Origin of the sequence: Roseiconus nitratireducens, assembly GCF_008629675.1 — a bacterium.
Taxonomy (GTDB): Bacteria; Planctomycetota; Planctomycetia; order Pirellulales; family Pirellulaceae; genus Stieleria; species Stieleria nitratireducens.
This window is the reverse complement of record NZ_VWOX01000014.1, coordinates 115344-173014: the sequence shown is the minus strand read 5'-3', so window position 1 is coordinate 173014 and position 57671 is coordinate 115344. Positions and strand designations below refer to the sequence as shown.

Here is a 57671-nt window from a genome sequence, read left to right as displayed (position 1 = left end):
CAAACGCCAAGCCCCTCGTGCCCGGGCTCCCGCCCGGGAACGCACTGCTGGCTGGCTCCGCCAGCTCCCCCAACGGATCACGTAGAGCCTGTTAGGCAGCCGGTTCCAAGGCCGGAGCCTTGGAACCAGAAAGCAACCAGGGGGCAGCCGCAAACGCCAAGAACCTCGTTCCCGGGCTCCCGCCCGGGAACGCACTGCAGGCTGGCTCCGCCAGCTCCCCCAACCCCTCACGTAGAACCTGCCAGGCAAACGGCTCCAAGGTCGGAGCCTTGGAACCAGGGGCGACCGGACCGTATCCTGTGTCGATCCACCAGAAATGCTCACTCGATTGTCAGTGAAACGCCGCCGTGCAACGCCCCAACATCATCTTCATCATCACCGACCAGCAGCGCTACGACACGATTGCCGGTTTGGGACACCCCCACGTCGACACCCCTCACTTGGACCGATTGGTCCGCGAAGGCGTTTCCTTCGATCAATGCCACGTGACGGCGGCATCCTGCGCCGCCGCCCGAGCCAGTTTGTTCAAGGGCTACTTCCCGCATACGACCGGGATCCTGAAAAACGCCGACCGCTGGCGTCGCAGTTGGATCGAGCGACTGAACGACGCCGGGTATTACTGCACCAACATTGGCAAGATGCATACCTGGCCCTACCTGACCGAGCTGGGGTTTCACGAACGGTTCGTGGTGGAGAACAAGGACCGCTACCTGGAAGGTCGCTATTTCTTTGACGAATGGGACAAAGCGCTGCGATTCCGCGGCCTGGTCAAGCAGCAGCGGGAGCAGTACCGAAAGCGAGATGATTACCGCTCCGCGTTGGGAGCCTTTGAGTGGCTGCTGCCGGAAGACACGCATCCGGACATGTTTGTCGGCGACATGGCCAAATGGTGGATCGAGACGACCCCCAGAAAGGACCCGCTGTTCCTGCAAATCGGCTTTCCCGGGCCGCACCCCCCCTACGACCCCATCGGGCGTTACGCGCAGGCCTACCTGGAGAAAGACCTGCCGCTGCTGCCGGTGACGGAAGAAGAACTGGATTCGCTGCCTCCCGCGCTGAAGGAGTTGCGGGTGCACAATTCCGAAATCGATCACGATTCGGTCGTGATGCCGCTGGAAGTGTCCCAACAGCAACGTCACCGACAGCGTGCGTTCTATCTGGCGAACGTCACCATGATCGATGAGAAGGTCGGTCAAATCATGAAAGCATTGGAAACGAGCGGCTACGCGGACAACTCGATTGTGATTTTCACCAGCGACCACGGCGACTGTTTGACCGACCACGGACAAAGCCAGAAGTGGACGATGTACGAGCAAATCACACGCGTCCCAATGATCATCTGGGCGCCGTCCCGGTTCCCGGGCGGCCGCAGCGTCGCCGGACTGGTCCAACAAATGGACCTGGGCCCGACCATTTTGGAATGGGCGGGTGTGGAGGTTCCGTCGGAACTGGAAGCCGTGTCGCTCGCACCCGCATTGCAGGATCCGGCAGGGTACACCGGCCGCGACTTTGTCTATTGCGAGCAAGTGAAAGATGCGATCCTGACCGGATGCGAATTCATGACCATGGTCCGTGACAAGACTCACAAACTGGTCCACTTCCTGGACGAACCCCACGGACAGCTGTTCGACCTGGTGGCCGATCCGGACGAGCTGGTCAATCGCTGGGATCACCCCGAAGCGGCCGGCGATCGAGAACGCTTGTTGACCGAACTGAGAGAATGGCGGATCCGTAGCGGTGTTCAGACAAAGGACTGGTGCCAGGAGCACCGCTAACAGGAAAGTGCCATTCAGAAGCGTAGACTCGTTCCTTCCGAGATCAACGTAGCCGCCGTCGCCAGACGATGGCACGGCTGGAATTCCCACGCTCTCGCCAAGGGCTGCGGCAACCTGTTGCAGAAACACGCAGTCCGGCGGCGGATTGCGCCGGCTTCGGTTGCCAGTCGACCGTCCATCGGCAACCATACGGCGCGTGAGGCTGCCGCGGCGGCCCGCCATTTTGTCGTCCGCCGCTGGCACACCATTCACTTCACCATCTCGCCCCGAAAACGGAGTTCCCGATGCGTCTGTCTTCCGTGTTGACTGTGTGCCTGCTGTCGATGGCCCCGGCGATCAGCCCCGAGAACTCATCGGCCGCGGAGCCCTCCCCAGAAGCCTCCGCCGGGAAAAAGGTCTCCGGAATCGATCAGTCGCTGTTCAGCGATTCGATCACTCCCGGCGACAATTTCTACCTGTACGCCAATGAGAAATGGCTGTCAGAAACCGAGATCCCGGGCGACAAATCGAATTATGGGATTTTCACGGTCCTGGATGACACCACGCGCGAGCAAGTTCGGTCATTGATTGAACAGGCGGCCGAGTCCGACGCGAAGCAGGGCACCCCGGCCCAAAAGGTCGGCGACCTGTACAACAGCGTGTTGAATCTGGACGCGAGAAACCGGGCCGGGCTGCAACCGATCGAACCCTTGCTGGAACAAATCGCCTCCGTCGATTCGCAAACGTCACTGGCACAGACGATGGGATCGCTACGCCGAGCGGGCATCGGATCACCGGTCGTTCCGTACGTCTCGGTCGACGCCCGCGACAGCGACAATTACACCGTCTACCTGACCCAGTCCGGATTGACACTCCCCGACCGCGACTACTACCTGGAAGACAAAGATCGCTACGTCGCATTGAGGGACAAGCTGCGTGAATATGCGGCCGACCTGCTCCGCACGGTCGAGCATCCGTCTCCGGAAGAAGCCGCCAAGAGCATCGTGGACATCGAAACCGCGATCGCCAAATTGCACTGGACCAAGTCGGAAAACCGTGATCCGGTCGCGACCTACAACGAACGCACTCCCGCCGAACTCGACCAGATGCTGGGGACGCTGAAGTGGTTTGAGTTCGCCGACACCGCCGGAATCGGCTCGATCGACGAGATCGTGGTTCGTCAACCTTCGTTTGTTGACGGCATGTCGGATCTATTCGAAGAGGTTTCGATCGACCGCTGGAAGGATTACCTGACGTTTCACACCATCGACGGGTTTGCCTCTGGGCTAACGGAAAAGCTGGAAAAGCGTCATTTTGATTTTCACGAGACAGAAATCAGCGGCATCACCGAGCAGCAACCGTTGTGGAAGCGGGGCGTGAACGTCACGGGAGAAGTCCTGGGCGAACTGGTCGGGCAACTGTACGTGGAAAAGCACTTCGCCCCGAAAGCCAAAAAGCGGATGAACGAACTGGTCGAGAACCTGAAGCGGGCGTTCGCGCAGCGGATCGAAACGCTGGACTGGATGGGCGAGGGCACCAAGAAACAGGCGCTCGAGAAACTGTCCATGTTCACGACCAAGATCGGCTATCCCGACGAATGGAAAGACTATGAAAAGCTGACCATCGGCGACGGGGTTTTGGCCGACCACCTACTGGCCTCGGCCGAATTCGAATACCAGCGGGACCTGGATAAGCTCGGTGGCCCCATCGATCGCAACGAATGGCACATGACGCCCCAAACGATCAATGCTTACTACAACCCGACGATGAACGAAATCGTCTTTCCCGCAGCCATTCTGCAACCGCCGTTCTTCAACCTGGACGCCGACGATGCCGTCAACTATGGCGGGATCGGATCCGTCATCGGCCACGAACTCAGTCACGGGTTCGACGACAAAGGCAGCAAGTACGACGGCAAAGGCAATCTGCGAATGTGGTGGACCGAATCGGATCGCCAAGAATTCGAACGACGGGCCGGCGGATTGGTCGAGCAATACAGCAAGTTCGAGCCGGTTGAAGGCAACTTCGTCAACGGCGAATTGACGCTCGGCGAAAACATCGGCGACCTGGGCGGATTGAATGTCGCCTATGCCGCGTATCAGTTGTCCTTGGGCGACCAGCCGGCCCCGGTAATCGACGGCCTGACCGGCGACCAGCGATTCTTCCTGGGATGGGCCCAGATCTGGCGGCGGCTGTACCGGGAGCCCGAGTTGCTGCGGCGGCTGATCGTCGACCCGCACAGCCCCAGCGAGTACCGTGTCAACGGAATCGTGCGGAACATGGACGCCTGGTATCGGGCGTTTGACGTCAAGCCGGACGACGAACTGTACCTGTCCCCCGAAGACCGGGTTCGAATCTGGTAGACCGCTCAAGTAAGCGGCGACTTACATGAGCTCCAGTCGCGAAGCGCCGACAGCCCCCGGCGGTCGGCGCAACCCGACGGATACGGCGATCATTCCGTCGCTTCGGCCGGCGGGCGTTTGACGGCCCACTGATGCACCAGCGCTAAACGCTCCTCTTCCGGACCGTAAACCATCTGCAGGGCCTCTTCTCCGCCGACGATGTCAAAGGCCATCAGCACATCGGGCTCGCTGAGCAGGTTCAGCGACTGATACAGCCGCACCTCGGCCAGCGTCCGCAGGTTCTTCCCGCCGCCACTGGCCAACAGCGTTCCGATCCTGCGTTTGGCAACTTCCGGCGTCAACGCGGGCAGATCGATCGTCTTGACTTCGCGATCGATGATGCCCATCAAGTTGGACAGCTGCTCGCTGACATATTCCCGTCCGGACATCCCGCGCAGCCGCGTCTTCTGCGCGAATTCCAACGAGTCGATCGACTTGGACACCCCGAGCGATTTGCCGGTCGGGACGTGAATCAGCCGGCAGCGACAGATGTTCTGGACAAAGTCACCACGGATGGGTTTCAGGAGCACGTCAAAGTGGAGCATCAAATCGATGCCAGCCTTGCGGGCCACCAGGGTGTTTTGATCAGAGGCGTCCTTACCCACGAACTGGATGCCGGGTCGCCAGAGCGGCAACGGTTCGGGGCTGGACTCGACGGCGTCGACGAATGCCGCCGAGATCGTTTCTTTGACGCCGGATTCGGCCGTGATATCCGTCATGGCCCGGCCAAAATCGCCCTGGGCATAGCGAGAACTGAGTTCCTCACCGAGCACGGCAATCACCAGCCCGAGCGTCTCGTCCAGTTCCGTTTCCACGGCTTCACTGAGCATCGTTCGCTCGCCGGAAGCAAGTCGTTCGGCAGGTGTTGGAGGTGCCAATGGGGCATTGTTATTTCGGCGTCCGCCCATCCCGCTGCCGAATGAGTTTTCCATCATCATCTGCTCTTGCATCATCTGCTCCTGCATCATCTGCTCTTCCTGCATCATCTGCTGCTGCATCATTTGCTCTTCCTGCATCATCTGCTGTTGCATCATTTGCTCCTGCATCGCCATGTCGCCTTCCTCGCCGGCGAAACCGCTGGAGTCAAAGCCTCCGCCGCGGGTAGCAGATTCACGGATCGGCTGGGGGTCGGTCGCCTCGCCGCGAACCGTGTAGGAGATCCCCCATCGCAATTGCCAAACGGGTCGCTTCATCAGGCGGCTGAATTTGGCCAGATTCAATTCGTTGCTGGCGTTCTCGTACTCGGCGACCATGTGGCCGAAGTACAGCTCCATCGCCAGCGGGTAATTCCCGATCGAATAGGCCACCAGGGATTCGTTGCTAAGCACCGGCCCGGACTGGACCGGCGGTGCCGCGTCGGGCGAAAGCATTTGAGACAGTTCGCCGGAACTGGACACCGAGCCGAGCGTGCTGGTCAACAGGTTGGCGACGACATCACTTGTCGAGCCGCCCCGCCGGCGTGAACCGCCGTAGCCCGAGTCGTAAGAGCCCAGCATGTCTTCCTCGCTGTAACCCAACATGTCTTCCTCGCTGTAGCCCGGATCGTATCCCGATCCTCCGGGGTCCGACTGGGGACTGGGCGGCTGGGCGACAAGCGGGTTCGACCAAAGTCCGGCGACCAGGACGACCATCGAGAATGTCAGAATCATGGCACTCGTTTTCGAAATTGCCGAGGCGAACCTGGGCAAATACCGCTCCGTAGCAGGGGCATTCGGCCGGCGGGAAACAGCGGGGGGGGATGAGAGCATCATTTTTTGGTGACCACGAAGGTTGATGCGAAAGAGAACAGCCAGAAAATTGGGCACCCGAGATGCGGGCTGGGCGTTTGGATTACGCAGGTGAGTTTGACGAATATCCGCGCCCTAACGCGTGCATTTGCGGGCAGAATCAGCTCATTTAGCGTATCATAAACGGCCCCCAGGACGAAAAGTTGGCCTGCAATCAGCTCCGGAAGGCAAAATTTTCCGACAGATTGCCAAACCGGCACCCCCGCGAGGGGAACTTATCTGATGCTGCGGTGATCAAAGATGCAGTCGACCTGACCGGGTGACGCTTCCACGGCGGTTTTTACGGCGAACCCGAACGAGATGCGATCGCGCAAACGCTCCACGACCATCGATCCAACTGGATCTGATCGCCCCAGCCCCCCCGGCCAAGAAGCCCCGGGAGAGGCGTCGGATGGCTGCTGCCCGCGACCAACCTCGCGAAATCCCGTCTCACTTCCGCGCCGTCGACGGCTGCTGATCGAACAGTTGGCCCAACGGCGGGTGTTGGCCGTGATCACCGGAGCCGTTTTTCACGATCTGGACGGGTCGCTGCGTCAGGAAGCCGGCGAAGTCCGCTTGCCGTCGCGGCTGGCCTACATCGATGCCAACCAGAACGGCACACCGGATTCTGACGAACCGTTTTCGCTGACCGATGCGGACGGGCAATTCCATTTCGACGGCTTGTCCGAAGGCATTTATCCGATTCGCCTGTTCGACGGGATGGCGGAGCAATCGCAGTCGTTCCCTGCGGAGGCCAGCGAGCATGTTCTGCCGGTAAGTTTTTCGTCAGATCCGATCTCGATGCGGCTCTCCGGGTCAACGCTGCAGGTGCTGACCGAGCAGACGCTGATCCGTGCAGAAACGTCTGGCACCCGCGCCACCGAGATACCCCTAGAATTCGCGCCCCACCAATTCGTCGCCGATCACTTGCCGGGTATCGAGGGTGCCGGTGCCGGTCCACATGCCATCATCAGCGGCGCGGATTTAAGCGACCCGAGCGACCCGACGGCGCACCTGTGGGCGATTCCGCGCGTCAGCGATCTGGTCGGTCGACTGGATCCACCACTGAACGTTTCCCTGGCTTCCGGGACGCTGACGGCCGAAACGGTCAGCGTCGGCCCGGATGGCAGCGGTGTGCTGTTGGTGGCTCCGAGTGACCCAACCCAGGGATCGCTGAACACACTCTATTCGGTTCGCCTGTCGGTCGCCGAAACAGACAGTTCGCCGGAAGCTTCGACGTCGAACATCGAAGCCGATTTGCAACCTACGCCGTGGACCGTTCCCCACAACACCCAAGTCTTGACCGCCACTTCGGCCGGCGATTCGATCGGCAGTCGCACGATCATCGCCTGGCCAACCTCCACGACCGATTCGGAATCTGGCGTGGACAACTCGGCAAACGAATCGTCTTCGCTTCAGATGGCTCTGTGGAGCAATGCCGAAGCGACCTGGATTTCGCCATCGCCCCAACAGATCGACAAGGCCACCGAGCTGATCAGTTTTGATGACGCGTCCGGTCTGCTGGCGGTGCGATACTTCGATGGCGGAATCGGCGTGCTGGACGTCGACGCCGGGTTCTCGGTCTTGCACGAGTTCTCCGATCTGCACGGTCCGGCAACGCTGATCAATGGTGGCGATGCCTTGGCGGCCGTCACCTCAGGAGAATCCGGTTCGCGGCTGACCGTTCACGACCTGCGCGGCGGTCAATTGCTGGTCGAACACCCGCTGCGGTTGGCGGACATCGGCACCCCGATTCAGATCATTTCTGGCGACTCGGTTCAATCGTTCTACGTTTTGGGCCAGAACGGAGTTGCCAGCGTTCAATTCAATCTCCCGACCGCCCACCGCGTCGAGATCGAAAACGCCTCGCAAGTCGTCAACGTGGATTTTGGGATCCAAACGCTGGGTCTGAACCATTCGCCCGAGGTGCCCGATCGATTGGAGCTGGATGGTTTGGAGGACAAGGGAGTCGTGCTGAGCGCCGCGGACCTGGCGGCGGCCGTCACCGATGCGGACCAGGATCGTTTGATTTCCTTGATCGCCAGCGGCCCGAGCAACGGCACAGCCAGCATCAACTCCGATGGGGACATCACCTACCAGCCCGACGCCAATTTCTTCGGCGCGGATTCGTTTTCGATTCAGCTACATGACGGTCAAAGTGTCTCGTCACCGATCACCGTCTCCGTTTCGCTTAAATCGGTCCCCGACGTGCCCGGCGGCGTGACGTTGATCGACGGCGAGATACCCGAACATGCCGCGGATCTCACCACGGTGGGCTCGCTGCAGATCAACGATCCGGATCCCTCCAACGATTACGACCTTTCGGTATCCGATCCGCGGTTCAAAATTGAGAACGGATCGCTGGTCCTGGTGCACGGCCCGCTGAACCACGAATTCGAACCTGAGATTTCGATGACGATCTCGGGATACGATTTCGGGGCGGAACAGTATTTCTACGCCGAAGTGACGATTGCCGTCTTGGACGAGAATGATCCGATCGTCTACTTGGGCGCCTACGAACCGGATGTGATGGAAAACCAGCCGGGGATATTTGTGGCACAGTTTCAGGCGTTCGACGAAGACGACGACACGCTGACGTACAGCGTCGATGACGACCGCTTCCTGATGGACGAAGAGAAACTGTACCTGAAGCCGGACCAGGCGTTGGATTTCGAGGCGGAGCCTTTTGTCACCGTGACGGTCTCCGCGGACGACGGCCACGGCAGCTCTCTGTCGACCGATTTGAAGATCAACGTCTACGACATGCCGGAGGCTTTGGGCGCGATCACTTTGTCCAATCAGACGGTGATGGAATTGAAGCCGGGCGCCACCGTGGGGACGGTCCAAATCGCGGGCGGAGCGATTGCCAACAACCACCTGGTCAGCGTCGATGATCAGCGGTTCGAGATCGACGGTTCGACGCTGAAGCTACGCGACGGTGAATGGGTGCAACGCAGCGTCGCGGAGCAGATCGAGCTGACGATCTCGGCCGAGGATACGGCGCACTTGTCGCCATCGGTGTCTGAAAGTTTCGTGATCGAAGTGCTGCAGAACCAGTCCGCGTTTCACAACGTCGATGTCCCACAGGACGTCGACGGCAACGGCGTCGTCAGTCCCATCGACGCGCTGACCATCATCAATTACTTGAACATTTACGGCCCCGGAGAAATTGGTCCGGGAGACCCCAGTTTCGGATACGACGTCAACGGCGACAACGATATCACGCCGCTGGACGCACTGTTGGTGATCAATTTCCTGAACACCGCCCAAAACTCCACCGGTTCCGTCTCAGGGCCGCCGTCAGGCGAGAACGTCCCGGCCACCCCGGCCGAGGGCGAACCAGACACCCCCGACGGGCTGCGAATCGCGGGCCCGGACGGCGAAGGAGAAGCAGCTCCGGCCGATTCCCAGCCGCTGCAGCGACAGGCCGGCGCGGGCAGCGTGGCCGGGATCAACGATGCTCCGGTAACGGACCCCGAGTCCGGAACGCCGACGGCCGATGATCCGAATCTCGCGGAATCGAATCGCGCCGATGCTCCCACGACGCCTCGTCTTCGCCGGATTGTCGTGGCCCGGGATGCTGCCCTGCAATCGAGTGATTGGCTGGACAGCCGCAAGCGGGACGAAACGGACCCGCAGGTCGCGCGGGCGGTGAACGATCTGCTGAAGCTCCTGCATAGACGCGTCTGATCGCGAGCGTCTGAGAACCGGGGCGGTGCGGGAATTGGGGCGGTCGCGGAATCCGGATTTCGATATGATTTCCGCGCTCTGTGCTTCATCCCCAAATCAGGCGCCCCGCTATGCATTGCGAACATCGTTCCGTCCGGCGCGCAATTCGTCTTCGATCCAAGATTCGATCACTCGGACTCCTCGCCGGACTGCTACTGTTTTTCGGTTGCTCCCCGAACCAGTCCGAACCGGATGCGAATGCCCAAACGGTTGCCGAGAACGGTTCGCCGAAGAATCGCGTCGCGGCGTTGCCACCGGGCCAACAGGTCGACAGCCCGCAATCACCGGCCGCCGGCGAATCCGACGCGCAAGGTTCGTCGACGGCAGCGGACGACGCCGAAGAGCTGGTGCCGCCGCCACCAGGTGCGGCGGACGACACAACCGCCGAAGACGGACAATCGAAAACCGGATTCCCGCTTGCCGACCCGTCCCAAAACCGTGTTCGAATCAATGACGGGACAGCCCCGGGCCAGCAAACTCTGCCGGCGAAGCTGAACGATCGCGCCCTGCGTGACGACCTGACGCCTGCCGAGCTGTCCCAATTCTTGCAGGATGCCGACCGCGACATGCAGTTGCTTTCTTCCGGCAAAACGGGAATCAAGGACGAAGTCGAAATCGCGGAGATGATGCAGGCGATCGCGCGTAAAAAACTGGAAGCATCTCTGATGCTGAAAAAACATTCTGATGCCAGCGACACTCAACGGGTCGAAGGCATTCGCGGGCAGTTGCAAGCCCTCTCGCATCTGGCCGCGATGGGCGACCTGCCGTCGGCCAATGCCTTGGAAGCGTTGGCCAAGGAAAACCTTTCGGCGGAGGACCCCAGCGTGGTCATGGACAGCCGAATCGTCTTGATCGGATTCGCCATCGATTCCCTGCAGGCGGGCCAGGAAGGGGCTGCCGACGAGATTGTCTCGCTCGTCAGCGACTTGACCCAGAATCCGTCCTCGGACATTCCGGCGGTGATGATCATGGGCCAGGCGCGGCAAATGTTGTCGCGCTACGGCCAGATCGATCAGGCCGTGGCAGTGCGTGAAAAGCTACTTTCACTCTACGGCAACTCGTCCAACACCCTGGTGGCAAGAATCGCCGCGGAAGCGGCAGGTGTTGCAACCTTCGACTCCACCGACCGACTGCTGGCCGCCATCCTGAAAAACGAAAACGTGGCGTTGGCCAGATGGACGGACGCTGTCTTGGAACTGATCGACGAATCCCCCGACATGAGCGCGGTCCAGTACCTGGCCGGTGCAGCGCTGCGTCTTGAAGCGGCCGGGCGGGACAAGTTCGTCGACGAAACCTATTCGATTCTGGACGAGCAATTCACGGATCCGGACGCCGCAACGACACGCGAAATTCAACTGGCCCAGGACGCCCGGCAGGCGCGGCAAAAGGTGATCGGGCGGATCTTTGATCCCGAAGGGTTGCCAAGCGTGGAAGGCACCGACATCAAGATGAAGGACTACCGAGGAAAAGTCGTGCTGATGCCATTTTGGGCAGTCAGCTTTCCGACTTCATTGCAGATCATTCCGATGTTGAAGCAAATCCGCGACCAGCATCCCGAGAAGGTCGCGATCGTCGGGATGAACTTGGATGCCGAAGGCGCTCCGTTGAAAGAGTTTCTGGCCGAAGCCGAAATGGATTTCCCCAGCTATCGCAGCGTCTCATCGGCGACCGAGAACGTGGCCAATCCGGTCGCTCTGCAGTTCGGGCTTGTGTCCATGCCCTTCGTCGCGGTGTTGGACCAGGAATCCCGTGTGGTCGCCTTGGATTTTACGGGCGAAACGGTCCAGAAGACCGTCCGGGCGTTGCTGGGATCGAATCCGTAGCATCCGCGGTCGCCTTCCGTCGCATTCCCAATCGGCGCTCGCGATCCGCGGCAGCCAACCGCCCGCGGAACTCTGTCGGCATCCTCTCCAACGTCTTACCCGAGCATGAAAACTGACCTGTCGAAGAATCCTCATACCGACCCGGCGCTGTTGCTGCGATATCGTGATCGCCAGTACGCCGCCGACATGCTGGCCGTCGCGATCGGCAAGCTAAACCTGTTCACTTGGATTGATCGACAGGGGCAGGTGGACACGTCGGCCATCGCAGCCGAGTTTGGACTCGCGGCGCGTCCACTGGATGTCCTGCTGACGCTGTGCCGGGCGAGCGGGTTGGTCCGCACCGATCCCGAAACGCAGCAACATCGTTTGACGCCCCTGGCTAGCGAGTATCTGGTCGAGGGTTCGCCGTGGTTTTTGAGACCTTACTACGCGCCGATCGTTGATTCCGCGATCGCCCAAGGTTGTCTGCAGGTTCTGCAACACGACCGCCCCGCGAACTGGCAAGCCAAGGACGATGGCAGCGACTGGCACGAATCGATGATGGACGAAGGGTTTGCCAAGAGCTTTACGGATCTGATGAATTGTCGCGGTACCGCGATGGGGCAGGTGTTGGCCGACACGGTCGCTCCATTGATCGCTGATGTGAGTCACCTGTTGGATGTCGGAGGTGGCTCCGGCATTTACTCGTCGACGATGGTCGCCAAACACCCGCATCTGCGCGCCACCGTCCTGGAGCAACAACCCGTCGATCGTCTGGCACGGCAAGAAGTTGCTCGCCACGGATTGGAAGAACAGATCGACGTCATCACCGCGGACATGTTCCGCGACGCCTGGCCGTCGCCGACCGATTGCGTGTTGCTATCCAACGTGCTGCACGACTGGGACTTTCCCGAGATTCGCCAATTGATCCAGCGAGCCTCGGACGTGCTTCCGGCCGGCGGGCACCTCCTGATTCACGAAACCTTTCTGGAGGACGACAAGTCAGGTCCGTTGCCGGTCGCGGAGTACTCCGTCCTGCTGGTGAACATCACGCGGGGGAAATGCTACAGCGCGGCGGAGTACCGAGAGATTCTGGAGCAATTCGGATTTGCGGTCGGTCCGTGTCGGCCGACCCTCAGCGACCGCGGCGTGCTGACGGCAAAGAAACGCTAGCTCGGCAAAGCATCCCCGCCGCTAGACGCCTGAATCACTGCAAACAGGCAGACTGGACCGGCGCGGGCGGGTACTGAAATCGTCCGTAGGGCTTGGCTTGGACGTCAATCTCACTTCCATCATTGGGAGGTGTGATGGCGGCCAGATGCCGTCGTGCCAGGTGAACCACGTCCGTCATTTCAGCTGGATCGACTTCGACCACGCCGGAGTCTCGCTTTTCGGCTTCGCCGACCACGGCGGCCAGGTGCATCGATAACATCTGTTTCGGATCGTCCGACTTGGCGGATTGAACCAGGCAGGCTGCGGTGGGGCGTCGCTGCTCGCTAGCGGCGTTGGCTGAAAGCGTGATCACCGGCAGTCCGTTCTCAAGCACGCTGACCAGCATCACCGTGAGGCGATCCCGTTCGCCGTCCAGTTCCATCTCGCTGACGACCATCGACTGACATCCAAGCTGAACCGTTGCGGGCATCAACGCCGTCTCCAATTGCCATTGGAGCGATTCAGGCGGCGTGAACCCGGCCGCCTCCAGCACGTCTGCGCGTTCTTTCAACTCGCCGATCAGCGGGATCGATCCGGCCGAGACCAACACGTCATCTTCGTACAAGATGATTTGCGCGACGGGCTCCATGGAACACGCCTGCTCCCAAGTCATCCTTCTGCCGTCGCGTGACTGCTTCGACTTGCGTTCCGGTTTCGATCCGCCCATCGAAGCGAACGAACGTGTCGTGATTTGGATCGGAACTGCCAGCACGGCGGCCAGCCCCGTGAACAGCGACGCGAACCCGAAGGCGTGGTACACCGGGTCGCCAATGGCCGTTCCGAAATGCCCTTTCAAAACCAGTTGATTGTAGCCGTCGGCCATCAGCACCAGTCCGATGGCAATGTACAGCAGGCGAGTCTGTTTGGAGCCTCGCCCGTTTCGAAGCGGGTAACCGACCAGGCTGACCAGGGCCGGGACCGGTGCCACCAACCACGTCCAGATCCCGGGACGACCGCTGCCGCACAAGATCAATCCGACCGAGAGGGCAAACCCGGCCAACAAGAATCGCTTGTGCGCTCGATCGACGTCCAAGATCGCGTCGACCGGTGTGAACTGATAGACAACGTCCGGTTTCTGACTCAGGGGTTGAGCGGACCGGCCCGAAATCGTTGCGATCACTTGTCGAATCAGACCGTGGTGCGTTTCATTGCTGACCACGCCGGTCAACGATCGGGAATCGCCGATTTGCTGGAATGCCCGATCAATCAGGTAGCGTTGCCGCGGGATTGAAACGGTCGCTGGAGGCGACTGTCGATCGGTTCCTGCGGGGACCACGCGGGCGTCGACCAGTTCGTCATCGAACAACCGCTCGTCAATCAAATCGACAAGCTGCGCCGTGCGTGGGTCAAACGACTGCAGGGTCGGCTCGGCCTGTTCCGCTTCCTTGGGATCGACACTCAGGTCGACAACATCCACATCGACCAGACGGATGTAGGGGTGATCCCCGTACCCCTGGTCGACCAACGTCTCCCAGCTGATCTCCAGCGGCTCACCCTGCGTCAACAATGCCAGGTGGTACTCGTGCGACATGCACACCATTCCCAGCAACAGCCCGCAGGTGGCCAACGTCCCACCGACAATCACTCGAAACGGTCGCGAAGGTTGGCAGACGTGATTCGACTTGTGACTCATCAAGAACTCAGCTCACGTTCGATCGTTAGATTTGCACGGAGATTCCCCCGCTGCTCCGCCTAGAACCTAGCTTGAAAAGAGCGACCGCAGCCGCCGCCTGAGCTCAGTTCATCAACCTTCATTTGGAACAACCGATACAATCGGCCAAGGAGCCGTCCGGGCGGGGGAATTGGACCGAGCGTGCCGTTTGCCGGTCGCGATTCGCTCACCGCGGTGCCATGGTTCGACGGTGCATTCTCCGTCCCGGCTTTCATGCGTGTGCCGTGCCATCATCTTCCGACCACGACGACTTTGATCGCGGCAGCTTTGCCGCCGATTCGCTTGCCACCGGATTCCTGGTCATGTTGGCGATGACCGTGGTGCAGCGTTCGTTCGGCTTTTTTCGCGGGATCTGGTTTTGCCGGTTGTTGGAAGATGCCTCCGTCGGCCAATGGGCGATGGCCTTTGGGTTCATCACCATGATCAGCCCGATCATGCTGTTGGGGATGCCGGGATCACTGCCGCGTTATGTCGAACATTATCGGGTCCGTGGCCACCTGCGTGCCTTTGTGCGTCGCCTGGGCATCTCGACGGCGGTCTGCGCGGTCCTGTTCTCGGTCGCGGTTGCCGCCCGACCGGCGTGGTTCGGATGGCTGATCTTTCTGCAGCCGGACAATTTGGATCTGGTTCGTGCGGTCGGGATCGCCGTGATCGCGATCATCGCCTTCTACTTCGTTGGCGAACTGGTTTCCGCGTTGCGGCAAGTCCGCGTTGTCTCGCTGATGCAATTCACGCAAAGCGTTACGTTCACCTTCCTGGGGATCGGCTGGCTGGTGTCCGGTGGCGGCATCGTGGGGCTGGTGCTGGTGTTCGCCCTCGCAACCCTGCTGGCGATCGCGCCCGGGATGCGGACGCTGGTGCGTGGCTGGAAAGGATTACCGCAAAGTGAAGATCCGTTCGATGCCAGCGTCATGTGGCGTCGCATCGTTCCCTACGCGTCGGCCATCTGGGCGATGGACGTGCTGGCCAACCTGTTTGAAATGTCCGATCGCTACATGATTTTGCATCTGTCGCCGGGCGGGGACCTGGCCGGGCAGGCTGCGGTGGGTCAGTATCACAGCGGACGCATGATCCCAGTCCTGTTGATCAGCCTGGCATCGATGCTCAGCGGCGTGTTGTTGCCGTACCTGTCGGCCGATTGGGAGGCGGGACGTCAGACGCAGATTCCGCGTCGGCTGAGATGGATTCTGACCGCCGTCAGCGCCTCGTTCACACTCGGAGCTGCGCTGGCGTTGCTTGCGGCTCCGACGATGTTCGAAACGCTGTTGGAAAACCGCTACCAAGCCGGGCTGACCGTGCTGCCGATGGCATTCACGTTCTGCATCTGGTCCGCCCTGGTCACGATCGCACAAAACTACCTGTGGGTCGTCGAACGCGGGCACTGGGTGGCGGCGGCGCTGGGCGTGGGTCTGATCGCCAATCTGGGATTCAACGCAGCCCTGCTTCCGGTGTGGGGACTGCAGGGCGCCGTGGTCGCAACACTGGCGTCACACGGCATCGTCTTGGTCGGGATTTGGTTCGCCCTACGGCGTTGGGGCTATGACTTGGACCGGACAACGCTGTATGCCAGCCTGTGGCCGGCGGCGCTGCTGGCCGGCCCCTGGGTCGCAATCGCTTGCGTCCTCGCCACGCTGACGGTTAGCGGCGAACTCCGATCGATCTTTGCCGAAGCCGGCATCGCCCAATGGTGCAACCGTTGGGCAGGTCGCTGGCGTCAGCAGCCGGACCCGTCGGGCTAGCAATCTCGCCCAAGAAAGCCGACCGACTTTTGGGACCGACGGCAGCAGCGGATGGGGTGGGATTCGAACCCACGGTAGAGTTTCCCCTACGCTAGTTTTCAAGACTAGAGCCTTCGACCACTCGGCCACCCATCCGGTTGCGTTTTCTCTATAAGAGAAACGACTTCTCGGCGGCTAATTGACAGCAAAGCCAAGCCACCTTACCCTTTCTTCTACCCTTTTGGGGTCAAAAAAGGTGGTTTTGCCCGCTGGTAACGAGCAAAACCGCACACCACCTACCCGTTACAGCAAGAAGGTGATGCGATGGCTCAGTCTACATCCAGACGCAAAAAGCGGAAAGTACCGCTCTCTATTCACAAGGCGTCCGGTCTCTGGTGCAAGGTACGAAAGGGTAAACGCCACTACTTCGAGAAGGTTGCCGACGACCCCGAAGGCACCGAATCGCTTGCCCAGTGGTACGAACTGCTCGCCGGCAAGGAACCCAAGCGAAACGGCATCACCACCATCAAGGACGTGGCGGAAGCTTGGATGCAAGACAAGCGGGACTTGCTGGATGCGAAGGAGCCCGAGCTAGTTCAGGACACGTTCGACTTCTACAAGAAATCCTGCGAGCTGGTTTTCGAATCGCTCGGCAAGGACACTGACGCCGAATCGCTGACCCCCAAAGACTTCGCCCAACTGCGGCGAGACCTCGCTAAGCGATACGGTCCGACCGCCCTGAAGAATCGCATCGGCAACGTCCGGTCGATGTTTAATTTTGCGGTCGATGAGGGGCTACTTAAGAAGCCCGCTCATTTTGGAAAGCGATTCAAGCCGCCGGCGGCAAAGGTGATGCGGCGGGTGCGGCTCAAAAAGGGTGACCAAGACTTCACCGCTGGGGAAATCCATACCTTTCTCGATAAGGTGGAACCCAAGTGGCGGGCGATGATTCTGCTCGGCGTTCAGGCTGGATTCGGAAATGAAGACGTGGCGTTTCTCAAGTCCGAGTTCATCGACCTGGAATCCGGGTGGCTGAACTGGCCACGGGAGAAAACTGCCACGAAGCGGCGGGTGCCGTTGTGGGCGGAGACGATTCAGGCAATCCGGGACACCATCGAAAGCCACCCTGGAGGCTCTGACTACCTTTTCGTTGGCAACCGGGGGCGTGATTACATCGACTACAACCGAACGGGCAACAACCGCATCTCTGGAGCGTTCAAGCCCGTCCTGAAGTCCGTGGGGCTGCCTGAGACGGGCAGGGGCTTCTATTGCTTCCGTCGAACGTTCGAGACGCAAGCCGAAGCGTGCGGCGACATCATCGCAGTTAAACACGTCATGGGGCACATCCCGGGCGAGAATGACATGTCAGCCCGCTATCGCCAGCGGGTAGTTGATAAGCGATTGCGGCGGGTGGTCGAGACGGTTCACGGCTGGCTCTATGGCGAGGAGGTGGACCAATGAGACTTGATAGAGAACTGATTGAATTGGCGACCGAGCTCCGAAGGGAACACATTCTGGGGATGGACATCCTCGCCGGCTGGCGGGAATCACTCGGTACCGAAACCCAAGGACGCTATTCCGCACTAGTTGCCCGATACAACGGCCAGAAAAGGCAGCGGGCGACCGAACTTCGAGCCCTTGCTGAGCACGCTGACAAGTCTTCAGCAGCGGAGATTTACAAACTGGCGTTGAAACTCCAAACAACTCGAGAGGATGTCTCGGACGCAATAATCGAAATTGCTTCAGCCATTCCAAAGCAAAACGGGGGCTATCCGTGGCCCAAGGATTACCCCGCTGACCGTTGGATTTTCGAAAACATCGGCTCTATGAAGTTCAACGAGGTGAAAGCCGAACTAGAAAAGCGAAAAAAATCTGACGGCTGGAAAGTTCCGATGACTCGACCAGCCATCAAGGAGCGTGCTCGGCGTTATGCGGAACACCACGAATTGACCACGCCAGACTTCAACGAAAACAACCGTTGAATCCGGGGTGAAAGCGGGTGAAAGTCTCGCTCGCTTTCAGTTTTCAAACGCAAAACATGCGGCAGAATCCCAGCGTCTCATGCAAAGGGAGTCTATCGCATGTTGTCGCAACAATTCTTCACACCACCCCAGGCGGCCGAGCTACTTGGGGTGAAGCCCGACAAAATCCTGGGCTGGATTCATTCGGGCGAGCTGCCCGCATCAAACGTTGCCAAAGTTCCGAACGGCGAGCGTCCCCGGTGGCGAATCGCTGAGAACGACTTGGGGCGTTTTCTTCTCCATCGCCGCAACCCGGCGTCTGTTGAGCCGAAGCCATCACGCAAACGTCGCACGACGACCAAGCGTGAGCCCATCTTCGATTGAACGAAAAAGCCCGCTCGGCTGGAAGCAACAGCCGGCGGGCAAATGGTCAACACACGGAAGATTTGGAGGACCGTTCACAGTGTACCGAATGCCCTTTGGACAATACAAGGGAAAGCCGTTTGATGAAGTTCCTGACGACTACATCCAATGGCTATTCAAGAACGTCGATTTGCGTCCGCCTCTGAGCATTTACGTGCTGCGTCGATTGTCGCAGCAACGGTCGCCAGAGACCGAAATCCATCGACGACACCAGCCCGACCTCCGGGCACTTCGACGCCGCTTCTCGGCGAAATACCACCCCGACCGGAAAGGCGGTTGCAGGAATGCAATGACAGCCGTCAACGAATTAATTGATGAATTGGAGTCTAATCAATGAGCACAGCAACGGATTTGATAGTTCCCGATGAGCTACGGGAGCGGAAGCAATGGTGTACGTGGTACATCAACCAAGACGGCAACAAGGTGCCGACGACGCCCAGCGGGATGACGTTTCGGTCGAATGACCCCGCAACCTTTGCGACGTTCACCGAGGCGACATCAAAGGGGGCTCACGTTGGCTTCGTCATAACACCCGATGACCCCTATACCGGCATCGACCTTGATAACTGCCTGGATGCGAAAGGCGAGCTCAGGGAATGGGCGGTGCCGATTGTCACCAGACTCGATGGCGTTGGCTTCGCCGAAGTATCGCCGAGCAAAAGGGGCATCAAGTTTGTTGTTCGTGGTGCGAAGCCCGAGGGGGCACGATGTACCAAAAAGTTTGGCGGCAATAAACAACAGATGGAGGTTTATGACTTCAATCGGTTCTGGACCATCACTGGCGACACCTACGCCGGCAATGCGACGATTGCCGAGAACGGGCAACACGCTGTTGATTGGATTTGCAGCGAGTTTCTGATGCCCGAGGTGGAGAAGCCACCAGAGCGGAAGCAACGTCCCAAGTCCGCCCCAGACACGACGACGCCGATTCTCGAAATCCTCCAAGCGTACGCAAGCGGAGCCGACGCCCCCGCAAAAGGCGATCGGAACAATTCAGCGTTCCGATTGGCGGGAAACCTGTTTGCACTTCGTGACGAAAGCGGAGCTGGACCAAGCCACGATGACGTTTTGGACGTGGTTAATCAGTGGAACGACAGTCTGCCGGACCCATTGCCGGAAAGGGAGATTGCCCAGGTGGTCAGAAGTGCGGCGACCAATGGCACGCCACGACCAGAGAAGCATCGAAAGCCCAGCGGCCGGAAACGCCAACCTAAAGCCGATGGCGACACCAAGCCCGAATGCTATTCGTGGATTGAAGACGACGAGCAACGCAACGACAGCGAGCTTGCAACGCTCTTCGTGAACCGATTCGAAGACCGATTCCGATACGTTCCGCAGTGGGGCAAGTTCATCGTCTGGGATGGCAAGCGGTTCAAGGTGGACCCTGACCAAAGCTACGTGCTGAACATCGTTCGGGAGTTTGCTCGCTCGTTGTGGGATGACCTGGCGGCATTCGTGAAAGAGCGACACCCCGACGAAAAAGACATCAAGGCGGGGTACAGTGAGATTCGCCGAATCAACAACGTCCGCGGCTTGGAAGCGGTTCTGAAGTGTGCAAGGTCTGACAGCCGAGTCGTTGTCGATGTTGCCGACATCAACGCAGACCCATTTCTAATCAATCTGCAAAACGGCACGTTTGAATTGCTGACCGGGAGATTCCGGGAGCACCGGCAATCAGACCTCATCACGCAGATTGCTTCGGTCGACTATGACGAGAACGCAACCTGCCCCGAGTGGAAGAAAACCATCGGGCTGGTCACTGGCGGCGATGAAGACCTCGCCATCTACTTGCAACAGCTGTTCGGCTACTCGATGACCGGCGACACCGGAGAAGCGATTCTGCCGATTGCTTACGGCGACGGATGCAACGGGAAATCGACAATCTGGAATGCGTTGGTTGAACTGCTCGGCGATTACGCAACGGTCGCCGGCGAGTCATTGCTGCTTGGACGTTCCAGCGAACACGCCAGCAACATCGCTTCGCTTTACGGTCAACGCTTGGTTGTCATTGCCGAGCCCGACCAGGAACAGCCATTGCGTGAAGCACGGATGAAGGAACTGACCGGCGAGAAGTTCATCACCGCTCGAAGGATGCGAGAGGATTGGTGGACGTTCCAGCGGACCCACACTTTCTTTGTCGCCTGCAACCACCTACCGAAGATTCGGGGCACCGACCAAGGCGTCTGGCGTCGAATCAAACAGATTCCATTTACGCAAGACCTGAGCAAGGTCGAAGGGCTGACGATTCGCAAGGCGTTCAATGAGTGGCTGGTCGCCAACGAGGGTCCCGGAATCCTCAACTGGATGATTGACGGGCTGGCTCTGTATCTCGGGGCTGGTCGGAAGTTTCTGCAAGCGAAAGCCGTCACCGATGCGACGATTCAGTATCAGCAGAGCGAAGACCCGTTGCAGGAATTCATCGACGAATGCTGCGAGATTGGACCGGGGCTGGAGGTCACTGCGAGACGGCTCCACCAACACTACAAGGACAACGGCGGCACGATGACATCCACCATGTTCGGTCGGGAGATGTCACGTCATCACAGCAAGAGCAAGGCATCTAATGGTCCAAATCGCGGCCGTTGGGTGTACGCCGGAATCTCAATTCGGAGCTAAGTGTTCCGAGTTGTTCCGAGTTACATGTTCCGTCCCTAAGAAAACACTCCTCCTAGGCGACTAACGAACTAACCCGGAACAACCTGGAACATCCACCCCCATGGATGAACCTAAACCCTTGGCACGTATGGTGTTAGTCGAAATTGACGACAAAAGACGCATCCTGGCTGGTCACGATGAAACCACGGGCGATTCCGTCTACGTCCTGCGGAAAGATTCGGGCGGTCATTACGCCCTTTTTTCCATCACTATCAGCGATGACATCCAAGCCCTTCGGTCATTCGTTGACGGCAGCGAGAGCGAGGCGTGGGAGCTTCGCCGGGCAATCCAAGAGACGATCACGAAGCCACCACGGAAGCGGAGGGCGAAGCGATGAGAACCGGACGGACTGTATTATCAACCGCGCGGGCTCGCCAACCGCAGACACCTAATGGTCGGCTTCGGAAGGACCCAAGGTGCAGCCGCCCCCAGGCCCCCATGATTCTACTGCTGGTTGAAGAGGTGTCTAACTTGCGGGACTCGCTGCCGCGAAAGCATGGCAGGCGACCACGGAAGGACCCGGTGCCCCGCTTGGGTCCTTCTGGCAGGGTCAACCGTCCTCTCGCGGCAAGCGAGCCCGCGCCTTTGAAACACAGAAAGCAAGCCAACAACTTGGTAAACTCTCAGGGGGCTGGGGGCATTCTGCCATGAACGGTCAACGGATTGATTGGACAACAGCCAAGGAAGCGTGGGGTGTCCGTACACAGTGCCCTCACTGCTTCACCTTCCGACGCCCAATCACCGTCCGCTCCGAAGTGGGCGATGAGGATGTTCTGATGCGTCGATGCGTCTGCCAGGAATGCGGCAGACACTTCAAAGAAATTCTTGAACCCGATTCCGCAGTGCGGAGATCGGCGGATACCGGGATGTAGATTCTGGTCACCATGAACAAAGGTGACGGAATCATGAATCGAATCATCAAGGCGGGTCGGCAGTTGCTCGGCATCCCGCCTGAAGCATCGCAAGCCAATGCAGGGCAATCGCATCCGAAGGTAATCCGTGGCGTGACGGACGCTCCGACGAAAGCGAAAGACCACCGACCGCTGTACATCTCCGGCCATGACCTGTTGATTGAAGCCGAAGCCGGCAATCTCAATGAGGCAAGTTACACCTACTGGCGAGAAGGACCGGGCGGCGTTTCTTGGTATCGCTTGAAGGAGGGCACCGACCAGTGAGCAGCAGGGAAGCCATCGTCGCACAACTGGAACGCATCGACGAAATCAGGGGCGAGATTCGAGAGCTCCGAGAGGCTGTTACAGCCGTCAACTCCCAATGCGAGGAAGAAGCCGCAAAGTGTGTCCAACGCTGTGAGCGTCCCCGTGCGGAGCTTGAAGACCCGACCACGGAATCAGGGCGGCGGATTGAAGCCCGGCGGGAGATTGCCCAAGCCAATGCCGACCTCGAGCGGCGGATTGAAGAACTCCACGCCCAGCGGAAACACCTGACCGGTGAGATTGGGCGGCTGGAAAAGCAGACCAGCAACAGCCAGTCGCTCAAGAACCAATTGATGCAGGCCGCACCGGACGAACAGAAAGATCGTCAGTGGGTTCTGCAGCGGTCGGTTGAATCAGCCCAGGGACGATTCCAAGCCGCCCAGGGACGCATTCGGGAATACGAAAGCCTTCTGGAAACCGGGAAGGACCGGGAGAGCGAATCGACCCTGGACACCTATCGCACACGTCTTCGCCGATGGAAAGCCGAGGCGAAAGAAGCGAGCCACCTGGCGGGCTTAGCTCAGACTGAACTTTCGAAACTTACCGCGGCGATGACCGCCCTTTGAACGGAGTGACCAATGGTCAGACTAGCAGACGGACTAAACAACCAAATTCTGGAAGCGGCGATTTGCCAAGCCGGTCGGCTCGATACGGTCGAGCAGTATTTCGACGAAGCGACACTTGAAGCGGCACACCGAGCGTTCCCGTATGGCATCGGCTTGAATGAATTGCTGATGATTGGGGCGACCGAGAACGGCTACGACAAGAGCCCTCACGGCAAGATTGACGCCGAGGGGTTCCGCTATGCGTTCGGTCAGATTCATGCGGCGGGTGGTTATTCCACGTTGAGCGTTTCGACCATCCTGAACAACACCGCCAACAAGTTTGTTCGCCGTGGTTGGGATGCGACCGACCTGACTTGTATGCGGATTGCGGCGATTCGCAGCGTGCCGAACTTCAAAACGGCAACGAGCGTTTCGCTGACGGGCAACCTGCAGTTTGAACAACTCGGACCCGGTGGCGAGCTCAAACACGGGACACTCGGCGAAGAAACGTACAGCAACAAGGCGGACACGTATGCCAAGATGCTCGGCATCACTCGCCAGGACATCGTCAACGACAATCTCGGAGCCCTGACGGATGCGAGCCGTCTGTTGGGACGTGGGGCGGCGTTGAAGTTGAATGACATCTTCTGGACGGAGTTCTTGGACAACTCGTCGTTCTTCGCTTCCGGCAACAGCAACGTGTCAACCGATACGGGGGCACTTGGGCTGGTCGGCTTGGACCAAGCAACCGCCGTCTTTGAATCTCAGGTCGACCCCGACGGCAATCCGCTGATGATTGAGCCGTCAATCTTGCTGGTCCCGACCGGGTTGAAGACCACGGCGTTGCAATTGATGAACAGCGAACGGGTGAAGGGCACCACCGATGAACCCGAGGCTAACCCGTGGCGTGGTCGATTCCGTGTTGAGTCTTCGCCTTACATGGCAAACGCCAACTACACCGGCAACAGTTCGTCGGCTTGGTATCTGCTGGCTGACCCACAAGTGATGCCGGTAATCGAAATCGCAGCCCTCAACGGACGGGTTGAACCGGTGGTCGAAAGTGCCGATGCGGACTTCAACACGCTGGGGATTCAATTGCGGGGCTACTCGGATGTTGGCGTTGCCCTTCAGGAATACCGTGGCGGTGTCCGTGCCGATGGTTCGGCGGCTGACTGATTGATTGCGTGGAGCTGGACTTTGGGTAGGGGTGGTGCTCCTCGCCTCTCTACCCGCACCGTGAGTCGGGCTCCGGCGTTGGGCTGGGGCGGTGGTGTGTTATCAGGCCACCGTCCCGGTCTTTTTTACAGGACGACTCGATGCGAACGGACAGCGGACTGAATCGACGTGGCGAGCTGCGGATGGTTGAGCGAGCCATCAATCAAGGCTGGAAGACTCCACCGGAGCAAGCCGACCGGGCGTTGCGTCTCGCCTTTGAAGTGCTCGCTGACGACGACGCCAGCGAACGGGAAGTGTTAAGTGCCGTCAGGGTGGTGATGGCTGCCGTACGAACAACCAAGGACTGACAAGTGGCAAATGACATCACAATTGACATCGGGGCGAAGAACAAAGCGTCCCGCGTCATGGACAAGGTAAGCCGGGACGTGAAGGGACTCGGCGGAAAGATCGGTGGCTTTGCTCGCAGTGCGAAGGGTGCACTTGCTGAAGTTGCTGCGGGGTTCGGTGGTGTCCGTGTGGCGGCTGTTGCTGCTGCTGCTGGGGTCGGTCTGTCGATTCGGACGTTCGCCCAATTCGACGGTGCGATGGCCCAAGTGGCGGCTATTTCGGGTGCCACGGGGAACCAGTTGGATAGCCTGCGGGACAAGGCGAAGGAACTAGGGTCAACCACCCAATTCTCGGCTAGCCAAGCGGCGGAAGGCATGAAGTTCCTGGGGCAGGCTGGCTACTCGACCAATGAGATCCTAGAGGGCATCGGTCCAACGCTATCCCTTGCGGCTGCTGGTGCCCTGGAACTGGGGCAGGCTGCCGACATCGCTTCCGACGTATCGTCAGCGTTCGGATTGGCTGCCACGGACATCGGGAGAGTGGCGGACGTTCTGGCGGTCACTGCGACCAGTGCGAACACCAACGTCGAGATGATGGGGGAAACATTCAAGTATGCCGCCCCACTTGCGAAGGCTGCGGGTCAGTCGTTGGAGGAAATGAGTGCCGCGGCTGGATTGCTCGGTAACTCGGGCATCAAGGCGACCGTGGCGGGGACCGACCTGAAAAACATCTTGGAGGAACTGGCGAGCTCCAAGGTAAGCAAAGCGTTCAAAGCCATGGACGTTACCGTGACCGACGCCACCGGCAACATCCGACCGATGTTGGACTTGCTCAATGAGTTCGGCAATCGAACGTCCAACTTGCCAGGGGCGGAGCGGTTGGAATTGTTCGCTGATTTGTTCGGACGGTCCGCCAAGAGTGCGATTGTCCTAGCTGATGCTGGCGGCGGTGCGATTGATGAGCTGCGGAGCAAGATGCAAAGCGCAACCGGGACGGCAGACCGCATGGCGGGCATCATGCAGAACAGCCTGGCCGGTGTCGGTACACGCATCAAGTCGGCTCTCGAAGGGCTATCAATCTCGATGATTGATGGCGTTTCAAAGTCGCTGTCAAAAGTCGGTGGGATGATTACCGACAAGCTCGGCGAATCGACGCGGTTCTTCGATGAACACAGTGTGATGATGGCTGAGTTCGGCGAGACGATTGTTGACTCCTTCCGAGTGGCTTTGCCCATCTTCGACCTTTTCACAAAAGACCTTCTGGGCATTGCCGAAACAATCAACGCAATCCTTGGACCGGCTCTTTCCTGGCTGGCGGACGTGCTGGAAGACCGTCTGATTCCCCTTTTCCGTGATGCCCAAAAGGGGTGGGCGTTGATGGGGGCACAGTTTGCCGACTGGGCTCTTGTCTGGGACCTTGCCCCGACCATCGGAGCCGACGGCAAATCACAAGCCTGGCTCATCATGGAAGGGATGACCGAGCGAACGAACCAACGAGCCGAAGCTGAAAAGCGCGTGACCGAGGAACTAGAGAAGCAGATGGAGTTGCAGTCTGGCAACCTTCGAATCGGTCCCCAGAAACTTGGCAAAGTTGGATTCACAGACCGGTATGGTGGCGACGACCCGTTTGGCCCTTGGATGTTCAAGAAAGACCGCACGTTCACCAAAGCCGGTTTCAGCGAGAAGCCGGACGTTGTTGCACGTGAATCCCGATTGATGGGGCGGAGTTCGCAAGCCGACCTAACGTTGAACCAGCAGAAGCGACAAGCCGCCCTACTGGATAAGCAAGCCAAGCTGACCGAGGCGATGATGAAGAAACAGGAGAAACACTTCGCCAAGGTGGAGCGGTCGCTGCAGGAACACCGGGACCAGCTCGAAGTTCAGTTTGTACGCCGATGAAGCTAGCCAGCAGCGTGATCGGCGAGATGCTGTCGGAAACAAAAACCTTCGTTCATCAGGGCTTGGACCTGGACGAAGCAGCGGAGATTGTGGGGCTCCCTGAACGCTACAAAAAGGCGGTCGATGGGGCGGACCGGCTGAGCTATTTGCCGACCCCGGCGGAAATCTCGGCGATGACCGAGGTATTCAGGAAGGAACAGCAGCGGCGACCGAGGCGGGACCGGATGGCGGGGTGAGGAAGGCGGTTGCCGAGGCGAGGGAGAATCCGGCGGCGAAGCATGGACGCCCCTCCAAAGACGAACCCGAAAAAGATGGAAACTCCACCTTTTCCGAGAAGGGCACCACGACCACCAACATCCTCCGCACCAAGCTTGACCCCGAATGACGGGCGGGTGATACTACATCTGCTCGTCGAATCGGACTGCAAACCGACTCGACTCGGCTACGCCCTGTAAGTGGCGATGGCGACGAGAGCAAAGAACTACCACTCTTGTATAAATGAAGAATGAAGACGGCGTCGTATTCGTGGGATTCAACGGAAGCTGTGACCCGGCATCGGCTGGAGAGCAACCGTCCCGACTGGGAGTAGTTCCCCAGTTTGCAACGGGTACGACGCCGTCTTCGTAGGTGGAGAACTCACCTATGCTCATTTCCCCAGCCCGAACCGGGCGAACCAGGGTTTACAACCCGAGCCAGAAAACGATTCGGTCACAGTGCCGGATTCTGCGAATGATTCGCCGGCATGCCTACAACATCGAAGGGCACGAAGCTGTCCAGCGGTTGAAGGTTATCCGAGCCCTCACCCACCACCAGTGCAGTCGTGCGGAGAAGATTGCCAGCCGGACCCGAATTGCCATCGGCGAAGTGGAGCGGCTTCTGGATGCGATGGTCAGCGAGGGATTGCTGGAGCGGTCGCTATGGCGTGAAACGGACTGCTACCGTGTTGTTGAAGACGTGGAGGTGGCAGTATGAGCATTGCATCACCACCATTGGCGAAGTTCAACCGACGGCGAGGGGCAAACCTTTCACGTGTGAAAGATTTGGAAAGTGCCCCGACAAACCGTGATGATGTTCGTCACAGTTGCCCCTTCACCCTGACCGACCTGCAAGCCCTGGACGACATCCTGCGGGCGGCAACGCTTCTCGCCCATACAAGCCCCGTTGATGCACGGCGGATTCTGAAACCGCTCCTGGCGTCCCTCTTGCGGCTCTGTTGGGCAATGCTGAAGCAATCGCCCCGGGTTGACCCGGAGCCCGCTACGCTGCCGTTGAAGCTGTATCAGCGGCAACTGTTGAGCAAGGCAGGGATGAAGCGATACCAGAAGGCAATCAAGGGTGACACGCCCGTCGGCTCGATGCTGCAACAGTGTCGCGACTTGCTGGTCTGGTTGTCAGGCGACCGGACGGCGGTGATTGACTGAGATAGAGCCCAGCGGTTCTAATCGCCATGCCGGCGGCTACCGGTTTCGCGTCAAATTGCCCCCGACGCTTCTGGTGGTCGCCGGCTTTTTTGTTGAAAGGGTATACCCTTTTTTGCAGTGACTAAGGGCGGCAAGCGGGGCTTTCTGAAATCAGCCCGAGCGGTTTGCTTTATAGAAAAAGCCGCTATTCGTTGGTCGATTAAGACGCCCCGGCATTTTTCAAGACTAGAGCCTTCGACCACTCGGCCACCCATCCGGAAATTCGCTTTGAAACAGCCGGTCGCGGGCTGAAGACGATAGCTTACCAGGACTGGTTTGTCCGGCAAACCGGGCCGGCCGACACGTTCACCATCAGGCGTTCCCTGCAACTGGCCGCCACCGCAAGGCCCCCGAATACGTTTGCCGATCGACACAACGAACTGCCGCCGGCCCCGCCGTCGGCGGTGAGATCAAGCAGCCTTGGGCAGTTGGTCCTGGTCGTCCGCCGCATCGTCGGCACCATCGCGATCGTCCGCCGCTCGCATGGGGATGCTGATCGGGGCGTCCACGGGCGGTGGCGTTCCGTCCTCAACGACGACCACTTGCGACTCCGACAGATCCTCCGCCGCAACAATCTCGTCGCCACGGAACACCGCCACGACGGCTCCGTCGGAGCCATGGATCTTCAATTCGTCGGGTTCCATGAACCAGGTGGCACGGTGATTCTGCCCGACAAACGTCCGTCCGGCGTAAAAACCGTCGCGAATCAGGATGGATTCTGAAACAATGCCGGCAGCGTCAGCACCTGGCGAATCGGGATCTACCGCCCCACCATTTTCGCTCAGCCAACGCTGCAAGTGGGCTCGGACGTTTGCCAACCGTTGGGAATTCGTCATGCGTCAGTCGATCGGTCAAAGAATCGCCAGGGATTGCAGCCGCCCGTGGGCATTTTGCGGCGGCCGGTGTATCGTTCATCGGCGATCGGGATGCCCAGATTGCGTCTGCGTGTCACGATTGGCACCGAGCCCCCAAATCACCCAGCTTGCCACCGTTTTGATTTTCAGTTCAGGAGATGCGTCCACGGGGACGCGAATTGCATGCGAATTTTGTTGAATGAGGACCAATTGAAGGCCGGGGTGGAAGGCCTGGCTGCGTCGATCGACCGGTACTACGGGGAAGACCGGCCGCTGACAGTGATCGCGGTCATGACCGGCAGCATCGTGTTGTTTGCCGACCTGATTCGGCGGCTCTCCATGCCACAACGGGTGGGCGTGGTGCAGGCCAGCAGCTACCGCGGCGGGACCCAATCGGGCGAACTGGACGTCGATTCGAATATGATGATCGACGTCAAGGATCGCGACGTCCTGCTGGTCGATGATATTTTCGACACCGGCCGCACGTTGGATCACCTGACCCAATTGATCCGGAAACGGGGAGCGAAATCACTGAAGACGGCGGTTCTGCTGCACAAGCATCGGCAGCACGAGGTAGCGTTGCGACCAGACTTTGTCGCGTTTGAAATCCCCGATGAGTTCGTCGTCGGCTACGGACTGGACTACATGGACATGTACCGCAACCTGCCTTACCTGGCCGTCCTGGAACCGGACGAGATTGAGGCGACCGCATCTGAAGCGAAACGTTGAACACCGTGAAGCGTCCCGAACGTGTGCTGCTGGTCGGCCGCCATTTCTGGCCCCACGGTGCGATCGATTCGGCCGGACATTTGATGGAGCTGGCCACCGGCTTGCATAGCATCGGCCTGCACGTCGAAGTGGTGACGCCGAAGCATGCCACGGCGTGGCCCGAACGATTCTATTTCCGCGAGTTCCTGATCCATCGGCCGGTCCGAATGTTCAAGCAGGGGTGGACGGCACGCGGCGACCGGACGCCGTCGCGTTACATCCGACTGTTGCGCGACTGGATCGTCGATTACCCCGCATCGATTGATGCCATCGTGTGCGACGGCACACGGGAAGAATCCATCGCCGCCGTTGAAGCGGCCCGCGGCCGCAACGTGCCGGTCGTGCTGCGACTGGCCGGACATGGGGAGAGCAGTGATCTGGATTTCTTCCAACAGACCCGTATGGGCCAGCGTTGCCGAGTCAACGCCGCCGCGGCCGACGCCGTGGTCGTCGACCAGGCGTCATCGCATCGCCGCTGGTTGGCTCTGGGCGGTGATCCGCAAAAGACGCATCGCATTGCCAATGGGTTCGGCGCCACGATCGAGAGTGGTCCCAAGCTGCGTCAACGGTTGCGGCGATCGATGGCTCGAATCAACGGGGACCTGTTCGTCCCGGACACGTCGACCGTCGTTCTGTCGGTCGAACGGATGCGTCGTGATTCCGGCGTGATGCACCTGGTCCAATCGGCGTATGCTTTGTCGCAACACATTCGTGGCCTGCAGTTCTGGTTGGTCGGTGATGGTCCGGCCCGAGACACGATTTTTTCTCGAATGCGGGGCGACGGTTTGCGACAGATGACGTCGATGCCGGGGTCGTTCGCGCTGATGGACGACGTGTTTGTCGCCGCCGACCTGCTGGTACATGCGGGCGGTGAGGGCTTCGAACATCAAATCCCAACTGCCATCGTCACTTCGTTGCCAATCGTCGTGGCCAACACCCCGGCGGCGCGGGAGTACTTTTCCGCCACGGTGCAGCAAGTCAATTCACGTTTAATGACCCGCAGACCGACAGCCGTGGCATCGCAACAACGCCCCGACGACCACCAAACCATGCGGACAACAGCCGAGAGCGCCGAGCCGTGTGATTTGGTGTGGTGGTTCGATCCCGAACGCCCCAAGACGTTGCGATTCGCGCTGGAGCAAATCGTCGCTGACCCGCCGGCCGCCCGTCAGCGGGCCGAACAGCTGCGTCGCCTCCTGCAGCGGCGTTCGCCACGCTCTGCCGCGTTGCAAAAGTATCGTGACCTGATTCGACAGTTAGCCGATGCCCGCACGACGGACTCCCGGACCAAGCGAGCGGGGACGGCTGGATGAGCATCAAGGTCGCTCTGGTCATTCCCACCATGGATCGGGGTGGTGCGGAAAAGCAGTTGGCGTTGCTGGCACTGAACCTCCCCCGCGATGCCTTCGACGTTCGCGTGTTCCTGTTGACCCGCGACGGTCCCCGGAGCGAGGCGTTACGTGCTGCCGGAATCAACGTCACCGTGATCGGAAAACGGTTCAAGCTGGATCCGACCGCTCTGTGGCGACTGCGACGCGAACTGCAGGCTTTCGGGCCTGACATCGTTCACACCTGGTTGTTCGCGGCCAACAGTTTTGGGCGTGCGGCAGCTTTGATGGCGAAGGTCCCCGTGGTCATCGGCAGCGAACGTTGTGTCGATCCATGGAAACGTTGGTGGCACTTCAAGATTGATCGGTTCCTGGCAGACCGCAGTGATGCGATCACCACCAACAGCTCCGGTGTCCGGGACTTTTATCAGCGCCACGGGATTGCCCCGGAACGCTTCCGCATCATTCCCAACGGGGTCCCGCCGTGGTCCGCCAACACCGTGACGCGGGAACATGCATTCGAGCAACTGGGCGTCAGCACCAACCGCAAACTGATCCTGGCCGTCGGTCGGTTGTGGCCGCAAAAGCGTTATCGCGACTTGATTTGGGCCGGCGAGTTGCTGGCCGCGACGCGCGACGACACCACGTTGATCGTGATCGGCGACGGACCGCAAAAAGCCGAACTGTTGCGATTTCGCGATGCCGTCACGACGCCCAAGCACGTGGCGTTTGTGGGGCCACGGGAGGATGTGGCCCAATTGCTTCCGCATGCCGACCTGTTCTGGATCGGCAGCGAGTATGAGGGGCAGAGCAATGCCGTGATCGAAGCGATGCAGGCGGGCGTTCCCGTGATCGCCAGCGATATTCCCGGCAACCGGGACCTGGTCCAGCCGGACCGCACCGGAGTGCTGGTGCCGCTGGGCGACCGGGCCGAATTTGCGCGTCGCTCGATCGCGTTGTTGGACGACCCAGACCAGGCTCGGCTGCTGGCGACCCAAGCGCGCCAGCGAATCGCGACGGAATTCTCGCTTGACCAGATGGTCCAATCCCATGCTGCTTTGTATCGGGAACGGGTCGAGAAACGGTCGCCGCAACGCGAAACCGCCGACGACCGGTCGGAGAGGTCGTGAGGGCCAAAGCTGATAAGCCATTCCGTTCGTAACGATCAAGCTAAGGCGGGGCCGCCGAAATTATTTCGAAACGCCGGATTTACTTCAGATCCACGTTGAGCGGCGGAGTTCGACAGATACCATCGGAACGGTCGTCGATTTGTCGTGGACGCCGACCGGACGTCAGGAGCCGCCTGCCGGGGACTCCGCGGATCAGGTTCCGCCGCCCAAATCACGTACGAATCATCCCCCCGCTACTGGTCCAGATGGATATGCGAGAAACCCGCCGCCAAGCGATCGACGAAGTCGAGCTGATGATGGCCAATGCCAGGCTTCGGGACGAGCTGGAACCCTATCGTGACGAGTCCATCGAATCGTCCGTCAACCGAATGTCGCTGCAGGCCGAGAACGAGTACCTGGCGTCGATGCTCGCCTGGGAACGCGCCCCGGCGTTACCGATCTCCGACTGGTTCTCCCCGCCGCTGCAATTGCTGCCGCCGGACGCCCTGGGAGATGCCCAACTGTCGCACCGATTGAAGAAGACCATCCAGCGGCTGCACAGCAAGAACATCCTTCTCCGCTGCACCGATCACCTGTCCGATCGCGAACTGTACACCATCATTTACCGTGACATCTTGCCGTGTTGCGAGAAAAAAGTCGATGTGCCGGGCAAGGCGATCGAGTGGATGTGCGTCGAAGACACCGACACGTGGTTGAAATACTACGCCACTCCGGTGGAAAGACGACGCCATCAGGAGGAGTACCACGTCGACCTGCCGCCGGCGGAAAATCCGAGATTCAAGCGTCAGTTGCCCGGAACCTGATCACTGAGACGTCGGCTCGTCGGTGCCTTGTTCGGCATCCACGGATCGTCCACGAATCCGGTCCCGTCCCCAACGGCAACTTCTGAACACAACCCGCACGGCACCTGCCGCAGCTCGCCGCGGCCATCCGCCGGTTCGATAACGCCACATGCAGACAAACGCGGCCAGCCCGTCTTGCCAGGTGATTTTCTTGCCCTCGGAGTAATCGCGAGATCGATAACCCGTCGGGACTTCGATGATCGCTTCCTGCCGAGAGGCAAGCTTGCCAGTGATCTCCGGCTCGAATCCGAACCGGCACTCTCGCAGCGGAATGGAGCGGATCAAGTCCCCCGCGAACGCTTTGTGGCAGGTTTCCATGTCGGTCAATCGTTGGCCGGTCATGCAATTGCTGGTCGCGGTCAGCAGCCAGTTTCCAAATCGATGCAAACGCGATGTGTCATCGCTTTCCGCCAGGTAGCGTGAACCGTAGACGACGTTGGCCTGGTTCCTCTGGATCGGAGTGATCACGTCCAGCAGATCCTCCGGGTCATACTCCATGTCGGCGTCCTGGATCGCGACAATCTCGCCTCGACTGTGCCGAATCCCCAACCGGACCGCGGAACCCTTCCCATGGTTGCGTCCGCGACGAATGATCACGCGATCGGGACGCGAGGGCAGTTGGTCCAGCCACTGAGCCGTGCCGTCGGTGCTGGCATCGTCGACGACGATCGTTTCGGTTCCCGACGGCATCACCTGGTCGATGCGATCGAGGACCTGCGGCAGCGTCCGGCGCTCGTTGAAAACGGGCACGATCACCGTCAGCCGAAACGCGGTCATGGTTTCGCGGTCCAGTTCCCGGCAGGCCGACTCGAGCGTTTCCAGTGACCGCTCCACCCGTTGTCGGACGCCGTCACAAGCTTCTGCCCCGCAAGCTTGCTTCGCGTCGCCGGGAAGATCCTGCCCCGGTTCGGCGGAAGGATCGGCGGTCAGTCCGTGCATCGGAGTCATCGTGCTGGGAGAAACGTTTTGAATCGGGAGCGGAAATCGGCGAACGACAAGCCATCGCGAACACGCCACGCTCGGTCACGCCGTTGGGGAGTCTGCGGTCGGCACGTGAGAAGCCTGCGACACAAACGCGGGGCGGGGCGGAAATCGGGCTTAATCCTTTCCGACAACTTGGCCTCGATGTGCCGACTGTGACGGTCGTAGGGATCATTCCGGCCGCGCCGTGATCGTCCGAAACCGGAGCCGTCAGCAGTATTCCTGAAGCAGCGTCCCGATATCTCCTCTAGGGTTGTCCAGGGGAAAGCGGTTTCCATGAGAATCGGGGCCGGGTGGCGACTACTCTGCTGGCAAGATCATTGGTAGGTTTGATGCCAGGCCCGATGAACGGCCGGGAAACCCGTTGACGACAAAAGCATGCACATCGAATCGATCTACCTGCTGATCGGACTGCTTCCCCTGATTGGTTACCTGATGCTGTTGGGCTTGATCCGGCTTTCGGGACGTTCGTTGATCACCACCGGGGGGCGGGACATCGCCACGCTGGGACTGGCGATCGCGGGACTGGTGGCGGTCGGTCCAGGCGAATTGTTTTTTCCCAAGGCAGCGGCCGGGCTGTTCGGGGCCTGGGTGTGGCTGGCGCTCGCCGTGTTTTATGGATTGATCGTTTGTCTGGTTGCGCTCGTGTCGCGGCCAAGGCTGGTCATTTATGGTCGCACGCCCAGTCAGATGATCGACCCGCTGCTGGCGGCCGCCCAGGAGTTGGACGGCCAGAGCACTTGCGACCGAGAGCGGCTGGAGGTCACGTTGCCCACGCTGAAGGTCCGCTTGCGGATCGGCGGACAACCCGGCTTGGATTCGGCGACGGTCGAATCGTTTGCCCCAATTTCATCCAGCGAGTTCTGGGACAAATTGCTGGGGCATCTGCGTGTCCAGTCCCAGACGACGACTCCGCCCACGCCTCGGCGTGGGGCGATGATGCTGGCCGCCTCGATCTTGCTGGCCACCTTCGCGTTGTACCGATCCATGGGCGACCGCCAACAGATCGTCGAACAGTTTGGCCAATGGCTGTGGCGTTGATGGGCGAGGCAACCGGTCGTCCGCTCGCCAGAATGGGAGGGTTGCATGACGCCGCAGCGATGTTGCCGACCGCCGAGATCGCATCAGAGCACCACAGCGGTGTTCACATCCGCACACCAACGGACAGTAAAATGTTGGCGTACCGCTGTTGATCAGCCGTCTGAATCGTCAGCACATGGTCGTTAGTGCTGACCGCTTCGTAAAAGTCCCACTTTTCAATCGGTTGCAATTCCAGATTCAGTCCCTCCGCCTGAATCGTCTTGCGGTAATCTTCCCAGACCGGGGGATCACCGTCGAGCGCGTAGGGGCCTTCGGTTTCCGTTTTCATCGTTTGAATGGTCTCGACCGGTATCGCCGACAGCACGGCTTGCAGCACCTGATCGCACGTCGGCACACCGGGCATCAGGTTCAAACTGACCAATTCCGCCCGGGGCCCACGCTTGCTTGAGGCGGGATAATTCCCGTCGGCAATCAGAATGGTGCTGTGGTGTCCGGACGCGGCCAGGATCGATGAGATCTGGGGATGAATCAATTTGTGTCGTAACATGGGGCCTGACGGTGTTAAAAATCGGGTCGCTATCCAATCAGAGTGGACGGAAATCCTAGCGAGAAATCAAGCACGTGTGGCAACGACGACTGAACCTGGGAACTTACTTTCGCATCAGCGTTTACGTCCATTGGACGTTTTCCCTGCTGGTGGCCTATGTCGCCTACGCGGGATACCAGGACGGCGTGACCGGAATGTTCTACAGCGTCCTGCTGCTGCTGGCGATGTTTCTGTGCGTGACCCTGCATGAATACGGTCATGCGTTGACGGCGCGTCGTTTTGGCATTGAGACGCTGGACATCACGCTGTTCCCCATCGGCGGCGTCGCCCGACTGATGAAGATCCCGCGGGTCCCGTGGCAGGAACTGCTGGTCGCCGTGGCCGGACCGGCGGTCAACGTCGTGATCATCCTGTTGATCGCGACGCTGCTGATCGCCACGGCGGGTTTCGGATTGCCGGGCTTTGCCGACGTGTTGGAAAACGACCAGGCCGCACAACGCCTGGAGGATGCACTCAATGCACCCTCACTGCTGGGATTCACCGTCTCGATTGCGTTGGTGAATTTGGCCTTGGTGCTATTCAACATGATTCCGGCGTTTCCGATGGACGGCGGACGCGTGTTACGAAGTCTGCTGGCGATGGTGGTCGAATACCGGTTGGCGACCCGTGTCGCATCAACGATCGGAATCGCGTGTGCTTTGGTGATGGCCGCCCTGGCACTGTATTTCGGACATCCCACCGCCGGACTGGTCGCCGCGTTCATCTGCTATGCCGGGTTGGCCGAGGCGAAGCAGGTGGACGTGATCGAGCCGCTGCGTGATCTGTCGGTCAGCGACGCGATGATCCACCATCCGCCACGGATTTCGATCGACGTGATGCTGGGCGAACTGGTCGAGCACTTGCGATCCTGTCCGGCCCCGGCCATCCCCGTGGTGGCTCCGGGCGAGGTGGTGACCGGAATGATCCGAATGGAAGATGTGGCAGTGGCGGTCCGCAGCGGCGCCCCGGCGTCGCTCACGGTCGGCCAGCTTGCCGACCACGATGTCCCGATTCTGTCGCCGGAGGATCCTCTGGAAGTGGTGCTGACACAGTCGTTGGCCGGACGCCGCCAGTTGCCAGTCGCTGACGCGGCCGGTCGGCTGGTGGGACTGCTGGATCTGGATTCGGTCCGCGCCCGATCGGGCCTGGTGATCTGAGTCGGCCGGTCGCCGGCCGCGGGCCAACTCGGGCGGCCGGCACGGGCGGTGTCTTCGCGGGAACTGGAAAAAAACGCGAATCCGTCCCACCACGCGCCCGATCCGATGCGCAACAATGCCCTACGCTAACGAGCCGCTTGGGGGCTCGCATGACTCTCGCGCAGGCAAAGTGCAGTGGAACAAGCCCTTACGGAATTCGTCGGACGGATGTTTGTCGGCCCGGTGTGGCCGGCTTCGCTGTTGGTTTGCTTGATGGTCTTCTACACGTTGATCGCCGTCCTGGGGCTGATCGATCTGGACTTGGACGTCCCCGACATGGATGCCGGGATTCCGTCCGACCTGGGCGTTCCCGACTTGGATGCGCCCGACCTGGGTGGTCCGGATCTGGACGGTGTGCAATTGGAAACCGGCGGTGGCGACTTTGACGTGGGCGAAGCCGGCACCCTGGATTTTATTTCCGGGATCGCGGCGACGACGGTCCGCTGGACGAACTTCGGACGCGTCCCGCTGGTGATCTGGGTGGGCGCCTTCACCGTCATCTTCTGGGCCATTTCCTACGGTCTGTGGCACTACCTGGATGCCTCTCGCTACGCACCGACGTGGCTGGTGTCGATTCTGCTGGCGGCACGGAACTTCGTGTTGGCAACGATCGTGACGAAGTTCGTCACGCAGCCGGCCGTGGGCAAGTTCACCCCGCCTCCGGGATACGACACCGAACGACTGCTGGGGGCGACTTGCGAAATTTCGTCGATCGCGGCAAGCCCCTCGTTTGGGCAAGCTAAGTTTCGGACGAATGCCGCTCCGCTATTGCTGAACGTCCGCACCAAGGAATCGGAAATACCGAAAGGGACGGAAGTGCGGATCATTGACTACGACTCGTCGAAACGGATCTACACCGTCATCGAAATTCAACCGGAGAACAAATCGTGATTACTTTGTCGAACGTCCTCCCCCTGCTGTTGGCTGAAGGGTGGACTGACGTGTTGATCGGCCTGGCCATCGCCGCCGTGGTGATCCTGGGTATCGCGGCCATGTTCAAGAAGTGCTACATGGTCGTGGGGCCGGATACGGCCATCGTCAAAACGGGTGCCGGACCGATGAAGGTGGTCACCGGCGGAGGCATGTTGGTCGTGCCGGTCATCAACCGCTACGAGTTGATGGATCTGTCGCTGAAGAGCTTTGAAATCAGCCGTCAGGGAAGCGAAGGGCTGATCTGTCGAGACAATATCCGGGCGGACATCAAGGTCGCATTCTTCATCCGCGTCGACAGCAGCATCGAAGAGATGAAGGTCGTCGCCGCATCGATCGGCGCCCGCCGCTGCTCGGAAATCGACACGTTGCGTGAGCTGTTTGACGCGAAGTTCTCCGAGGCGTTGAAAACGGTCGGCAAACAATTCGATTTCGTCGAACTGTACGAGGAACGTGACAAGTTCAAGGACGAAATCCTGAAGGTGATCGGTTCCGATCTGAACGGCTACCGGTTGGACGATGCCGCCATCGACTACCTGGAACAAACGCCGCTGGAGATGCTCTCTCCCCAAAACATTCTGGACGCCGAGGGGATCAAAAAGATCACCGAATTGACGTCCGCAGAAAAGGTCAAGGAAAACCAATTCACCCGCGACAAGGAAAAGACGCTGAAGAAGCAGGACGTCGAAGCCGAGGAGACGATCCTGGCGCTCGAACGGCAACGCGTCGAAGCGGTCGAGAAACAGAAACGGGAAATCGCGGAAATCTCCGCCCGAGAGCAGGCCGCGGCGAAGAAAGTGGGCGAAGAACAGCGGCTGGAATCTGAGCGAGCCAGAATCATCACCGAGGAAGAGATCGGCGTCGCAACCGAAAACAAGGACCGCCAGATCCTGGTCGCGCGACGCAACAAGGAAAAGACCGACGCCGTCGAACTGGAACGCGTCAACCGGGACCGCGACCTGGAAGCGACCGAACGCCTGCGGGTGGTCGGCGTCGCCGAAGTCGAGAAGGAAAAGGCGATCGAAACCGAAAAGCGGAACATCCAGGAGGTGATCCGCGAACGTGTCGCCGTCGAACGCGCGGTTGTCGAAGAGCAGGAACGCATCAAGGACACCGAAGAAATCGCCAGGGCGGAACGATTGAAGAAGGTTCAAGTCACCGCCGCGGAGATGAAAGCCGAAGAGGAACTGATCCGCCAGACCAAACTGGCCCAGGCCGAAAAGGAAGCGAGTGAGTTGCTGGCTGAGAAAATCCGCATCGAAGCGGAAGCCAAACGCGATGCCGCCGAGAAAGAAACGGCCGCCGCGAAAATGCTTGCCGAAGCCGATGCGGCTCAGTCGGCCGCTAGCGGCATGGCCGAAGCCCAGGTCCAGGAAGCCAAGGCCGTCAGCCTGGAAAAAGAAGGCCTGGCCCAAGCGAGCGTGATGGAAAAGAAGGCCATCGCCGAAGCCAAGGGCATCGAGGCCAAAGCGGCCGCGATCGAGAAGCAGGGCATGGCCGAAGCCAGCGTGGACCTGGAGAAGTACCGCAGCGAGGCGGTCGGCATCACCGAGAAGGCCGAAGCCATGAAGCTGTACGACAGCGTCGGCAAGGAACACGAAGAGTTCAAGCTGAAGCTGGCGAAAGAAAAGGACGTCGAGATCGCCGCGATCGACGCCCAACGCGGCATCGCCGAAAGCCAGGCCGGCGTTGTCGGCGAGGCGTTGAGGGCTGCTCGCATCGACATTGTCGGTGGCGACGGAGAATTCTTCGACCAGATCACCTCCGCCGTCAAAGGCGGCAAGGCCATCGACCGGTTCGTCTACAACAGCCGTGTCGCGACGGACATCAAGGACACGTTCTTCGACGGGAACGCCGAATATTTCCGCGAGCAATTGCAGAAGATGATCTCCCAGTTCAACCTGGATACCGACGGCGTGAAAGACCTGTCGATTGCGGCCTTGATCGCCAAAATGATGGGCCTGGCCGAAACCGAAGACGTGCGGTCGCAATTGACGACGTTGCTTGGCATGGCCGGCACCGCGAACATTGCCGACCAAAAAACCAGCCGCCTGCTGGAGGCGGGTGCGGCCAGCAACGGAAAAAAGGCTTAGGTCGATCATGGCAACCGTGACCGGCGTCCCGAAGGTCAATCTTTGGGCGCCGTTCCGAATCCGACCGTCGCACCGCGAATCCGTGGGCGAACCAGCGTCGCCGGTCGGCCACGGCGGGCCGGCGATTGCCTCACGCCGACCGTACCGTCGCCGGAAAGTGGAAATTTCGGCGGCGGGTGTTCCTGACCACGCAACGCTGGCCCTCTCCGTCGCGCTCCGCAGCCCCCAGCATTCCATGCCCCCTTCGATCCTTCCTCCGGGAGCCACGCGATGACCGACTCCCAACTCGCCGCCGGAACCTATGAGGTTCTGCGGAATCGACTTCGCGACGCATCGACCGACCTCCGCGCGCGGTTGAAAAAGCTGAACGAATTCCGGGCCGATGTCTTCGGGAACATCGAAACGAAACTCGTTTCCACCGAACGGGTCACCACGGAACACAATTGCGTGCCTCGCGACCTGGTCTCGGTCGGAGACAAGTTTCTGTTCGGATACAACGTCCAATTCGGATTAAAAACCGACATCGGACTCGGGGACGTGTTCTCCGTCTACCGCTTCGCCGACCACCAGTTCCACAACGCGACGCTGGACCTGTTAAGCGACGAACGCTTTCACAACGACTTCACCGACCTGTACCGGTTTTACAAGAACACGACGTTCTTGAGATTCTTCCGCACCGGTCCGATGATTCACATGGTGTTTCAGGTCGGAAAGACGCCGCGTGACATCAAGTCGTTCAAGTGGCGCGTCGGCGGCGATGCGATGGAATACATCGACAATCGCAGCGAACACGAAGTGCGAGATCCGCCGCAACACGAATTCCGCTGGGTTCGCACCACGCGCGACCAGCACCGTTACGGCGACCACCCGCACATCTCCATCGATGATCAGGTGTTCGTGGAAGCCGTCGGCGGCGACCTGACGATCAAGATCGAAAACAACACCGGCAGCGGGGAAGGCATCTATGCCGAACCGGTGGACAACCCCGACCAAAAACTTGATGACGCCGAAATCCACTACGTCGTCCTGGGAAACTTGATTCTGCTGAAGGTCAAGCCCTATCAGGAGAACGAGACGCGTCACTTGATTTACAACCGCAAGATCCAGCAAGCCATGCGGTTGGACGAGATCGCCGATGCTTGCGTGATGCTTCCCGGCGATCAAGGGTTGATCTTTCCCGGCGGGTACTACTTGCAGACCGGCGAGTTCAAACGGTTCGACACCGGGCTGAGCGACATGCGTTACCAACGCACGATCGCCGCGCCCAACGGCGAAGACTACCTGTACCTGTTTTATTCTCAGGAAACGGGCACCTACGTCCAGCTTCGTTACAACTTGATCAAGCAGGCCGTCGACACGCCGTTGGTCTGTCACGGTCAGACGTTCTTTGAACGCGGCGAGATGGTTTGCTTCCGCACCCAGGAGCAGCCGCAGAAACACCACGCCGTCCAGATCTGGCAAACGCCGTTCACGGGTCCGGATTACGTGCCGGAGAACCAGACCGATTCGATCCTGTTCAAGATCGGCAACAAGGAAATTGTGCAGGGCATGGCCGAGTGCAGCGAACTGCTGCAATTGATCGACAAAGATGACAGCTACGACGGGCTGTACGTCGACCTGGGGAAGAAAGCTTCCGACATCCTGGACAGCTACTTTTGGATCGACAACGAACAGACCGCAAAGCTGTCCGAGCCGTTGCAGAAGATCCGCGAAGCCGCCAACGCAGCCGTCGAAGAATTCGATAAGGTCGTCCGGGTCCGTCGCGAGACGCAGGCCCGGAGCGAAGAGGTCAAGTCATCGATCGACGCGCTGGTCAAAAAGATTGAGCGCAGCCGGTTTGAATCGATCGACGATTTCGTCGAAGCCCTGGCCGAGTTGCGAACCCAGCGCGGACACGCGTTGGGCTTGAAGGAATTGCGTTACGTCGACGAAGCCATGGTGGAGAACCTGGAATCGACGACCGCCGAACGCGGCGAACGCCTGAGCCGACGTTGCGTCGACTTTCTGCTGACCCCCGGGGCCCTGGACCCGTACGTGCAGCGAGTCGAGCAGGCCGGCGAGCAGGTCCAGCAGGTCCAAACGGTCGCCGAATCGAAGCAACTGGACGAAGAAATCGATGCAGCCGCCAAGCAGCTGGAACTGCTGACCGAAACCGTCAGCAACCTGCGGATTGACGACGCCACCAAGCGAACCCAGATGATCGATTCGATCAGCCAGGTCTTCGCCTCGGTCAACCGCGTCCGCAGTGCGCTCAAAGCAAAGACTTCCGAATTGATTGGCGTGGAAGGACGCGCCGAATTTGCGTCACAGCTCAAACTGCTGGAACAAACAACCAGCGGCTACCTGGACGTCAGTGACAGCCCGGACAAGTGCGATGAATACCTGACCAAGGTGATGGTCCAGCTGGAGGAACTGGAGGGTCGGTTCGCCGAGTTCGACGACTTTGTCGAACAGCTTGCCGCTCGTCGCGAAGAGGTTTACGCGGCCTTCGAATCTCGAAAAGTCCAGTTGATCGAGAAACGCAATCGCCGCGCCGAATCACTCGCTTCCGCCGCCGACCGAATCCTCAAGGGCGTCGACAACCGCGTCCGATCGATGGAATCGGCCGACGAGATTGCCGCGTACTTCGCCGGCGATCTGATGGTCGAAAAGGTGCGCGACCTGATCGATCAGCTTCAGGAATTGGACGATGCCGTCCGCGTCCAGGACTTGCAAAGTCGGATGAAGACGATCCGTGAAGATGCGGTTCGCCAGTTGAAAGATCGCCAGGACCTGTACGAAGACGGCGGCGACACGATTCGGCTGGGTCAACGCCGATTCGCCGTCAACACGCAACCGTTGGATTTGACCACGGTGCTCCGTGACGACCAAATGTGCCTGCACCTGACGGGAACCCAGTTCTTCCAACCGCTGAAAGACGATGCCCTGGAAGCGGCCCGCGACCTGTGGAATCAGGAACTGGTCAGCGAGAATCGGAACGTGTATCGCGGTGAGTACCTGGCGTTCAAGCTGTTCACTTCGGCGACCGACGGGGAGGACCTGCCCGCGCCCCAGAACATCGATGCGGCCTGGATCCAATCCCGCATCGGGGGCCGGTTCGATGAAGGCTACGCCAAGGGCGTGCATGATCATGACGCGGCCACAATCCTGAGCGCGCTGGTCGGAATCGATTCCGAAATCGGATTGCTCTCTTACTCCCCCAGCGTTCGTGCGGCGGCGTTGCTGTGGTTTCACCGGCTTTTGACGCCCAAAACCCGCAAAGCCATGACCGACTGGATCGGTGGGTTCGCCAAATTGGCGAAAGCCTATCCCAAGGCGGAGCCCGCCGTTGAATTCCGACAGCGGCTGAAAGACCTCGCCGCCGAAGACGCAGCGATCTGGTCGCCACTGTTTGATCGCAGCGTCACCGACCAGGCAATCGCCGACTACCTGTTTGACCAACTGGTGCAGCCCGGTCGCAAAAGCGTGGTCAGTGCACGCGCGACCGAATTGTTTCAAAGCTTCACGGACGCGGTCCCCGAAAGCGATCGCCAAAAGTGGCTCGCCGCGGCACTCAAGACCAACGAAACCGACCCCATCGCCTCGTTTGTTCTGGCACGCAATTGGGCCGCCGCTTTTCTGAAATCGCGGACAACCGACGAAGACGCTGATCCGGCGCAAAATTATTTGGACGAATTGGCCTGGATCATCCTCAATGGGGACACGTCGTCGATGCAGGGATCCGACGCATCGATCACCCGAGACGTGACCTCCCTGGCGGGCAGCCATGACCGAATCCGGTCCGGCGCGATGTCGTTGCACTACCACGAATTCCTGCGTCGGCTGCGCCAATACCAGGCCGACGTCGTGCCCCGATTCCGCCAGTTGCATGAAACCAAGTCTCGCCTGGTCGCCGAAGCTCGCGACGAAATGCGATTGAGCGAGTTCAAACCTCGCGTGCTGACCAGCTTCGTCCGTAACCGGCTGTTGGACGAAGTGTACTTGCCGATGATCGGAGACAACCTGGCGAAGCAAATGGGATCGGCGGGCGAAGACAAACGCACCGACCGGATGGGCTTGTTGCTGTTGATTTCACCGCCAGGTTACGGCAAGACGACGTTGATGGAATACATCGCCAATCGGCTGGGGCTGGTGTTCATGAAGATCAACGGTCCCGCCATCGGTCACCAAGTCACTTCGCTGGACCCCGCCGAAGCCCCCAATGCGGCGGCCAAGGAGGAGGTCGAGCGGTTGAACCTGGCCTTGGAAATGGGCGACAACGTGATGCTGTACCTGGACGATATACAGCACACGCATCCCGAATTCCTGCAGAAGTTCATCTCGCTGTGCGACGCCACGCGAAAAATCGAAGGCGTCCGCAACGGCCGCACCCGCACCTATGACCTCCGCGGCCGGCGCGTTGCGGTGGTGATGGCCGGCAACCCCTACACCGAAAGCGGAGAACGGTTCCAGATCCCGGACATGCTTTCCAACCGGGCCGACGTTTACAACTTGGGCGAGATCATCGGTGATTCGGCCGACGCCTTTGAAATGAGCTATCTGGAGAACTGCTTGACCAGCAATGCCACGCTGGCACCGCTGTCGACGGCAGCACCGGAAGACGCCCGCGCGATCATCGCCGCGGCCGAGCGGGACACGATGGAAGGCATCGAACTGCAGAGCAACCTGTCGCTCGATCAGGTTCGAGAAATGTACGAGGTGATCCGGAAACTGCTGGTCGTCCGCGATGCCGTGCTGAAAGTCAACCGGGCCTACATTCGCAGCGCCGCCCAAGCGGACAGCTACCGAACCGAACCGCCGTTCAAATTGCAGGGCAGCTACCGCAACATGAACCGGATCGCCGAGAAAGTCGCCAGCGTGATGAACGCTCGCGAATTGCAAACGCTGATCATCTCCAGCTACGAGCAAGACGCGCAAACGCTGACGACCGACAACGAAGCCAACGTCCTGAAGTTCAAAGAACTGATGGGGACGCTCACCCCCGAGGAGAAAGAGCGCTGGGAAAGCATCAAGTACGCTTACGTCGAAAGTGTGCGAATGGCGGGGCTGGACAGCGAAGACCAGATCGGCCAGTTGATGCGACAGCTGACGTCCATGCGCGACGGACTGGAGTCCATCCGGCAGGTCATTTCCAAAGCCATTGCCGTCGGCAAGGAGGGTGCCGAACAACGGATGGACGAACGTGTCGATTTGCTGCGACACTCATTGACCGCGTCGGCCGAACAGCTAGCGGGGACTCTCAAAAGTACCAGCGAACAACTGCAACGCATCAGCGAACACCAGGCGACCGCCGCGCCGCCGGACCAGCGGGTGTTTGTGCAGCACAAAGTGCCCCGCGTCCTGGCGGATTTGGTCAAAGGCCAGTTCCACCTGATGCAGGAATGGCTGCGGCCAATTCTGAACGAGTCGATCGAGAACGGGCGCGACCTGGAACGTCTCCGCGAACAGTTGGATCGCTTGACGCAGAACTACCGCACCATCGAAGCCACCTTCGAAGCAGCGGCCGAAGACGAAAACCAGCAGTGACCGCCACCGAGTGCAATCTGCAAGCAATTCAACTAGACCACTGGAGGGTTCAAGCGGATCAACTGCCGAGGAACGACCGAAATCGGCACAACCGCTACAACGCGCACTGTCCACCAACTGTCGCATGGTGCGAGCCGAGAGCTGGGAGATGCTGGGCAAACAATCAGGGAAGCTAGTAAAGCTGGCGCGGCGGACTTGAGTCAAAACGGTCGTTTTTCCGGTCTTTTTTTGGCAATTTGTTTATCATTTGCGTACCCTTCAATGGTGCACCCAGGGGTACTGCGCGATCGATCGTGCGCAGCATCAGTGTGACGGTTCGTTCCCTGGGATTCCGTCCGGTTTTGCAAAAGGTTTAATCGAGCAATGACTCGTCGGTTCATTTGTCAGTTCACCCAGTTGCCCGTCGCCGCCTTGGCCGTCGCCGCTTTCGCCGTGGCCGTCTGTGGGATCGTCGGTCCCGCGACCGCGCAGGATTGCTGCTACCAGCAGTCGTACCGCTTACAGCCGGAAACGATCTATGAACAGCGGACGGTAGAACGGCTACGCCCGGCTTATCGGACCGAGTACGTCGAAGAGCAGGTGACGACCTACCGTCCGGTGGTGAAGACTCGTACCGAAATGCGCGAGATCAAGGTCGCCAAACCGGTCGTCGAAACCAACTATCGGGAAGAGCGGTACACCGTTTGGAAACCGATCACGGAAACGAGTTACCGCGACGAGACCTACACGGAAACGCAGTACGTGACGGAAACCGCCGAACGGGAAGAAGAGTACACGACTTACCGACCGGTGACCGAAACGTCGTTCTACGAAAAGCAGTACGCCGTTCAGCGTCCCGTCACCGAAACGCAGTATTACGATCAACAACGCGTCGTCCAGCGACCCGTCGTCGAAACTCAAATGCAGACGCAGCAGTACACCACGATGCGTCCGCAAACGACTCTTTACAACCAAACCGTTGACGCCGGCGGGTACGTCCCCCAAACCACGGTCACGCCGGGTGGCGTCGGCTACGGCGTGCAGTACAAGCCGGCCTATGCCACGCCCGGCCCCTTCGGTCTGTTCGCGCGGGTCCACCGTGCTCCCGTCGTGACGCCTTATTACACGCCGCCGGTGTCCCAGACACAGTATGTGTACCGGCCCAACTACGTCCAGCAGCAGGTCGCCCAGACCTCTTACCAGCCGGTCACCGAGCAGGTTCAGGTGCCCGTGCAGGTGCAACGGATGCAGACCGAATACGTGACCGAGAAAGTACCGGTCCAAACGACGCGGATGGAAACCGACTATGTGACCGAAAAGGTTCCGGTCCAGACGACCCGAATGGTCCCCACGACCATGGTTCGCAAAGTCCCCTACGTCGTTCAGCGACCGGTCACGGAAACCAAGACGCGTAAGGTTCCGGTCACCCAACAGCGCTGGATCACCGAAGAGAAAGTGCGCAAGGTGCCGGTGCAATCCACCCGGATGACCTACGTCACCCGCCGTGAGCCGGTCACCGTGGAGTACACCGAATACGAACCCGTCACGCGAACCGTGCGGCGACCGGTCACCCGCCAGGTCTGTGAACCGTACACCGAAACGGTCACCGTCCCGCGTCAAGTCGTGCAACGCGTGCCGATGTCGTACTACGACGCGTTCAGTCCCGCCATCGTCAACGGGTACTCTTCATTCGAGGCACCTCAGAGCGACGACACCGGGGCCATCTCCGAGCCAGAAGACAGCGGCGTCCAGGAGAGTCAAAAGCCCTCCACCGAATTTGACGACGAGCCCAAAACCGGACTCAAGAGCGTGGAGATCTCGGAACCCGAATCATCCTCCGACAACGGGTCCACCTCGGACTCCGGTGAGGTGGAATTGAACCCGGCCGAGAACGGTGATGAAGAGGAAGAGTCCTTGCCCGCTCCGGGTAACGGAGGCGTGGATGCCATCGATGCCGGCTGGAAGCTGCAGTGGGCCCCGCGATTCGCCCGCAGCATCTGATTGCCGCCGGCCCTGAATTCATTCAACACGCCGCCGTGATTGCCTCGCATCACGGCGGCTTTTTCATGCGCTTCGGCCGTCCTGACAGCTGTCCGAGTCAAGAAACGTGGTTTTCTGACATTCACCCTCTTTCCGGGAGCGTGAAATCAAACGGCACGACCTCCTTGCGTGAAACGAAAGGTCGTTCGCAATCGCACGGGCAGTCTGGAAAACCTGGAAAAACTTTGCCGACTTTGCTGAACAGATGCCCATGCCACGGCCAGAATCGCCGATGGACCTGATGGAGCCCTCTTCACCGCATCTCCTCGGCAAGGTTGAACGCTGCACCATGGAATCGAAGCTGCCGGTACGGCTTGGCATTTGGCGACTCGGAACACGGATTCACCGCGGACGCGACTACTCGGTCGCCCGTGCCCAGCCGATCGATGCCAGCCGAAGTCCCCGCTGGGATTACGTGCTGAAATTCGGTTCTTCCGAAAACGCCCGGTTGGGGATCGCGCAGTCGATTGCAGCCGGAGCCTCGCTTTCCCATCCGAACCTGGTCCCGGTGCTCGATGGTGACGCCCTGGCAGAAACGCCTTTCCTGGTGATGCCGCTGCTGGAAGGCCAGACCATGGGTTGGCATTTGACACACGGGCCTGGGAAACCACTTCCGGTGGCGCTCTGGCTGATCCGCCAGCTCTGCCAGGCCCTCAACTCGATGCACTCGGCCGGCTGGACCCATGGGGACGTCAAACCCGACAACCTGATCGTGGGCAGCAACGGGCACGTCACCCTGGTGGACTTCGCATTCGCCCACGAAGGCCTGGAACCACGGGGCTCGGCATTTCGTGGCACCCCGACCTACGCGGCTCCGGAACTGCTCCGCGAGGACGCGGTCAAAACAGCCGCCTGTGACATCTTTTCGGCCGGCCGAATACTCTGGGAATGGCTGTCGCGAGTGGAAACCGCCAACGATCTGTTGCTCCGTCCGGTCTGCGAGTTGGTCGAGCGAATGGTCGACGATTCCCCCGGCCGCCGTCCCAGTGCATTCGATGTTTCGCAAAGACTGCTGCGGATGGAAATTGACAGTCTTGGCGAGCACATCGGCCCCCAACCAGTTCGTCGCGCCGCCTGAGTCTCAGGACGCAGCGGGAACAGCGATCAGGACCTCGCGTTTACCGTCGGGCGGTCCGGCCACACGCTGGACACGCCAACCGGCCTGCGTCAGTGCGTCGCGCACGCGTCGGCTGCAACTGTACGTTGCCAGCCGACCGTTCGGCGCGACGCGGGGAAGGAGCCCGGAAAAGCATTCGGGCGTCCAAAGTTGGGGCGCGCTGTCCGGACAGAACGGATCGAAGTAGACGGCGTCGAACTTTTCATCTCGAGTCTCCGGCTGCCACCGCCGAAAGTCGCCAACGGAAACGGTCACGCTTCGCTCGGGATCGACATTCCACCGGTACAAACCATCGGTGGGTCGCTCGGGAAAGCCGTTGCGGAAATCCAGGTAGCGTTGCAGCAGCCCCGGCGTTTCGACCCACCCTTGGGGATTCAAAGCCGTCATCGTGGTGGCCGAAATCCAATCGGTTTCAACGGCGACGTAGTGCAGTGAGGCTTGGTGAACCAGGGCCCGGTCCAGTGTCATCAGCATGGCCATTGCGGTCCCGAGGCCGACTTCCAGCACCCGGATGGACTCCGCTGCGGCCAACCGATCGGCGACACCGCTGTTTTGTAAGTAAACATGCCGCGATTCCGCGACCGCCCCGCACCCGCTGTGGTAGGAGTCCTCGGTCCCGGCCCGGATCAAGGTACGGCTCCCATCATCGGTGATCTGAACCAACAAGTCGTCTCGATCCGTCGCAAGCGTCGTTCGAATCGGGATCGGCATGGTCATTCGTGTCCGTCAAGTCCTGTGGGAACGCTACGGGGCGGCGAGCCGCTTTTTGTCCTGCGGCGAGCCGATTATCGGCGGGCACGTCGCATTCGATCAAGTCGCCGGAATCCCACCCTTCGCCCACTTATCCGCTATTCCAATCCCTCATCAACAAGCCGCTCACACCAGGCAGGCGCCCGCCACGTCGCCCGCCAATCCGCCCAACGCGGGGATCGCCGCACGATTGTCTTCTTGCCCTTCAACGGCCTCGGCGGGCCCCAAGACCTGCATCGGCACGGGCATCATGACCTCGGCGGCAGGGATCAGCCGCACGTCCTGGCAGCGTGACAGGTGAAACTGACGCGGTTCCTCACGGCACAGACACAATCCCAGGAATCGGTCCTGCCCGACAAACCGGATCGGACTGACCACGCGACGGGTACGGTTCCCCTGGGAATCCACATAGACCATTTCGACAACAAATGTTTCCGTATCGATCATGGCGCGTCGAAGCATCGCTTTCATCACTCAATCCCCGTGACAGGAGTTCTTGTCTTGTTTGGTTGCCAAGGCCGACTGGGGCCCTGCAAGCATTTCATTGACAAGTATTCCGTGGCCCCGGACACATCAGGTCACGTATTGCGAACAAGGGCCAAACCACGCAGAAACTGCTCTTGCCTCGCAGACAAGTCGCCGTCGCACGAGGAATGAATCGAAACGACACCCCCTCCCCAGATCCCCCAAGCGGCAACCCGAAGGGCCTTAGCTCAGGAGGTCGGGGCGCGATCCAGCAACAACTTGTGCTCGTCCCGCAACAATTCCTCCAGCGGCGTGAAGTGGGCCTCGTCCACTTCACGCTGCGTTAACCCCAGGTGCTCGCGATAGAAGTCGCGTGTGATCTTTCGACACAGCGGATCCCAGTGGTCCACCAGGTCGATGGCGGGGCGCTGAATGGAAATCACACCGACCTGGTTCAAATCTCGTGCCGCCTGCACGCGGTCACGTGTCGGCGGGTGCGAATCCAACAGATCCAGACGCTCTCGTTCCGTCTCTTCGGCGACTCGTCGAATGACCGATGCGGGCATGGTTTTGCCGATGTGTCTCATCAGCCGTGGAATGTTGTCGACCAACACGCCCACCTGCAGCAACTTCGCCAGATTGTCCAGGGTCACCGCGTAGGCCACGCCGTATCGCTGGACCAGCGCACTGGACTCACAGAAGGCCTGCGATCCGGCCACATACACGGCGTGACGATCGGCGTCCCATTCCATGTCGCGTGACAGGGATCCGGAGAGCAAATGGGTCAGGTACCCGAACAGAGAAAAATAGCGGGCTCCCGATGCTGCCACCTGCATGAACCAATTGGTCAACGTCGCGATCACGTAGTACGTTTTCATCGCGCTGCCCTGACGAAAATGTCCGAACTCGTGAGCGATCACCGAAGCGAATTGTTCGGTGTTGTGAATCGCGATCAGGGGGACACCGATCGTCAGCACCAGATCATCTCGGCCGCTGCCCAGCCAACCACGTCGCAAGGACGCGGTGGCATTGAAGTCGCAATTCAAATCGATCCTGCAAGGCGTTGGCGCGCCCAACTTGGCGCACACCTGGTCCACGAATTCATACAGCGCAGGCTGCGATTGACGGGTCAGGTGAGATGCCCCTTCGTCGTCTTCCGGCCGGCCAATGAACAAGTGATAGATGGCAAACATCAGGTGCAGCGCCGGCAACCAACAGAGCGCGACCACCAAACAGGCAAGCAGGAACGAAAACCCGATGACCGGATTCGGCAGCCCTTCCGAATCCCCGAAGATCCAGGCACGGTAAATCAGAATCAGAGCCAACGTGGCGATCGGGACGAACAGCATGAAACCGATGGGCACCAGGAACACGGCCAACGCCGATCTCAGCTGCTTGCTTCGCAATCCAGACAACCGGGGAACTTCACCGATCGGCTTGTTGAAGGCGTCGCGAATCTGTTCGGGAGTGAACTTCGCTCGGACCGCCGCATCGGACTTTCGACGCTGCGTTTCGACCGCCTGCTGAATGGATTGATCCAGACTCCCCAGCACACCGACCAAATCGACATCATCGGGCGAAGTCGCGGCCGGTGTCGTCGACGAAACCGGTCGATCGGCCGGTGGCGATAGCGGCGGCGATGGCGATGGACTGGCAACGGAAAACGAATCCGGATCGGTATCGGCCATCATCATCCGGTGAAAGTCGGCTCCGCTGCCGGCACGTCCGGGGACCGGAGCCTCCACGCCCTGAAACTCAGGCAGGTCGGCAAACGGATCGTCGGAAACCGCCTCCGGCGGATTTGCCTCTGGCGGACTCGCCGCATGCGAATCGTCGTCGCGGGATGCGAAGGCATCGGCATTGGCCGTTTGCGTTGCCGCCCTGTGATCGCTCCGCAGCGGATCGTCGATTTGCGTTCGATCAACCGGTTTCGGAGGCGAGGCCACCGCGGCGGCGGTGGGAATCGTCACCGCATGACGACATTGCTTGCAGCGGGCCCGTGCCCCGGATTTTGAAGAAGGGGCCTTCAGCGACACGCCACAATGCGGGCAAAGAAATTGAATCGGCATCCCGGACTCTCTCGACTGCGAAGAGGTGCCCAGAGTGTATTCGAAATGCGCCGCCGCGGGGGAGAATGGCTCTCCTCAAGCGGCGGCCGCCCCGCAGAGGCCTTTCGCCCAGACATAAAAAAAGGCGAGGCCGATTCCGAAGAACCGACCACGCCTCGCACGGGGGGACGCTTTAAATCTTGGTGAAGTCATCATGCAGCTCGCGTCCCGCCTGATACCAAGACACTAGTCCGATTCCTGCCTCGACGCCGAGTGGACGTGAGGAAAAGTTGCGAATAGCCGTTTCGGGGTGGGGAAAGAACGCCGCTTGCAACGATTGAAACGCCATTGGCGATTAGGCGCCCTGACGGCCGGTCAATGACGCGTCGACGTGGCACCTCGCGGATCAATCGAGCCACCGCCGCGGACGTTGGTCGTACGGCAAGCCGACCCTTGGCAGCTTTTACGTTCCGCACCTTCCACGCTCTGGCGAGCGTGGCTACCTCGACGCACTGGCCGAGTTCCGCATCTTCCACGCTCTGGCGAGCGTGGCTACCTCGACGCGCTGGCCGAGCGGTTCCGACCGGAACGCCGAACCCCAGCGGCAGAACATCAGACTTGCAGCGCATCCCGCAGACGATCGGCGACCTTCGGAATGTTCTCGTACGGGTCTTCGTCCTCGTATTCCAAGATCACGAATCCCTGATAGCCGCCGTCGCGGAGGATCTTAGCGATCCGGTCAAAGTCGGCCGGGTAGGCTCCCCGATCCGGTCCCTTCATGTTGACTTTCAGCTGCACGTTGACCGCGTAGGGGACACATTTCTCCAAATCCGCATAGGGATCGTCGCTGAAGAAATTGCCCGTATCCAGGTTGATCCCCACCCAGGGATGATCGATCGCATGGATGATCTCCAGCAGCTGATCGGCACGCAGGTTCCCGTGATTCTCCACGCCCAGAAAAATACCTTTCTCCGCCGCATGGTCGGCGCAGCGTTTCATCACGTCGACCGCTTCCTGCATGCGTTCGGGATGTTCGTCCAACTCCTTCCCGGTCCCGGCGAAAAAACGAATGTGGGGAGCTCCCAGCGTGGCAGCGTTGTCGATCCACTGCAGAGCCGACTCGATCTGCCGATCCATCTTCTCGCCAGCACCCTGCGTGAAGTTGTTGCCGATGGCTGTCCCAGAAATCGTCATTCCCTTCAGGAAAGCCTGACGTTTGATGTCCAGGAAGTAATCCCGGTCCGCATCCGGCGGAAAGAAGTAGCTGGTCAGCTCGGCCGCTTCGAAGCCCTTCAATCCGCAGTAGTCCAGGAACCCGGACATGTCGATGGCTTTGGCGGGGTCGGCCGGCTTCTTGGCCTTGCCCTTCATGAACGAAAAGTAATTGCGAAGCGAGTACGCGGCCAACCCGATTCGGAAACGCGGTGGGCCGGTGCGAGCAAAGGGTTCCGCGGCAATCACGGCAGGACCGCGGCCAAGCGTGCCTCCAGCGACGGTTGCGGCACCGGCGACGGCGATGAATTGGCGACGACTGGGACCGCCATTCGGGGTCCGTCGGGAGTTCTCGGTCCGTTTGGAGTTCTGCAAGTGAGACAAAGGAGTCAACCTCGGGAGGGTGGAATCGAAGTGGAGGAATTTGCCGGGGCCGAATCAGACACGTGGGGCTCGAGCCCAAAGGGAAACGTCGCGGTGAAGCGGACAGCCGGTGAAAACGCCCATCAATGTAGCTGCCTCGGCAGATGGCGGCTCACCCGACGGTGGCTACGCAACGTTTCTCACACTCTGGAAGCCACCGGCCAGCGTTCGACCGGGAGGTGATTTGCACCGAATTCGTGGTGGTGCCGATCCGCACAGTTTAGCGTCCGGCTTCGATCAACGTTCTGGCGCCCTGGGAGATCAGGTCCGCGGCGACCCGGCGTCCGAGTTCCGCGGCGGCCTGCTCGCATTGATCACCTTGTAGATCCACCGGCAACTGATCCGCCGCCTGCAGGCACTCCTGCCCATCGAGCGACAACACTCGGGCCTGGAGCTGGAGTTGTGCCTGATCGATGGTTCCTAACGCGGCGATGGGCGCCAGGCAGCCGCCGTGCAGCGCCGCCAATAGCGTCCGCTCGGCAACCGTGCAGGCGGCGGTGGCGGGCACGTTGACAGATCGAACTCGATCGATCGCCGAGTCGTCTCCCGAGCGAACCTCCAGCGCCAACGCTCCCTGCCCCGGCGCCGGAAGCATGATGTCCAGGGACAACGTCACGCGGGGCAGTGCGTGCATTTCCAGCCTTTCCAGCCCCGCGGCGGCCAAGACGATGGCATCGTATTCGCCCGCTTCCAGTTTCTGAAGACGCGTTTGTACGTTTCCCCGGATCGGCAAAATTTGCAAATCGGGCCGGACTCGCAGCAACTGGGCCCCACGGCGGCGGCTGCCCGTTCCGATCCGCGCCCCGTCCGACAAACTGTCCAAATCGATTCCCTCGGACGTCACCAGACAATCATGGACGGTTTCCCGGTCGGGCGTTGCGATCATCCGCAGGCTGGGATGCCGCTCGGTCGGCAGGTCCTTCATCGAATGCACGGCCAGATCGCCCTCGCCATCGAGCAGGGCTTGCTGAATCCGCTTGGTGAACACGCCCACCGAACGCTTGCCGTCGATCGGACGCAGGTCCACATCGCCGCTGCTGACCATCGGCACGATTTCGGTTTCTGCGCCCTTTTGCCGCAGCAAATCGGCCACATGAAGCGCCTGCCACATGGCCAGCGGGCTCTCGCGGGTCGCGATCCGCAGGACGCCCGTCCCGGGATGGCCCGCCGCTGCGCCGGATTCTGAATCGGATCGTGACGATTGGTCGGGTGTTGGCAACTTGACGGTGGGGTTTGGGGCAAGGAGTTCAGCCGACAGCGGTGATCGTGATTTGATGCCGCCGATCGAGTCCTAGATTAGCGTGACAAAACGACATCGGACACCTCCGCCGCTATACTTACGCCTGGGGCGTTGGTGAACCGGCGGTGCCGCTTACTGACGTCCTAGCATCCAGGGCATCCTGCCGGTCTGTCCTCCGCAACCCGCCCCAAAAGTGAATCAAAGACCAAGAGAACGTGCTGCCAAGCCACAGCGAACCACTGCTGCGCGCCGATTTGTCAAACGTCTCGAATTTTTGCCCCTGGTAACGCCTTGTCCGAGTCCGCACCACGTCCAAGATTGCCGCACGACGAATCGAGCAGCGAATCGCTGGTCAGCGATCTCGGTCTAAGCTCGTCGGACTCCTGCGTTCCCGACTTGCCGCCGGATCCGCCCACCTGCGAAGTGGGATCCAGCGACTCCCAAGTCGACTCCCTCGACCTGAACAGTCCTTCGTTGCAGGAACCCGGTGACGGACCGGGATCCGGAATTCCCACGCGAATTGGGGAGTACCGCGTCAAAAACCTGATCGGCAGCGGCGGGATGGGTCAGGTTTATTTGGCCGAACACATTCGGATGCAACGGCAGGTCGCGTTGAAGGTGCTGCGCAGCGACCGCATGTCGGACGACGCCTCGGTGGAGCGGTTTTACGACGAAGTCCGAGCCGCGTCGCGAGTGTTGCATCCCAACGTCGTGACCGCCTTCGACGCGGGGGAATTCGAAGGAATTCATTTCCTGGTGATGGAGTATGTCGACGGCGTGACGTTAACTCGGCTGGTCGCCAAGAACGGCCCGCTGTCACCCGGAATGGCTGCCTCGATCATTCGCCAGGCCGCTCTGGGGCTGCTGCATGCCCACCGTGCCGGAATCGTGCACCGGGACGTCAAACCCGGCAACATCATTCAGGCCAAAGACGGAACGATCAAAGTCCTGGACCTGGGTCTGGCACAGATCAGCAACGTGCTGTGGTCGGACGATGGTCGCGAATTGGGCCGAATTCAAGACCCGGATTCGCGGCACAAGCGGAAGGGCAAATTGATCGGCACGCTGTCTTACATGTCGCCCGAACAGTTGGAATCTCCCGACGACGCGGACCCCCGCAGCGACATCTATGCGTTGGGTGCGGTCCTGTTTTTCCTGCTGACCGGGCGCCCGCCGTTCCAAGGCGAATACCTGGACCAGGTGTACGGCCACCGCCACGGCGAAATCCCCGACCTGATGCAGTTCCGCGGCGACGTCGATTGGGGAATGGCCAACATCCTGCGACGGATGATGGCCAAGCGACTCAGTGAGCGTTATGCGTCGCTGGACGAGGTGATCGACGACTTGCGGCCGTACGTCGAAGACGCCCAGGCGCCGACGTGGCTTTCCGAGTACGTTTCTCGCCAGGCCCCGGTGGATGTCTCCACGATGTCCGGCGGGTCCACCGCCATCACCAACCTGCCGCTGGTGGGGATCGATCTGGGCATGACCTACGCGGCGGTGGCGGAATCCATCTCCGGGGTCGGCATCCGCAACATGCCCGCCGGAGAAGACGGCCAGCCGCTGTTCCGAATGGCGATCGCCACTGATGAAGGACACCTGCAGTTTGACACCGCGGCCAACCAGATGCGGTTGACGCGCCCCCGCCAGGTCGCCCACTGCCTGCCCATGTACATCGGCAAGGATTTCGTGCAGCGGGAAGTCGGCGGGCGGAAATGCCCGCCGGAAGTCCTGCTGGCGATTGCGATCCGCAAGGTCGTGGCCAACGCATGGCCGGACCGCCCGATCCCCAAACTGGCCGCCATCGCGGTCCCCTCCAGCTACGACCAGTTCCATCGCCGAAGCATCAAGCAGGCCGCCCGGATCGCCGGGATCGACTCGATGCGTTTGGTCGATCGCAGCGTGGCTGCGGTTCAATCGCTGCTGTTGGAAAACGACAGCGCGTCTCTGGACGACCACGACGCCGTCGATCTGGCGGATTCCGATACCGTGCTTTTTTTGGGGCTGACCGGACAGGCGTCCGAGGTGGCGCTGATCCGCCGCGAGTCGATGCAATTGACGCAACTTGCGACCGACGGCCACTGGCATACGGGGATGTTGGCTTGGCAGCAACGGTTGGTCGAACTGGCCGCCAGCGGTTTCCGAAGCGCTTATCGGTTTGACCCGTCAAAGTCGTCGCTGGTCGCGTCCCGTTTACAGGTCTCTTGCGAACGGGCCTTGAAGTCGCTGTTGCTGCTGCCCCAAGTCACCATCACCATCGACCGCGACGGACAACCGCTGTCCATCGTCGTCTGTCGTGAAGAGTGGCTGGAACGTTGCCATGACTTGATCCAAGGGTTGCAGCGATCGATGCAACTGGTCTGCAAGCTCGCGAACGTTCGGCCGACGCAAATTGACGAATGCGTGACACTGGGTCCGCTGCTGGGGATCCCGGCGGTGCGACACAAACTGCTCAAACACCTGCGCCGAAACCTGCATGTCCGGCAGGTCGACCGCAGTGAAGTCGCCCGCGGGGCCGCCGCTTGCCTGACCGCCGAACTGCCACAGCGAAGCGACATGCTGACCCCGCCCCGGTGCGTCTCCAGCCAGACGATCGGCATTGTGGTCGAAGGCACCGGCGGACGCCGAAAGATTCTGCCCATCATTCCGCGGGGCACGATCTTGCCGGCCCGCACCAACCGAAAACTGACGATCGCCCGAAATCGCGACTCCATGACGTTGTCGGTCGTCGAATCGTCGGGCGTTCGTGGTGACAATTGGCACTCGCTGGGACGCTACGAATTCGAAGTCGACAAGGGTTCCAGCAATCAACTGAAGCGAACCCGATTGATCGGATTCGAATTGAACGTCGACGGCCTGCTTAGCGTTCGGGCGCAGACCCCTGGCACTCCCGAAAGCAAACGCTTGCCGATCATCCCGGCCTCGCTGTTGCAGGCCGAAGGCGAAGCGGAATGGATCCGCTGGATGTCCAATCTCACTTTCTGAACGATCCGCCGCGAGTTTTTCCCAAGCCGCGTGGACGATGGCTTCAATCGGTCGGACGTCGCCGCAGCATGCCCCGAGACAGCAAGTGGTCACGCAGATGATCACGGCATTGCGTGGCAAATGCGGCCACAGCCTCCGTCCGGTAATCCGGATAGGTCCAGCGGTGATGCACCCAGCGTTTCGCCGTGTAGGTCAACGTGATCTCTCCGAAAATCCCGTCGCGCAGATAGACACGGTGGTCGCGGTTCTTCGTTGTCGCCAGAACCAGTTTGGCCTGCGTCACGTAACCCGGATCCAGATTCAGCGGTCGAATCGACGGGTAATCGGGGCCGGCAAAATCACGTTCGACGGCGTTGGTCCACAACTTCCAGTCGGCCAGCGTCCCGCCGTCAATCGGGTCGCCAAAAGCGACCAGTTGCTTTT

42 protein-coding genes and 1 tRNA gene (1 of these 43 only partly in view) are annotated in these 57671 nt (G+C 60.1%); 31 read left to right on the top strand and 12 right to left on the bottom strand.

Features of this window, described 5'->3' with window-relative positions; translation table 11 throughout:
* Positions 1-347: 347 nt before the first annotated feature.
* Both FYK55_RS21985 and FYK55_RS21980 read left to right on the top strand, forming a co-directional pair.
* Positions 348-1775 (top strand): sulfatase family protein, encoded by a 1428-nt coding sequence (locus FYK55_RS21985; protein ID WP_150078761.1) that lies wholly within the window; start codon positions 348-350, stop codon positions 1773-1775.
* A gap of 284 nt (positions 1776-2059) precedes the next feature.
* Positions 2060-4117 carry a M13 family metallopeptidase gene (locus FYK55_RS21980; RefSeq protein ID WP_150078760.1) on the top strand — a complete coding sequence of 686 codons (2058 nt, stop codon included), beginning with the start codon at positions 2060-2062 and terminating at the stop codon, positions 4115-4117.
* A gap of 89 nt (positions 4118-4206) precedes the next feature.
* Here FYK55_RS21980 and FYK55_RS21975 read toward each other — a convergent pair whose 3' ends face one another.
* Positions 4207-5805, bottom strand: coding sequence for a hypothetical protein (locus FYK55_RS21975; protein ID WP_150078759.1), 1599 nt, complete (start codon positions 5803-5805; stop codon positions 4207-4209).
* A gap of 603 nt (positions 5806-6408) precedes the next feature.
* Here FYK55_RS21975 and FYK55_RS21970 point away from each other — a divergent pair.
* The 3 genes from FYK55_RS21970 to FYK55_RS21960 all read left to right on the top strand — a co-directional run bounded on the left by FYK55_RS21970 (position 6409) and on the right by FYK55_RS21960 (position 12626).
* Positions 6409-9612, top strand: a complete 3204-nt coding sequence (locus FYK55_RS21970; RefSeq protein WP_235908882.1) for a cadherin-like domain-containing protein — start codon at positions 6409-6411, stop codon at positions 9610-9612.
* Between the two features lie 110 nt (positions 9613-9722).
* Positions 9723-11474 (top strand): TlpA family protein disulfide reductase, encoded by a 1752-nt coding sequence (locus tag FYK55_RS21965; RefSeq protein ID WP_150078757.1) that lies wholly within the window; start codon positions 9723-9725, stop codon positions 11472-11474.
* Between the two features lie 105 nt (positions 11475-11579).
* Complete coding sequence (locus tag FYK55_RS21960; RefSeq protein ID WP_150078756.1) at positions 11580-12626, top strand: methyltransferase; 1047 nt, start codon at positions 11580-11582, stop codon at positions 12624-12626.
* Positions 12627-12660: 34 nt separating this feature from the next.
* Here FYK55_RS21960 and FYK55_RS21955 read toward each other — a convergent pair whose 3' ends face one another.
* On the bottom strand, positions 12661-14298 hold the full coding sequence (locus tag FYK55_RS21955; RefSeq protein WP_150078755.1) for a hypothetical protein: 1638 nt from the start codon (positions 14296-14298) through the stop codon (positions 12661-12663).
* Positions 14299-14561: 263 nt separating this feature from the next.
* On the opposite strand from FYK55_RS21955, the gene FYK55_RS21950 reads away from it, so the two are divergent.
* The gene (locus tag FYK55_RS21950) at positions 14562-16076 is read left to right on the top strand and encodes a lipopolysaccharide biosynthesis protein (protein ID WP_161604677.1); all 1515 of its coding nucleotides are present in this window, start codon (positions 14562-14564) and stop codon (positions 16074-16076) included.
* A 48-nt stretch (positions 16077-16124) separates the two neighbouring features.
* Here the strand turns inward: FYK55_RS21950 and FYK55_RS21945 are convergent.
* Positions 16125-16211 (bottom strand) — tRNA-Ser (locus tag FYK55_RS21945).
* 168 nt (positions 16212-16379) lie between these two features.
* Here FYK55_RS21945 and FYK55_RS21940 point away from each other — a divergent pair.
* The 13 genes from FYK55_RS21940 to FYK55_RS21880 all read left to right on the top strand — a co-directional run bounded on the left by FYK55_RS21940 (position 16380) and on the right by FYK55_RS21880 (position 27675).
* Entirely contained in the window at positions 16380-17516 is a 1137-nt protein-coding gene (locus FYK55_RS21940; RefSeq protein WP_150078753.1) for a tyrosine-type recombinase/integrase, read from the top strand.
* Complete coding sequence (locus FYK55_RS21935) at positions 17513-18037, top strand: hypothetical protein (protein ID WP_150078752.1); 525 nt, start codon at positions 17513-17515, stop codon at positions 18035-18037. Before FYK55_RS21940 ends, FYK55_RS21935 begins: the two co-directional genes overlap by 4 nt.
* 99 nt (positions 18038-18136) lie before the next feature.
* Positions 18137-18400 (top strand): helix-turn-helix domain-containing protein, encoded by a 264-nt coding sequence (locus FYK55_RS21930; protein WP_235908881.1) that lies wholly within the window; start codon positions 18137-18139, stop codon positions 18398-18400.
* Between the two features lie 88 nt (positions 18401-18488).
* Positions 18489-18776, top strand: a complete 288-nt coding sequence (locus FYK55_RS21925) for a putative quorum-sensing-regulated virulence factor (protein ID WP_150078751.1) — start codon at positions 18489-18491, stop codon at positions 18774-18776.
* Complete coding sequence (locus tag FYK55_RS21920) at positions 18773-21055, top strand: phage/plasmid primase, P4 family (protein ID WP_150078750.1); 2283 nt, start codon at positions 18773-18775, stop codon at positions 21053-21055. Before FYK55_RS21925 ends, FYK55_RS21920 begins: the two co-directional genes overlap by 4 nt.
* A gap of 944 nt (positions 21056-21999) precedes the next feature.
* Positions 22000-22269 carry a hypothetical protein gene (locus FYK55_RS21915; RefSeq protein WP_150078749.1) on the top strand — a complete coding sequence of 90 codons (270 nt, stop codon included), beginning with the start codon at positions 22000-22002 and terminating at the stop codon, positions 22267-22269.
* A complete protein-coding gene (locus FYK55_RS21910; protein ID WP_150078748.1) occupies positions 22266-22874 on the top strand; it encodes a hypothetical protein in 609 nt (202 codons plus the stop codon). The genes FYK55_RS21915 and FYK55_RS21910 overlap by 4 nt, the downstream gene beginning before the upstream one ends.
* Positions 22875-22886: 12 nt before the next feature.
* Positions 22887-24029 (top strand): phage major capsid protein, encoded by a 1143-nt coding sequence (locus FYK55_RS21905; RefSeq protein WP_150078747.1) that lies wholly within the window; start codon positions 22887-22889, stop codon positions 24027-24029.
* A 140-nt stretch (positions 24030-24169) separates the two neighbouring features.
* Positions 24170-24376 (top strand): hypothetical protein, encoded by a 207-nt coding sequence (locus tag FYK55_RS21900; protein ID WP_150078746.1) that lies wholly within the window; start codon positions 24170-24172, stop codon positions 24374-24376.
* 3 nt (positions 24377-24379) lie between these two features.
* A complete protein-coding gene (locus FYK55_RS21895) occupies positions 24380-26254 on the top strand; it encodes a phage tail tape measure protein (RefSeq protein WP_150078745.1) in 1875 nt (624 codons plus the stop codon).
* Complete coding sequence (locus tag FYK55_RS21890) at positions 26251-26490, top strand: hypothetical protein (protein WP_150078744.1); 240 nt, start codon at positions 26251-26253, stop codon at positions 26488-26490. Before FYK55_RS21895 ends, FYK55_RS21890 begins: the two co-directional genes overlap by 4 nt.
* A gap of 493 nt (positions 26491-26983) precedes the next feature.
* Complete coding sequence (locus FYK55_RS21885; protein ID WP_150078743.1) at positions 26984-27226, top strand: hypothetical protein; 243 nt, start codon at positions 26984-26986, stop codon at positions 27224-27226.
* Positions 27223-27675, top strand: coding sequence for a hypothetical protein (locus FYK55_RS21880; protein ID WP_150078742.1), 453 nt, complete (start codon positions 27223-27225; stop codon positions 27673-27675). Before FYK55_RS21885 ends, FYK55_RS21880 begins: the two co-directional genes overlap by 4 nt.
* 449 nt (positions 27676-28124) lie before the next feature.
* Here FYK55_RS21880 and FYK55_RS21875 read toward each other — a convergent pair whose 3' ends face one another.
* Complete coding sequence (locus tag FYK55_RS21875) at positions 28125-28550, bottom strand: hypothetical protein (protein ID WP_150078741.1); 426 nt, start codon at positions 28548-28550, stop codon at positions 28125-28127.
* Positions 28551-28751: 201 nt separating this feature from the next.
* Here FYK55_RS21875 and hpt point away from each other — a divergent pair, with 201 nt between their 5' ends.
* The 4 genes from hpt (at position 28752) to FYK55_RS21855 (ending at position 32597) form a co-directional block, all read left to right on the top strand.
* Positions 28752-29297: a hypoxanthine phosphoribosyltransferase gene (gene hpt / locus FYK55_RS21870; RefSeq protein WP_150078740.1), complete on the top strand. Its 546-nt coding sequence runs from the start codon at positions 28752-28754 to the stop codon at positions 29295-29297.
* A gap of 5 nt (positions 29298-29302) precedes the next feature.
* Positions 29303-30649 (top strand): glycosyltransferase, encoded by a 1347-nt coding sequence (locus tag FYK55_RS21865; protein ID WP_161604675.1) that lies wholly within the window; start codon positions 29303-29305, stop codon positions 30647-30649.
* A gap of 2 nt (positions 30650-30651) precedes the next feature.
* Positions 30652-31794, top strand: coding sequence for a glycosyltransferase family 4 protein (locus FYK55_RS21860; RefSeq protein WP_150078782.1), 1143 nt, complete (start codon positions 30652-30654; stop codon positions 31792-31794).
* A 251-nt stretch (positions 31795-32045) separates the two neighbouring features.
* The gene (locus tag FYK55_RS21855; protein ID WP_150078781.1) at positions 32046-32597 is read left to right on the top strand and encodes a hypothetical protein; all 552 of its coding nucleotides are present in this window, start codon (positions 32046-32048) and stop codon (positions 32595-32597) included.
* Here the strand turns inward: FYK55_RS21855 and FYK55_RS21850 are convergent, their stop codons facing one another.
* Entirely contained in the window at positions 32598-33575 is a 978-nt protein-coding gene (locus tag FYK55_RS21850; protein ID WP_161604674.1) for a glycosyltransferase family 2 protein, read from the bottom strand.
* A gap of 420 nt (positions 33576-33995) precedes the next feature.
* Between FYK55_RS21850 and FYK55_RS21845 the strand changes: the two genes are divergently transcribed.
* Positions 33996-34658: a hypothetical protein gene (locus FYK55_RS21845; protein WP_150078737.1), complete on the top strand. Its 663-nt coding sequence runs from the start codon at positions 33996-33998 to the stop codon at positions 34656-34658.
* A 103-nt stretch (positions 34659-34761) separates the two neighbouring features.
* On the opposite strand, the gene FYK55_RS21840 is transcribed toward FYK55_RS21845, so the two are convergent.
* Positions 34762-35205: an RbsD/FucU family protein gene (locus FYK55_RS21840; protein WP_150078736.1), complete on the bottom strand. Its 444-nt coding sequence runs from the start codon at positions 35203-35205 to the stop codon at positions 34762-34764.
* Positions 35206-35279: 74 nt separating this feature from the next.
* On the opposite strand from FYK55_RS21840, the gene FYK55_RS21835 reads away from it, so the two are divergent.
* The 6 genes from FYK55_RS21835 (at position 35280) to FYK55_RS21810 (ending at position 48086) form a co-directional block, all read left to right on the top strand.
* On the top strand, positions 35280-36401 hold the full coding sequence (locus FYK55_RS21835; RefSeq protein ID WP_150078735.1) for a site-2 protease family protein: 1122 nt from the start codon (positions 35280-35282) through the stop codon (positions 36399-36401).
* A 174-nt stretch (positions 36402-36575) separates the two neighbouring features.
* Complete coding sequence (locus FYK55_RS21830) at positions 36576-37331, top strand: OB-fold-containig protein (RefSeq protein WP_150078734.1); 756 nt, start codon at positions 36576-36578, stop codon at positions 37329-37331.
* Positions 37332-37357: 26 nt separating this feature from the next.
* Positions 37358-39463, top strand: a complete 2106-nt coding sequence (locus FYK55_RS21825; RefSeq protein ID WP_390621756.1) for a flotillin family protein — start codon at positions 37358-37360, stop codon at positions 39461-39463.
* Between the two features lie 270 nt (positions 39464-39733).
* Entirely contained in the window at positions 39734-44989 is a 5256-nt protein-coding gene (locus tag FYK55_RS21820; protein WP_150078732.1) for a DNA repair ATPase, read from the top strand.
* A gap of 363 nt (positions 44990-45352) precedes the next feature.
* Positions 45353-46969: a hypothetical protein gene (locus FYK55_RS21815; RefSeq protein WP_150078731.1), complete on the top strand. Its 1617-nt coding sequence runs from the start codon at positions 45353-45355 to the stop codon at positions 46967-46969.
* A 250-nt stretch (positions 46970-47219) separates the two neighbouring features.
* Positions 47220-48086, top strand: coding sequence for a protein kinase domain-containing protein (locus tag FYK55_RS21810; RefSeq protein WP_161604673.1), 867 nt, complete (start codon positions 47220-47222; stop codon positions 48084-48086).
* Between the two features lie 3 nt (positions 48087-48089).
* Here FYK55_RS21810 and mnmD read toward each other — a convergent pair whose 3' ends face one another.
* From mnmD to hemC, 5 genes are all read right to left on the bottom strand, one after another.
* On the bottom strand, positions 48090-48836 hold the full coding sequence (mnmD, locus tag FYK55_RS21805) for a tRNA (5-methylaminomethyl-2-thiouridine)(34)-methyltransferase MnmD (protein WP_161604672.1): 747 nt from the start codon (positions 48834-48836) through the stop codon (positions 48090-48092).
* A gap of 165 nt (positions 48837-49001) precedes the next feature.
* Positions 49002-49337, bottom strand: a complete 336-nt coding sequence (locus FYK55_RS29515) for a WYL domain-containing protein (protein ID WP_201743775.1) — start codon at positions 49335-49337, stop codon at positions 49002-49004.
* Between the two features lie 251 nt (positions 49338-49588).
* A complete protein-coding gene (locus tag FYK55_RS21795) occupies positions 49589-51310 on the bottom strand; it encodes a M48 family metalloprotease (RefSeq protein ID WP_161604671.1) in 1722 nt (573 codons plus the stop codon).
* A gap of 690 nt (positions 51311-52000) precedes the next feature.
* Positions 52001-52984 (bottom strand): sugar phosphate isomerase/epimerase family protein, encoded by a 984-nt coding sequence (locus FYK55_RS21790; RefSeq protein WP_315854068.1) that lies wholly within the window; start codon positions 52982-52984, stop codon positions 52001-52003.
* 259 nt (positions 52985-53243) lie between these two features.
* Complete coding sequence (gene hemC / locus FYK55_RS21785) at positions 53244-54242, bottom strand: hydroxymethylbilane synthase (protein WP_315854067.1); 999 nt, start codon at positions 54240-54242, stop codon at positions 53244-53246.
* A 312-nt stretch (positions 54243-54554) separates the two neighbouring features.
* On the opposite strand from hemC, the gene FYK55_RS21780 reads away from it, so the two are divergent.
* On the top strand, positions 54555-57248 hold the full coding sequence (locus FYK55_RS21780; protein ID WP_150078727.1) for a protein kinase domain-containing protein: 2694 nt from the start codon (positions 54555-54557) through the stop codon (positions 57246-57248).
* A gap of 43 nt (positions 57249-57291) precedes the next feature.
* Here the strand turns inward: FYK55_RS21780 and FYK55_RS21775 are convergent, their stop codons facing one another.
* Positions 57292-57671: the 3' portion of a DUF4416 family protein gene (locus tag FYK55_RS21775; RefSeq protein WP_150078726.1), read on the bottom strand. The gene runs 184 nt beyond the window's last position; the window shows 380 of its 564 coding nt (coding positions 185-564); the start codon falls outside the window, past its right edge — the gene reads right to left on this strand; its stop codon occupies positions 57292-57294.

Excerpts from the sequence above, each read along its gene's own strand:
- FYK55_RS21885 (WP_150078743.1), top strand. The coding sequence starts at position 26,984 with ATGATTCGCCGGCATGCCTACAACATCGAAGGGCACGAAGCTGTCCAG.
- FYK55_RS21905 (WP_150078747.1), top strand. The coding sequence starts at position 22,887 with ATGGTCAGACTAGCAGACGGACTAAACAACCAAATTCTGGAAGCGGCG.
- FYK55_RS21925 (WP_150078751.1), top strand. The coding sequence starts at position 18,489 with ATGCCCTTTGGACAATACAAGGGAAAGCCGTTTGATGAAGTTCCTGAC.
- FYK55_RS21810 (WP_161604673.1), top strand. The coding sequence starts at position 47,220 with ATGCCACGGCCAGAATCGCCGATGGACCTGATGGAGCCCTCTTCACCG.
- FYK55_RS21940 (WP_150078753.1), top strand. The coding sequence starts at position 16,380 with ATGGCTCAGTCTACATCCAGACGCAAAAAGCGGAAAGTACCGCTCTCT.
- mnmD (WP_161604672.1), bottom strand. The coding sequence starts at position 48,836 with ATGCCGATCCCGATTCGAACGACGCTTGCGACGGATCGAGACGACTTG.
- FYK55_RS21975 (WP_150078759.1), bottom strand. The coding sequence starts at position 5,805 with ATGATTCTGACATTCTCGATGGTCGTCCTGGTCGCCGGACTTTGGTCG.
- FYK55_RS21855 (WP_150078781.1), top strand. The coding sequence starts at position 32,046 with ATGCGAGAAACCCGCCGCCAAGCGATCGACGAAGTCGAGCTGATGATG.
- FYK55_RS21845 (WP_150078737.1), top strand. The coding sequence starts at position 33,996 with ATGCACATCGAATCGATCTACCTGCTGATCGGACTGCTTCCCCTGATT.
- FYK55_RS21980 (WP_150078760.1), top strand. The coding sequence starts at position 2,060 with ATGCGTCTGTCTTCCGTGTTGACTGTGTGCCTGCTGTCGATGGCCCCG.
- FYK55_RS21955 (WP_150078755.1), bottom strand. The coding sequence starts at position 14,298 with ATGAGTCACAAGTCGAATCACGTCTGCCAACCTTCGCGACCGTTTCGA.
- FYK55_RS21840 (WP_150078736.1), bottom strand. The coding sequence starts at position 35,205 with ATGTTACGACACAAATTGATTCATCCCCAGATCTCATCGATCCTGGCC.
- hpt (WP_150078740.1), top strand. The coding sequence starts at position 28,752 with ATGCGAATTTTGTTGAATGAGGACCAATTGAAGGCCGGGGTGGAAGGC.
- FYK55_RS21875 (WP_150078741.1), bottom strand. The coding sequence starts at position 28,550 with ATGACGAATTCCCAACGGTTGGCAAACGTCCGAGCCCACTTGCAGCGT.
- FYK55_RS21900 (WP_150078746.1), top strand. The coding sequence starts at position 24,170 with ATGCGAACGGACAGCGGACTGAATCGACGTGGCGAGCTGCGGATGGTT.
- FYK55_RS21935 (WP_150078752.1), top strand. The coding sequence starts at position 17,513 with ATGAGACTTGATAGAGAACTGATTGAATTGGCGACCGAGCTCCGAAGG.
- FYK55_RS21890 (WP_150078744.1), top strand. The coding sequence starts at position 26,251 with ATGAAGCTAGCCAGCAGCGTGATCGGCGAGATGCTGTCGGAAACAAAA.
- FYK55_RS21915 (WP_150078749.1), top strand. The coding sequence starts at position 22,000 with ATGAATCGAATCATCAAGGCGGGTCGGCAGTTGCTCGGCATCCCGCCT.
- FYK55_RS21920 (WP_150078750.1), top strand. The coding sequence starts at position 18,773 with ATGAGCACAGCAACGGATTTGATAGTTCCCGATGAGCTACGGGAGCGG.
- FYK55_RS21880 (WP_150078742.1), top strand. The coding sequence starts at position 27,223 with ATGAGCATTGCATCACCACCATTGGCGAAGTTCAACCGACGGCGAGGG.
- FYK55_RS21815 (WP_150078731.1), top strand. The coding sequence starts at position 45,353 with ATGACTCGTCGGTTCATTTGTCAGTTCACCCAGTTGCCCGTCGCCGCC.
- FYK55_RS29515 (WP_201743775.1), bottom strand. The coding sequence starts at position 49,337 with ATGCTTCGACGCGCCATGATCGATACGGAAACATTTGTTGTCGAAATG.
- FYK55_RS21820 (WP_150078732.1), top strand. The coding sequence starts at position 39,734 with ATGACCGACTCCCAACTCGCCGCCGGAACCTATGAGGTTCTGCGGAAT.
- FYK55_RS21850 (WP_161604674.1), bottom strand. The coding sequence starts at position 33,575 with ATGCACGGACTGACCGCCGATCCTTCCGCCGAACCGGGGCAGGATCTT.
- FYK55_RS21960 (WP_150078756.1), top strand. The coding sequence starts at position 11,580 with ATGAAAACTGACCTGTCGAAGAATCCTCATACCGACCCGGCGCTGTTG.
- FYK55_RS21930 (WP_235908881.1), top strand. The coding sequence starts at position 18,137 with ATGTTGTCGCAACAATTCTTCACACCACCCCAGGCGGCCGAGCTACTT.
- FYK55_RS21965 (WP_150078757.1), top strand. The coding sequence starts at position 9,723 with ATGCATTGCGAACATCGTTCCGTCCGGCGCGCAATTCGTCTTCGATCC.